At 70.0% G+C, this 54,879-nt stretch carries 63 protein-coding genes (1 of these 63 only partly in view); 24 read left to right on the top strand and 39 right to left on the bottom strand.

Annotated features, from left to right (window positions below; all coding sequences use genetic code 11):
• From WU80_RS04595 to ruvC, 6 genes are all read right to left on the bottom strand, one after another.
• On the bottom strand, positions 1 to 230 hold the start of the coding sequence (locus WU80_RS04595; RefSeq protein ID WP_055400890.1) for a hypothetical protein. Its footprint begins 451 nt before the window's first position; 230 of the gene's 681 nt are visible here — the first part of the coding sequence; the start codon lies at positions 228 to 230; its stop codon lies beyond the left edge, outside the window.
• Between the two features lie 128 nt (positions 231 to 358).
• Entirely contained in the window at positions 359 to 745 is a 387-nt protein-coding gene (locus tag WU80_RS04590) for a DUF1304 domain-containing protein (RefSeq protein ID WP_055400888.1), read from the bottom strand.
• A gap of 137 nt (positions 746 to 882) precedes the next feature.
• Entirely contained in the window at positions 883 to 1,566 is a 684-nt protein-coding gene (locus WU80_RS04585) for a hypothetical protein (RefSeq protein ID WP_055400886.1), read from the bottom strand.
• Between the two features lie 110 nt (positions 1,567 to 1,676).
• On the bottom strand, positions 1,677 to 2,729 hold the full coding sequence (gene ruvB, locus WU80_RS04580) for a Holliday junction branch migration DNA helicase RuvB (RefSeq protein WP_055400884.1): 1,053 nt from the start codon (positions 2,727 to 2,729) through the stop codon (positions 1,677 to 1,679).
• Positions 2,726 to 3,319, bottom strand: coding sequence for a Holliday junction branch migration protein RuvA (ruvA, locus tag WU80_RS04575; protein WP_055400882.1), 594 nt, complete (start codon positions 3,317 to 3,319; stop codon positions 2,726 to 2,728). The genes ruvB and ruvA overlap by 4 nt, the downstream gene beginning before the upstream one ends.
• Complete coding sequence (gene ruvC / locus WU80_RS04570) at positions 3,316 to 3,870, bottom strand: crossover junction endodeoxyribonuclease RuvC (protein ID WP_055400880.1); 555 nt, start codon at positions 3,868 to 3,870, stop codon at positions 3,316 to 3,318. The genes ruvA and ruvC overlap by 4 nt, the downstream gene beginning before the upstream one ends.
• A 181-nt stretch (positions 3,871 to 4,051) precedes the next feature.
• Between ruvC and WU80_RS04565 the strand changes: the two genes are divergently transcribed.
• Genes WU80_RS04565 through WU80_RS04545 form a run of 5 tightly spaced genes read left to right on the top strand, consistent with a single transcriptional unit; the run spans position 4,052 to position 7,672 of the window.
• On the top strand, positions 4,052 to 4,663 hold the full coding sequence (locus WU80_RS04565) for a DUF4178 domain-containing protein (RefSeq protein WP_055400878.1): 612 nt from the start codon (positions 4,052 to 4,054) through the stop codon (positions 4,661 to 4,663).
• A 10-nt stretch (positions 4,664 to 4,673) separates the two neighbouring features.
• Positions 4,674 to 5,177: a DUF2617 family protein gene (locus tag WU80_RS04560; protein WP_055400876.1), complete on the top strand. Its 504-nt coding sequence runs from the start codon at positions 4,674 to 4,676 to the stop codon at positions 5,175 to 5,177.
• Positions 5,174 to 5,605 (top strand): DUF4247 domain-containing protein, encoded by a 432-nt coding sequence (locus tag WU80_RS04555; RefSeq protein WP_055400874.1) that lies wholly within the window; start codon positions 5,174 to 5,176, stop codon positions 5,603 to 5,605. The genes WU80_RS04560 and WU80_RS04555 overlap by 4 nt, the downstream gene beginning before the upstream one ends.
• 28 nt (positions 5,606 to 5,633) lie before the next feature.
• Positions 5,634 to 6,089, top strand: coding sequence for a DUF350 domain-containing protein (locus WU80_RS04550; protein WP_055400870.1), 456 nt, complete (start codon positions 5,634 to 5,636; stop codon positions 6,087 to 6,089).
• Positions 6,086 to 7,672 carry a polyamine aminopropyltransferase gene (locus WU80_RS04545; RefSeq protein ID WP_055400868.1) on the top strand — a complete coding sequence of 529 codons (1,587 nt, stop codon included), beginning with the start codon at positions 6,086 to 6,088 and terminating at the stop codon, positions 7,670 to 7,672. The genes WU80_RS04550 and WU80_RS04545 overlap by 4 nt, the downstream gene beginning before the upstream one ends.
• Before the next feature lie 70 nt (positions 7,673 to 7,742).
• On the opposite strand, the gene WU80_RS04540 is transcribed toward WU80_RS04545, so the two are convergent.
• The 4 genes from WU80_RS04540 to pdxS all read right to left on the bottom strand — a co-directional run bounded on the left by WU80_RS04540 (position 7,743) and on the right by pdxS (position 10,986).
• Positions 7,743 to 8,498, bottom strand: a complete 756-nt coding sequence (locus WU80_RS04540; protein WP_055400866.1) for a YebC/PmpR family DNA-binding transcriptional regulator — start codon at positions 8,496 to 8,498, stop codon at positions 7,743 to 7,745.
• Positions 8,499 to 8,621: 123 nt separating this feature from the next.
• On the bottom strand, positions 8,622 to 9,218 hold the full coding sequence (gene pdxT / locus WU80_RS04535) for a pyridoxal 5'-phosphate synthase glutaminase subunit PdxT (protein WP_055400864.1): 597 nt from the start codon (positions 9,216 to 9,218) through the stop codon (positions 8,622 to 8,624).
• Positions 9,215 to 10,060, bottom strand: coding sequence for an acyl-CoA thioesterase II (gene tesB / locus WU80_RS04530; protein ID WP_055400944.1), 846 nt, complete (start codon positions 10,058 to 10,060; stop codon positions 9,215 to 9,217). Before tesB ends, pdxT begins: the two co-directional genes overlap by 4 nt.
• 14 nt (positions 10,061 to 10,074) lie before the next feature.
• Positions 10,075 to 10,986 (bottom strand): pyridoxal 5'-phosphate synthase lyase subunit PdxS, encoded by a 912-nt coding sequence (gene pdxS, locus WU80_RS04525; protein ID WP_055400862.1) that lies wholly within the window; start codon positions 10,984 to 10,986, stop codon positions 10,075 to 10,077.
• A 218-nt stretch (positions 10,987 to 11,204) separates the two neighbouring features.
• Here pdxS and WU80_RS04515 point away from each other — a divergent pair, with 218 nt between their 5' ends.
• Together WU80_RS04515 and WU80_RS04510 are read left to right on the top strand one after the other, a co-directional pair.
• Complete coding sequence (locus tag WU80_RS04515; RefSeq protein ID WP_082459756.1) at positions 11,205 to 12,293, top strand: PPE family protein; 1,089 nt, start codon at positions 11,205 to 11,207, stop codon at positions 12,291 to 12,293.
• 12 nt (positions 12,294 to 12,305) lie between these two features.
• Positions 12,306 to 13,505 carry a PE-PPE domain-containing protein gene (locus tag WU80_RS04510; RefSeq protein WP_055400858.1) on the top strand — a complete coding sequence of 400 codons (1,200 nt, stop codon included), beginning with the start codon at positions 12,306 to 12,308 and terminating at the stop codon, positions 13,503 to 13,505.
• A 4-nt stretch (positions 13,506 to 13,509) separates the two neighbouring features.
• Here WU80_RS04510 and WU80_RS04505 read toward each other — a convergent pair whose 3' ends face one another.
• The 10 genes from WU80_RS04505 to WU80_RS04460 all read right to left on the bottom strand — a co-directional run bounded on the left by WU80_RS04505 (position 13,510) and on the right by WU80_RS04460 (position 23,723).
• Complete coding sequence (locus tag WU80_RS04505) at positions 13,510 to 14,535, bottom strand: NUDIX hydrolase (RefSeq protein WP_055400856.1); 1,026 nt, start codon at positions 14,533 to 14,535, stop codon at positions 13,510 to 13,512.
• Positions 14,535 to 15,659 carry a glycosyltransferase family 4 protein gene (locus WU80_RS04500; protein ID WP_055400854.1) on the bottom strand — a complete coding sequence of 375 codons (1,125 nt, stop codon included), beginning with the start codon at positions 15,657 to 15,659 and terminating at the stop codon, positions 14,535 to 14,537. The genes WU80_RS04505 and WU80_RS04500 overlap by 1 nt, the downstream gene beginning before the upstream one ends.
• On the bottom strand, positions 15,659 to 16,588 hold the full coding sequence (locus WU80_RS04495) for a phosphatidylinositol mannoside acyltransferase (protein WP_055400852.1): 930 nt from the start codon (positions 16,586 to 16,588) through the stop codon (positions 15,659 to 15,661). The genes WU80_RS04500 and WU80_RS04495 overlap by 1 nt, the downstream gene beginning before the upstream one ends.
• Positions 16,589 to 16,596: 8 nt before the next feature.
• Positions 16,597 to 17,229, bottom strand: a complete 633-nt coding sequence (gene pgsA, locus WU80_RS04490; protein WP_055400849.1) for a phosphatidylinositol phosphate synthase — start codon at positions 17,227 to 17,229, stop codon at positions 16,597 to 16,599.
• A gap of 7 nt (positions 17,230 to 17,236) precedes the next feature.
• Positions 17,237 to 17,806: an HIT domain-containing protein gene (locus WU80_RS04485; RefSeq protein ID WP_055400847.1), complete on the bottom strand. Its 570-nt coding sequence runs from the start codon at positions 17,804 to 17,806 to the stop codon at positions 17,237 to 17,239.
• Positions 17,799 to 19,853, bottom strand: a complete 2,055-nt coding sequence (gene thrS / locus WU80_RS04480) for a threonine--tRNA ligase (RefSeq protein WP_055400845.1) — start codon at positions 19,851 to 19,853, stop codon at positions 17,799 to 17,801. The genes WU80_RS04485 and thrS overlap by 8 nt, the downstream gene beginning before the upstream one ends.
• A 207-nt stretch (positions 19,854 to 20,060) precedes the next feature.
• On the bottom strand, positions 20,061 to 21,299 hold the full coding sequence (locus tag WU80_RS04475) for an amidohydrolase (RefSeq protein WP_055400843.1): 1,239 nt from the start codon (positions 21,297 to 21,299) through the stop codon (positions 20,061 to 20,063).
• Positions 21,300 to 21,315: 16 nt separating this feature from the next.
• Positions 21,316 to 22,020 carry a trimeric intracellular cation channel family protein gene (locus WU80_RS04470; protein ID WP_231633741.1) on the bottom strand — a complete coding sequence of 235 codons (705 nt, stop codon included), beginning with the start codon at positions 22,018 to 22,020 and terminating at the stop codon, positions 21,316 to 21,318.
• 165 nt (positions 22,021 to 22,185) lie between these two features.
• Positions 22,186 to 22,809 (bottom strand): PaaI family thioesterase, encoded by a 624-nt coding sequence (locus WU80_RS04465; RefSeq protein WP_055400841.1) that lies wholly within the window; start codon positions 22,807 to 22,809, stop codon positions 22,186 to 22,188.
• Between the two features lie 20 nt (positions 22,810 to 22,829).
• Entirely contained in the window at positions 22,830 to 23,723 is an 894-nt protein-coding gene (locus WU80_RS04460; protein WP_055400839.1) for an aldo/keto reductase, read from the bottom strand.
• A 56-nt stretch (positions 23,724 to 23,779) separates the two neighbouring features.
• On the opposite strand from WU80_RS04460, the gene WU80_RS04455 reads away from it, so the two are divergent.
• Entirely contained in the window at positions 23,780 to 24,280 is a 501-nt protein-coding gene (locus WU80_RS04455) for a DUF1990 family protein (protein ID WP_055400837.1), read from the top strand.
• A gap of 84 nt (positions 24,281 to 24,364) precedes the next feature.
• Here WU80_RS04455 and WU80_RS04450 read toward each other — a convergent pair whose 3' ends face one another.
• The 5 genes from WU80_RS04450 to WU80_RS04430 form a co-directional block, all read right to left on the bottom strand.
• Positions 24,365 to 25,306 carry a nitronate monooxygenase family protein gene (locus WU80_RS04450; RefSeq protein ID WP_055400835.1) on the bottom strand — a complete coding sequence of 314 codons (942 nt, stop codon included), beginning with the start codon at positions 25,304 to 25,306 and terminating at the stop codon, positions 24,365 to 24,367.
• A gap of 4 nt (positions 25,307 to 25,310) precedes the next feature.
• Positions 25,311 to 25,655, bottom strand: coding sequence for a cupin domain-containing protein (locus tag WU80_RS04445; protein ID WP_055400833.1), 345 nt, complete (start codon positions 25,653 to 25,655; stop codon positions 25,311 to 25,313).
• 31 nt (positions 25,656 to 25,686) lie between these two features.
• Positions 25,687 to 26,112 carry a hypothetical protein gene (locus WU80_RS04440; protein ID WP_055405731.1) on the bottom strand — a complete coding sequence of 142 codons (426 nt, stop codon included), beginning with the start codon at positions 26,110 to 26,112 and terminating at the stop codon, positions 25,687 to 25,689.
• Positions 26,109 to 26,789, bottom strand: coding sequence for a metalloregulator ArsR/SmtB family transcription factor (locus WU80_RS04435; RefSeq protein WP_055403941.1), 681 nt, complete (start codon positions 26,787 to 26,789; stop codon positions 26,109 to 26,111). Before WU80_RS04435 ends, WU80_RS04440 begins: the two co-directional genes overlap by 4 nt.
• A gap of 255 nt (positions 26,790 to 27,044) precedes the next feature.
• Positions 27,045 to 28,205 carry a site-2 protease family protein gene (locus WU80_RS04430; protein WP_055403940.1) on the bottom strand — a complete coding sequence of 387 codons (1,161 nt, stop codon included), beginning with the start codon at positions 28,203 to 28,205 and terminating at the stop codon, positions 27,045 to 27,047.
• A gap of 240 nt (positions 28,206 to 28,445) precedes the next feature.
• Here WU80_RS04430 and WU80_RS04425 point away from each other — a divergent pair, with 240 nt between their 5' ends.
• Complete coding sequence (locus WU80_RS04425) at positions 28,446 to 28,640, top strand: hypothetical protein (RefSeq protein ID WP_197281273.1); 195 nt, start codon at positions 28,446 to 28,448, stop codon at positions 28,638 to 28,640.
• Positions 28,641 to 28,646: 6 nt separating this feature from the next.
• On the opposite strand, the gene WU80_RS04420 is transcribed toward WU80_RS04425, so the two are convergent.
• The 3 genes from WU80_RS04420 to WU80_RS04410 form a co-directional block, all read right to left on the bottom strand.
• Positions 28,647 to 30,047 (bottom strand): wax ester/triacylglycerol synthase family O-acyltransferase, encoded by a 1,401-nt coding sequence (locus WU80_RS04420; protein ID WP_055403938.1) that lies wholly within the window; start codon positions 30,045 to 30,047, stop codon positions 28,647 to 28,649.
• Between the two features lie 14 nt (positions 30,048 to 30,061).
• Positions 30,062 to 31,315, bottom strand: coding sequence for a S9 family peptidase (locus tag WU80_RS04415; protein WP_055403937.1), 1,254 nt, complete (start codon positions 31,313 to 31,315; stop codon positions 30,062 to 30,064).
• 79 nt (positions 31,316 to 31,394) lie between these two features.
• Positions 31,395 to 32,396, bottom strand: coding sequence for a GNAT family N-acetyltransferase (locus WU80_RS04410; protein WP_055403936.1), 1,002 nt, complete (start codon positions 32,394 to 32,396; stop codon positions 31,395 to 31,397).
• Positions 32,397 to 32,693: 297 nt separating this feature from the next.
• On the opposite strand from WU80_RS04410, the gene WU80_RS04405 reads away from it, so the two are divergent.
• The 3 genes from WU80_RS04405 (at position 32,694) to WU80_RS04395 (ending at position 35,727) form a co-directional block, all read left to right on the top strand.
• Positions 32,694 to 32,957, top strand: coding sequence for a hypothetical protein (locus tag WU80_RS04405; RefSeq protein ID WP_055403935.1), 264 nt, complete (start codon positions 32,694 to 32,696; stop codon positions 32,955 to 32,957).
• Between the two features lie 133 nt (positions 32,958 to 33,090).
• Positions 33,091 to 34,932, top strand: a complete 1,842-nt coding sequence (locus tag WU80_RS04400; protein ID WP_055403934.1) for a long-chain fatty acid--CoA ligase — start codon at positions 33,091 to 33,093, stop codon at positions 34,930 to 34,932.
• Between the two features lie 147 nt (positions 34,933 to 35,079).
• On the top strand, positions 35,080 to 35,727 hold the full coding sequence (locus WU80_RS04395) for a TetR/AcrR family transcriptional regulator (protein WP_055403933.1): 648 nt from the start codon (positions 35,080 to 35,082) through the stop codon (positions 35,725 to 35,727).
• Here the strand turns inward: WU80_RS04395 and WU80_RS04390 are convergent.
• From WU80_RS04390 to WU80_RS04370, 5 genes are all read right to left on the bottom strand, one after another.
• Positions 35,718 to 36,788, bottom strand: coding sequence for a lyase family protein (locus WU80_RS04390; RefSeq protein WP_369808492.1), 1,071 nt, complete (start codon positions 36,786 to 36,788; stop codon positions 35,718 to 35,720). The two genes, WU80_RS04395 and WU80_RS04390, sit on opposite strands and share 10 nt — an antisense overlap.
• Before the next feature lie 152 nt (positions 36,789 to 36,940).
• Complete coding sequence (gene pcaG / locus WU80_RS04385) at positions 36,941 to 37,501, bottom strand: protocatechuate 3,4-dioxygenase subunit alpha (RefSeq protein WP_055403946.1); 561 nt, start codon at positions 37,499 to 37,501, stop codon at positions 36,941 to 36,943.
• Positions 37,494 to 38,249: a protocatechuate 3,4-dioxygenase subunit beta gene (gene pcaH / locus WU80_RS04380; protein ID WP_055403931.1), complete on the bottom strand. Its 756-nt coding sequence runs from the start codon at positions 38,247 to 38,249 to the stop codon at positions 37,494 to 37,496. Before pcaH ends, pcaG begins: the two co-directional genes overlap by 8 nt.
• 55 nt (positions 38,250 to 38,304) lie before the next feature.
• The gene (locus WU80_RS04375; protein WP_055403930.1) at positions 38,305 to 38,790 is read right to left on the bottom strand and encodes a hemerythrin domain-containing protein; all 486 of its coding nucleotides are present in this window, start codon (positions 38,788 to 38,790) and stop codon (positions 38,305 to 38,307) included.
• Positions 38,787 to 39,713: a Rieske 2Fe-2S domain-containing protein gene (locus tag WU80_RS04370; protein ID WP_055403929.1), complete on the bottom strand. Its 927-nt coding sequence runs from the start codon at positions 39,711 to 39,713 to the stop codon at positions 38,787 to 38,789. The genes WU80_RS04375 and WU80_RS04370 overlap by 4 nt, the downstream gene beginning before the upstream one ends.
• Positions 39,714 to 40,059: 346 nt before the next feature.
• On the opposite strand from WU80_RS04370, the gene WU80_RS04365 reads away from it, so the two are divergent.
• The 6 genes from WU80_RS04365 (at position 40,060) to WU80_RS04340 (ending at position 44,530) form a co-directional block, all read left to right on the top strand.
• Positions 40,060 to 41,358, top strand: coding sequence for an aromatic ring-hydroxylating dioxygenase subunit alpha (locus WU80_RS04365; protein ID WP_055403945.1), 1,299 nt, complete (start codon positions 40,060 to 40,062; stop codon positions 41,356 to 41,358).
• The gene (locus tag WU80_RS04360; protein WP_055403928.1) at positions 41,355 to 41,882 is read left to right on the top strand and encodes a 3-phenylpropionate/cinnamic acid dioxygenase subunit beta; all 528 of its coding nucleotides are present in this window, start codon (positions 41,355 to 41,357) and stop codon (positions 41,880 to 41,882) included. Before WU80_RS04365 ends, WU80_RS04360 begins: the two co-directional genes overlap by 4 nt.
• Positions 41,879 to 42,121: a hypothetical protein gene (locus WU80_RS04355; protein ID WP_055403927.1), complete on the top strand. Its 243-nt coding sequence runs from the start codon at positions 41,879 to 41,881 to the stop codon at positions 42,119 to 42,121. Before WU80_RS04360 ends, WU80_RS04355 begins: the two co-directional genes overlap by 4 nt.
• The gene (gene hcaB, locus WU80_RS04350; RefSeq protein ID WP_055403926.1) at positions 42,105 to 42,899 is read left to right on the top strand and encodes a 3-(cis-5,6-dihydroxycyclohexa-1,3-dien-1-yl)propanoate dehydrogenase; all 795 of its coding nucleotides are present in this window, start codon (positions 42,105 to 42,107) and stop codon (positions 42,897 to 42,899) included. Before WU80_RS04355 ends, hcaB begins: the two co-directional genes overlap by 17 nt.
• Entirely contained in the window at positions 42,896 to 43,618 is a 723-nt protein-coding gene (locus tag WU80_RS04345) for a class II aldolase/adducin family protein (RefSeq protein WP_055403925.1), read from the top strand. Before hcaB ends, WU80_RS04345 begins: the two co-directional genes overlap by 4 nt.
• A 180-nt stretch (positions 43,619 to 43,798) precedes the next feature.
• Positions 43,799 to 44,530 carry a polysaccharide deacetylase family protein gene (locus WU80_RS04340; RefSeq protein WP_369808491.1) on the top strand — a complete coding sequence of 244 codons (732 nt, stop codon included), beginning with the start codon at positions 43,799 to 43,801 and terminating at the stop codon, positions 44,528 to 44,530.
• Here the strand turns inward: WU80_RS04340 and WU80_RS04335 are convergent.
• Both WU80_RS04335 and WU80_RS04330 read right to left on the bottom strand, forming a co-directional pair.
• Positions 44,518 to 45,324, bottom strand: a complete 807-nt coding sequence (locus WU80_RS04335; RefSeq protein ID WP_055403924.1) for an IclR family transcriptional regulator — start codon at positions 45,322 to 45,324, stop codon at positions 44,518 to 44,520. The genes WU80_RS04340 and WU80_RS04335 overlap by 13 nt on opposite strands.
• A gap of 30 nt (positions 45,325 to 45,354) precedes the next feature.
• Positions 45,355 to 46,425, bottom strand: coding sequence for a permease (locus tag WU80_RS04330; RefSeq protein ID WP_055403923.1), 1,071 nt, complete (start codon positions 46,423 to 46,425; stop codon positions 45,355 to 45,357).
• A gap of 103 nt (positions 46,426 to 46,528) precedes the next feature.
• On the opposite strand from WU80_RS04330, the gene WU80_RS04325 reads away from it, so the two are divergent.
• On the top strand, positions 46,529 to 47,338 hold the full coding sequence (locus WU80_RS04325) for an SGNH/GDSL hydrolase family protein (protein WP_055403943.1): 810 nt from the start codon (positions 46,529 to 46,531) through the stop codon (positions 47,336 to 47,338).
• A gap of 36 nt (positions 47,339 to 47,374) precedes the next feature.
• Positions 47,375 to 48,040, top strand: a complete 666-nt coding sequence (locus WU80_RS04320; protein WP_055403922.1) for a DedA family protein — start codon at positions 47,375 to 47,377, stop codon at positions 48,038 to 48,040.
• A gap of 3 nt (positions 48,041 to 48,043) precedes the next feature.
• Here WU80_RS04320 and WU80_RS04315 read toward each other — a convergent pair whose 3' ends face one another.
• Positions 48,044 to 48,664, bottom strand: a complete 621-nt coding sequence (locus WU80_RS04315; protein WP_055403921.1) for a TetR/AcrR family transcriptional regulator — start codon at positions 48,662 to 48,664, stop codon at positions 48,044 to 48,046.
• Between the two features lie 154 nt (positions 48,665 to 48,818).
• On the opposite strand from WU80_RS04315, the gene WU80_RS04310 reads away from it, so the two are divergent.
• On the top strand, positions 48,819 to 49,256 hold the full coding sequence (locus WU80_RS04310) for an anti-sigma factor antagonist (RefSeq protein ID WP_055403920.1): 438 nt from the start codon (positions 48,819 to 48,821) through the stop codon (positions 49,254 to 49,256).
• A 38-nt stretch (positions 49,257 to 49,294) separates the two neighbouring features.
• Positions 49,295 to 50,383, top strand: coding sequence for a glutamate--cysteine ligase (locus WU80_RS04305; RefSeq protein WP_055403919.1), 1,089 nt, complete (start codon positions 49,295 to 49,297; stop codon positions 50,381 to 50,383).
• A 143-nt stretch (positions 50,384 to 50,526) separates the two neighbouring features.
• Here WU80_RS04305 and WU80_RS04300 read toward each other — a convergent pair whose 3' ends face one another.
• The 3 genes from WU80_RS04300 to WU80_RS04290 are packed head-to-tail and all read right to left on the bottom strand — an operon-like array spanning position 50,527 to position 53,108.
• The gene (locus tag WU80_RS04300) at positions 50,527 to 51,312 is read right to left on the bottom strand and encodes a sulfite exporter TauE/SafE family protein (RefSeq protein WP_055403918.1); all 786 of its coding nucleotides are present in this window, start codon (positions 51,310 to 51,312) and stop codon (positions 50,527 to 50,529) included.
• Positions 51,313 to 51,369: 57 nt separating this feature from the next.
• Positions 51,370 to 52,302 carry a catalase family peroxidase gene (locus WU80_RS04295; protein ID WP_055403917.1) on the bottom strand — a complete coding sequence of 311 codons (933 nt, stop codon included), beginning with the start codon at positions 52,300 to 52,302 and terminating at the stop codon, positions 51,370 to 51,372.
• A gap of 17 nt (positions 52,303 to 52,319) precedes the next feature.
• On the bottom strand, positions 52,320 to 53,108 hold the full coding sequence (locus tag WU80_RS04290; RefSeq protein ID WP_055403916.1) for an SDR family NAD(P)-dependent oxidoreductase: 789 nt from the start codon (positions 53,106 to 53,108) through the stop codon (positions 52,320 to 52,322).
• Between the two features lie 240 nt (positions 53,109 to 53,348).
• On the opposite strand from WU80_RS04290, the gene WU80_RS04285 reads away from it, so the two are divergent.
• Both WU80_RS04285 and WU80_RS04280 read left to right on the top strand, forming a co-directional pair.
• Entirely contained in the window at positions 53,349 to 53,822 is a 474-nt protein-coding gene (locus WU80_RS04285) for a hypothetical protein (RefSeq protein ID WP_055403942.1), read from the top strand.
• Between the two features lie 156 nt (positions 53,823 to 53,978).
• A partial coding sequence (locus tag WU80_RS04280; protein WP_156371778.1) for an AMP-binding protein occupies positions 53,979 to 54,879 on the top strand: 901 nt, incomplete at its 3' end.

Below are 54,879 nucleotides of genomic sequence, written 5' to 3'. Positions count from 1 at the left end.
AGCAAAAGACCGCCCAGCACGGTCACCGCTCCAGGCAGGACCTCGAGCCACCCTCGAGCCGTGCTCCACGCCCACTCCCGGTCGGGCGTGTACGCGAAATTGAAGCGCGGTCCGACAAACGGTATTAACGCCCCCCAAGCTCCCAAAATGACCAGGAGCAATCCGCTGACCGCACCACGCGAACGCGGCATGCTCAGCCCGCGGGTCTGGCCGTCTTCTGCGTATTTCATGATTTCCCCTCGTTGAATACCGGGCCTATTTCCGGCCCGGGGTGGGTACCCGGCGGGTTGCGCGTGTAACCCAGGGCCGCCCCGAAAGCACCGCTCCTCGCGGCCTTTTGGGGCTGGTGAGACTGGTGTTACTGCTGAAGTCCGATCAGCAGCAGCACGATCGCGATGGCCGGGAAGGTGCCCTGCGTGACCGCGGCCCGCGCTTTGTCCCGGGCCGACAGCAGCAAGACGACCGCGGCCGCCGCCATGGAACCGACGCCGGCGAAAATCAGCGCCGCTCCAACGGCGTTGTGGCGCAACGCAATTGCCGCGATGCCCACCCCGCTGACCACCGCCAGGAACAGGTTGTAGAACCCCTGGTTGAAAGCGAGCAGCTTGGTGGTCTCGGCCTCCTCGGCCGTGGTGCCGAAGGTGGCACGGGTGCGTGGCGAGGTCCAGGTCAACGATTCCATCACAAAGATGTAGACGTGCAGTAAAGCCGCCAGCGCGGCGAATACCAGCCCGGCAGTGATCATCGCTCCTCCTCGCGGTTCGAGGCCTGCGTCTCGGCGCGGGTGACTTTACCCACCCGCGGGCGCCCGGACCGCCCCCGGACGCGAAATGGCGCCGGTAGCCATGGGCTACCGGCGCCTCCCGCCGTAGGTGTTACCGACTAGACGCCGGCGTGGTGGTGGCGGTGGAACAGGCCGCCGCCGGTGCGTCGACCGAACAGGCCACGCCCGGTGCGTTCCCCCGCCTCGGGCTCGGCCGCCACCCGGTCGGTCCGCGCCGCGACCGGTCCGCGTGTTTCGTCGTACATCGCCGGTTCGCCCGCAGGCGCGGCTGCCACCGCGGCGGGTTCCCGCGCCACGACGTCACGCGCATGCCGCACGGCCACGCGCGCCACGGCGGCCCCGCCCAGGAACACGATCAGGGCGCCCAGCCCGGTGAAGTAGGTGACCTCGAGCAGGGCTCGCTTCAGGTCCGTCGACGCCACCGGCGAACCGACGTCGCCGATGCCCAGGGTCGACGCGAACGCGCGACCGACCACGAACCAGGCGCCGCCCGCGACCGCCAGCCAGCCGCCGAGCACGGCGCTGGCGCGGTTGCCGGACAGGAGCACCAGCAGGCCACCCAGGGCCGTCGCGGCCCCCGGAAGCACCTCGAGCCAACCCTTGGCCGTGGTCCACGTCCACGCCGGGTCAGACATGTAGGCCCAGTCGATGTTGGGCCCGAAGAAGGGCACCAGGGCGCCCCAGGCGCCCAAGATAATCAGCAGTAGCCCGGTCAGCGCGCCGCGGGAACGCGGCATGTACAGCGCTCGAGGGCGGTCGTAGTCGTAGCGCCTGGTCCTCATCAGAATCTCCTTAGGTATCGCTGCTGTGAGCTTGGTTACCCGACGGCGCCGACGAATAACCGACCGCGAGGACGGCTCAAAGGTCACGATTTGGCCGCGACGGCTCGCCGCTAGTCGAACAGGCCGGGTTGACCCAGGCCGACGGCCCCCGCCGGCGGGCTCATGCCGAGGTGCGTCCACGCCTGCGCGGTCGCCACGCGGCCGCGCGGTGTGCGCGCGACCATCCCGGCGCGCACCAGGAACGGCTCGCACACCTCCTCGACGGTGGTGGCCTCCTCGCCCACGGCCACCGCCAGCGTCGATACGCCGACCGGGCCGCCGCCGAAACTGCGGGTCAGTGCCGACAGCACCGCCCGGTCCAGCCGGTCCAGGCCCAGTTCGTCGACGTCGTAGACCGCCAGCGCGGATTTGGCCACGTCGCGGGTGATCACCCCGTCGGCCCGCACCTCCGCGAAGTCGCGGACCCGGCGCAGCAGCCGGTTGGCGATGCGCGGCGTCCCGCGCGAGCGCCGGGCGATCTCCTCGGCCGCCTCGGCCCCGAGCTCGATGCCGAGGATGCCCGCGGAGCGGGCCAGCACCCGCTCCAGCTCGTCGGGCTCGTAGAAGTCCATGTGCGCGGTGAAGCCGAACCGGTCGCGCAGCGGGCCGGTCAGCGCGCCCGAGCGGGTGGTCGCGCCGACCAGCGTGAAGGGCGCCACCTCGAGGGGGATGGACGTCGCCCCCGGACCCTTGCCGACCACCACGTCGACCCGGAAGTCCTCCATCGCCAGGTAGAGCATCTCCTCGGCGGGACGCGCGATGCGGTGGATCTCGTCGATGAACAGCACGTCGTGCTCGACCAGGTTGGACAGCATGGCGGCCAGGTCGCCGGCGCGTTCGAGCGCCGGACCGGACGTCACCCGCAGCGACGAGCCGAGCTCCGCGGCGATGATCATGGCCAGCGACGTCTTGCCCAGCCCCGGCGGGCCCGACAGCAGGATGTGATCCGGTGTGCCGCCGCGGTTCTTGGCCCCCTCGATCACCAGCTGCAGCTGTTCGCGGACGCGGGGTTGGCCGATGAACTCGCGCAGCGATCGCGGGCGCAGGCTGACGTCGATGTCGCCCTCCCCGACGGCCAGCGCCGGGGACAGCTCGCGGTCGGCGTAGTCGTCGGGGCCGGTCATCGGGACTTACCCAGCAGCGACAGGGCGGCGCGCAGCGCGCCGGACGTCGTCGTGTCCTGTTCGGCGGCCAGCACCTTGTCGGTGGCTTCCTCGGCCTGCTTGGCGGCGAAGCCCAGGCCGACCAGCGCCTCCACCACCGGACCGCGCACCGCGTGCCCGTTCACCACGGTTGCGCCCCCGGTCGCACCCGCCGCACCGACCTTGTCCCGCAGCTCGAGCACCATCCGTTCGGCGCCGCGTTTGCCGATCCCGGGCACCCGGGTCAGCGCGGCCACGTCGCTGTCGTGCAGCACCTGGCGCAGCGCCGACGCGTCGTGAACCGCCAGCGTCGCCATCGCCAGCCGCGGGCCCACGCCCGACACCGTCAGCAGCGTGAGAAACAGGTCGCGGGTGTCGGCGTCCGTGAACCCGTACAGCGTCATCGAGTCCTCGCGGACCACCATCGCGGTGATCAGCCGCGCCTCGCCGCCGGTGCGCAGGGTCGCCAGCGTCGACGGTGTCGCGTTCACCCGGTACCCGACGCCGGCGGCCTCGATCACCGCGTGATCGAGCGCCACCTCGAGCACCTCACCGCGCACCGAGGCGATCATCGCGCCGCCTTCAGCTTGGCCAGATACTTGTGCCGCTGCTGTTCGGCCAGCGCCTCGGCCGCGGCCATCCGGGCCATCATCGGCGCCCGCCAGCAGTGACAGATCGCCAAGGCCAGCGCGTCGGCGGCGTCGGCCGGCGTCGGCTTGGCTTGCAGCGCAAGGATTTTGGTGACCATGGCGGTGACCTGCGCCTTGTCGGCGGCGCCGTTGCCGGTCACCGCGGCCTTGACCTCGCTGGGGGTGTGGAAGTGCACGTCGATGCCGCGCTTGGCCGCCGCCAGCGCCACCACGCCGCCGGCCTGCGCGGTGCCCATCACCGTCGTCACGTTCAGTTGGGAGAACACCCGCTCGATGGCCACCACGTCGGGTTGGTGCGTGGCCAGCCAATGGTCGACGGCGTCGCTGATGGCCAGGAGCCGTTTGGCCAGGGGCGCGTCCGACGGGGTGCGCACCACGTCGACGTCGAGTGCGACCACGCTGCGCCCGCGCCCGCTTTCCACCACCGACAGCCCGCACCGGGTCAGCCCGGGGTCGACGCCCAATACGCGCATTGCCCGCTCCCACCTCTAGAACAGCTGTTCGATACCCTAGCGGCCGGGACCGACGGCCCCGCGGACGACACGCGGCGGCGCCGCCAATTCCCGCGTCGGCACGTTGCAACGCCGAACCGGCCCAAAAGCTGTTAGCTTTAGCCCACGTTCGCTCAAGCCATGTGGCAACGGAAGGTTTCGCGTGGGATCACTCCTGGTCATTATCGCGATCGTGCTGTTCATCGCGTCCATCGTGGTGCTGATCATCGCTTTGCGGCGGCCCAAGCAACCGGGCCCACCGCGCGGCCGCACCGATCCCCTCTCGTTCAACGCGATGCCGGAATTCGGCCCCCGCCAGCTCGGCCCCGGCGCCATCGTCAGCTACGGCGGGATCGACTACGTGGTGCGCGGGTCGGTGACCTACCGCGAGGGCCCGTTCGTGTGGTGGGAGCACCTGCTGGAGGGCGGCGACCAGCCGATCTGGTTCAGCGTCGAAGAGGACGACGGGCGCCTCAAGCTGGCCATGTGGGTCAGCCGCAAGGACGTCACGCTGCAGCCGGGCGAGCAGTACGTCGTCGACGGGGTGACGTTCCACGAATCCGAGCGCGGTCGCGCCTCGTTCACCACCGAGGGCACCACGGGCCTGCCGGCGGGCGGCGAGATGGAGTTCGTCGACTGCGCCAACGCCGACGAGTCCGTGCTTCTGTCGTTCGAGCGCTGGGCGCCGGGCATGCCGTGGGAGGTCTCCACCGGCAAGCCCGTGCTGACCGGCGAGCTGACCGTGTATCCGGCGCCCCCGCCCTCCTCCCCCTAGGGACGCGTCGGTGCCGTTTCATCAGCTCGCCGTGGCTCCTTCGGACGTGTCCGGGCAGAAGCTCGGGCTCGCCCTCAACGCGCCCGCGCCGCCGCCGCTGGCGACCTGTCTTTTGGGCCACCCCGACGGCGGGGCGCTGCTGCTCGGCGTGCTCGGCGCGTCGCACGTCGTCACGGTCGAGCACGCCGCGGGCCGGTTCTCCGAGGAGGTTTCCTGCACCGCGCGCGGGCTCGGCGTCGATCTGCCGGAGCGCACCGCCGCGCCCGGCTATGTCCTGGAATCCCACGTCGACACGTACGACGAGGGCACCTTCCGCCGCATGGCGCGCGACCTGCGTGACCGTTGCGCGCGGGAAAAGGGTTGGCTCGGTGGCTCTTTCCCCGGTGACGACGCCGCGCTGACCGCGCTTGCCGCCGAACCCGACGGCGCCGGTTGGCACTGGCGGACCTGGCACCTGTATCCGGCCGGCAGCGGCGGGATGGTCGTGCACACCACCAGTCGGTGGCATCCGTGAGCCGCAACCGCCTGTTCGTGATCGCCGGTGTGCTGGCCGTCGCCGCAATCGCCTGCCTGGTGCCCGGAATCATGTTGCTGAACAAGAACATTGGGTCCTACATCGCCAGCCACTATCACGAGTACGCCCACGACGCGAACGGGACGCGTTACGAGTGCAGCGGATCGGCCGACGACGTGGCCGACACGCTCGCGGAGTATCAGGCCCCCGAGGCGCGTGCGGCCAACGGCGACAACGAATACCTGCGCTACAGCAACAACATCGTGACGATCGGGCCCGACGGCAGTCACCCCTGCAGCATCCGCCTGGAAGGCCTCAGCGGCGGATACAGCCACGGCGCCTTCATCTTTCTCGGCCCCGGATTCACACCCGGCTCCCCCTCGGGCGGCGCGGGGGGCAGTCCGGGTGGCCCGGGCGGAGTTAAGTGACCCAGCCGGTATCGCAAAGGAGACAACCATGTACCTCGCGCTCGATTTCGGAGCCACCAACTTCAGCACCATCACCCAGGGCGTGGTCGCCGTCGTGCTGTACTTCGCGGTCGGCGTCGTCGTCCTGATCGCGGGCTTCCTGATGGTGGACGTCCTCACGCCCGGCAACCTGCGCCAGCTGGTATTCATCGACAAGCGGCCCAACGCCGTGGTTCTCGCGTCGGCCATGTACATCGCGCTCGCCATCGTCATCATCAGCGCGATCGCGAGCAGCTACAGCCAGCTGGGGCAGGGACTCGTCGGCGTGGCGGTGTACGGGTTGGTGGGCGTGCTGTTGCAGGGCGGGGCGCTGTTGATCCTGCAGATCGCGGTGCCCGGCAAGTTTCGCGAGCACGTCGACGAGCCGGAGCTGCACCCGGCCGCGTTCGCCACTGCGACCATGCTGGTGGCGGTCGGAGGAGTGATCGCCGCCGCCATCTCATGACCGCCACGGACAGCCGCACGCCGGCGCCGGTCGCATCGACGGCGTTCTCGGGGCGGTGGCGGGCCGTGCTGTTGGCCGCCGTCGCGGCCTGCGCGGCGTCCGGCATCATCTACGAACTCGCGCTGCTGACGCTGGCCGCGAGCCTCAACGGCGGCGGCATCGTCGCCACCTCACTGATCGTCGCCGGCTACATCGCCGCGCTCGGGGTGGGCGCCCTGGTGGTCAAGCCGCTGCTGGCGCACGCGGCCGTCACGTTCATCGCGGTCGAGGTGCTGCTCAGCATCGTCGGCGGCCTGTCCGCCGCGGCGCTGTACACGGTGTTCGCGTTCATCGACGACGAGTCGATGTGGATGCTGGCGTTGGGCACGGCCCTGATCGGGGGGCTGGTCGGCGCCGAGGTGCCGCTGCTGATGACGATGCTGCAACAGGGGCGCACGTCCGAGGCGCCCGACACCGGCCGGACGCTGGCCAACCTCAACGCGGCCGACTACCTCGGCGCGCTGCTGGGCGGGTTGGTGTGGCCGTTCCTGCTGCTGCCGCAGCTGGGCATGATCCGCGGCGCGGCGGCCACCGGCATCGTCAACCTGCTCGCCGCGGCCGTGGTCGCCATTTTCGTGCTGCGCCAAGTCTTTTCGCCCCGCCAGCTGGCGACCGCGCTGTGCGCGCTGGCCGCCGCCCTCGCGTTGCTGGCCACGCTGCTCGCACGGTCGGCCGACATCGAGACGACGAGCCGCCAACGGCTTTACGCCGACCCGATCATCGCCTACCAGCACTCGGCCTATCAGGAGATCGTGGTCACCCAGCGCGGCAACGACATGCGCCTGTACCTGGACGGGGGCCTGCAGTTCTCCACCCGCGACGAGTACCGCTACACCGAGAGCCTGGTCTACCCCGCGCTCGGGGCGGGCGCGCGCTCGGTCCTCGTCCTCGGCGGCGGCGACGGGCTGGTGGCCCGCGAGCTGCTGCGGCAGCCGGGCATCACGAGGATCGTGCAGGTGGAACTCGACCCCGCGGTGATCCAGCTGGCGCGCACCACCATGCGCGGGGCGAACGGCGGTTCGCTGGATAGCCCGCGGGTCAAGGTGGTGATCGACGACGCGATGCGGTGGTTGCGTTCGCCGCACCCCGACGTCGTTCCGCCCGGGGGCTTCGACGCGATCATCGTGGACCTGCCCGACCCCGACACCCCGGTCCTGGGCCGGCTGTATTCGACCGAGTTCTACGGGCTGGTCGGGCGGGCGCTCGCCGCCGACGGGCTGATGGTCGTGCAGGCGGGCAGCCCGTTCTCCACGCAGACGGCGTTCTGGCGCACAGTCTCGTCAATCCGCACGGCCGGCTACGCCGCGACGCCCTACCACGTGTACGTGCCGACGTTCGGTGACTGGGGTTTCGCGCTGGCGCGCCGCGGCGGCAGCGCGCCCACGCCCACCGTGCCGCCCAACGCGCCGGCGCTGCGCTTCCTCAACCAGCACGTGCTCGACGCCGCCATGGTGTTTCCCGACGACACCCGCCCGCGCCCGCTCGAGCCGTCGACGCTGGACAATCCCCGCATCGTCGAGGACATGCGGCACGGATACGACTAGATCTGATGGCGCCGACCCGCTTCGCCCGGCGCTCTGCGCCGCGCTTGCGATCGACGACTAGCGGGGTGGCTCAGTCCTCGTCGAGGGCGGCCAGCACCTCGTCGGACAGGTCGACGTTGGTCCACACGTTCTGCACGTCGTCGCTGTCCTCCAGCGCGTCGACGAGCTTGAACACCTTCCGGGCGCCGTCCACGTCCACCGGCACGCTGACCGACGGCTGGAAGCTGGCCTCGGCGGACTCGTAGTCGATGCCGGCGTCCTGCAACGCCGTCCGCACCGCGACGAGATCCGTTGGCTCCGAAATGATTTCGAAGCTCTCACCGAGGTCGTTGACGTCCTCGGCGCCGGCGTCGAGGACCGCCATCAGCACGTCGTCCTCGGTGAGCCCGTTCTTCTCCAGCGTCACGACGCCCTTGCGGGTGAACAGGTACGACACCGAGCCGGGGTCCGCCATCGTGCCGCCGTTGCGGGTCACCGCCACCCGGACCTCACCGGCCGCGCGGTTGCGGTTGTCGGTCAGGCACTCGATCAGCACCGCCACGCCGTTGGGTCCGTAGCCCTCGTACATGATCGTCTGGTAGTCGGCCCCGCCGGCTTCCTCGCCCGCGCCCCGCTTGCGGGCGCGCTCGATGTTGTCGTTGGGCACCGAGGTCTTCTTCGCCTTCTGGATGGCGTCGTACAGCGTCGGGTTGCCCGCCGGGTCCCCGCCGCCGGTACGGGCGGCGACCTCGATGTTCTTGATCAGCCGGGCGAACTCCTTGCCTCGGCGCGCGTCCTTGACGGCCTTTTGGTGCTTGGTGGTGGCCCACTTGGAATGGCCGCTCATCGGTGTCTCTTACCTCTTCTGTCTTGTAAAAGTTCGCCAGACGAGTCTACGTGGGCGCCGACGCCCGACGGCCCGGGCGCTGCGCATCGGGTGCACGGCCCACGAGAGGAGCCGAGGCGGCCGTCAGGCGACGCCGTTGACGATGTCGACGAAGAGCCGGTGGACGCGGCGGTCGCCGGTCATCTCCGGGTGAAACGCCGTCGCCAGCTTCGCGCCCTGGCGCACCGCGACCGTGTGCCCGGACGCCTCGGCCAGCACCTGCACGTCCGCACCGGCCCGCTCCACCCAGGGCGCGCGGATGAACACCGCGCGCACCGGACCGTCCAGGCCGGCGAACGGTATGTCGCCCTCGAAGGAGTCGACCTGCCGCCCAAAGGCGTTGCGCCGCACGGTCATATCGATGGCCCGCAACGGCAGCGCCTCCCGGCCGCCCGCGCCGGCATCCAGGATCTCGCTGGCCAGCAGGATCATCCCGGCGCACGCGCCGTACGCGGGCAGCCCGTCGGCCAGCAGACCGCGCAACGGCTCCAGCAGGTCGAGTTCGAGCAGCAGGTGGCTAATGGTGGTGGACTCACCACCGGGAATGACCAGCCCGTCGGCCTTCTCGAGCTCGGCGCGCCGCCGCACCGGCGTCGCCTCGGCGCCGGCTTCGCGCAGCGCGGCCAGGTGCTCGCGGGTGTCGCCCTGCAGCGCCAGCACGCCGATGCGCGGCGCGCTCACTGCCCGGTCGGCTGAAACTCGCGGTCGAAGCGGGTCAGCCCCTCCTGCATCACCGCCGCCACCATCTCACCGGACTGGGTGAAGATCTTGCCCTGGCACAGCGACCGCCCGCCGCTGGCCGACGGCGACGACTGGTCGTAGAGCAGCCACTCGTCGGCCCGGAAGGCCCGCATGAACCACATCGCGTGATCCAGGGACGCCACCTGCAGGTGCTGGCGGACGTCGAGGTGGTTGACCTGCGCCGATCCCAACAGCGTGAGGTCGCTCATGTAGGCCAGCGCGCAGATGTGCAGCACCGGGTCATCCGGCAGCGGGTCGCGGTGGCGGAACCATACCTGCTGCTGGGAGGCCTTGCCCGGCGACAGTTGCAGCCGGTCGCGCGGCACGATGCAGACGTCCCACTCCTCGAACTGCTTGAACCCGGCGTCGTCGAACACCTTGATCGAGTCCAGACCGGGCAGCCCGTCGGGGGGCGGCGCGGCGGGCATGACGTCCTGGTGGTGGATGCCCTCCTGATCGGTCTGGAAGGACGCCCCCATGCTGAAGATGATTTCGCCGTGCTGAATCGCGTTGACGCGCCGGGTGGCGAACGAACCGCCGTCGCGGGTGCGCTCGACGATGAAGACCGTCGGCTCGTTGGCGTCCCCGGGCCGCAGGAAGTAGCCGTGCAGCGAGTGCACCTGGTAACGCGGGTCGACCGTGCGCACCGCCGAGACCAGCGACTGCCCCGCCACGTGGCCGCCGAACGTGCGCTGGAAATATCCCGACTCCGGGCTGAACACCCGACCGCGGTAGATGTTGACCTCGAGTTGCTCGAGATCAAGGATCTCTTCGATTGCCACCAATAGCCCTAGGCTTACCAGCCACGCTCGGCCAGGCGATGGGGCTGCGCGATCTGCTCGACGTTGATGCCGACCATCGCCTCGCCCAGGCCGCGCGAGACCTTAGCCAGCACGTCGGGGTCGTCGTAGAACGTGGTGGCCTTGACGATCGCGGCGGCGCGCTGCGCGGGGTCGCCCGACTTGAAGATGCCGGAGCCGACGAACACGCCCTCGGCGCCCAGTTGCATCATCATCGCCGCGTCCGCGGGGGTGGCGATGCCGCCCGCGGTGAACAGGGTGACGGGCAGCTTGCCCGCCCGGGCCACCTCGACGACGAGGTCGTAGGGGGCGCGCAATTCCTTTGCGGCGACGAACAATTCGTCCTCAGAGAGCGACGTTAGCCGGCAGATCTCGCCGCCGATCGCCCGCATGTGGGTGGTCGCGTTGGAGACGTCGCCGGTGCCGGCCTCGCCCTTGGACCGGATCATGGCCGCGCCCTCGCTGATGCGTCGCAGGGCCTCGCCCAGGTTGGTCGCCCCGCACACGAACGGCACGGTGAACTTCCACTTGTCGATGTGGTGGGTGTAGTCGGCGGGGGTCAGCACCTCGGACTCGTCGACGTAGTCCACCCCGAGGCTCTGCAGGATCTGCGCCTCGACGAAATGCCCGATCCGCGCCTTGGCCATCACCGGGATGGTGACCGCGGAAATGATGCCCTCGATCATGTCGGGGTCGCTCATCCGCGACACGCCGCCCTGGGCGCGAATGTCGGCGGGCACCCGCTCCAGCGCCATCACCGCGACGGCGCCGGCGCCCTCGGCGATCCGGGCCTGCTCCGGGGTGACCACGTCCATGATGACGCCGCCCTTGAGCATCTCGGCCATGCCGCGTTTGACCCGCGCCGTCCCCGTCTGGTTGGCCTGGTTGGACTGTCCGCCGCTCTCCACTAGCTCCCGCTCTCCTCGACCATCGCGCTTCCACTCTAGTGGTGGAAACAAACCGGTTTTCCCTCCGCTTCCATCAGTCGTGCCAAGCGCCTGCGACGAGCGTCACATTGTGTTAAAAATTGCGTCAGCTATTTGCGAGACCGTTGCTGCTGGTGTGGATTCTGGGTGGGCAACCGTGGTCACACCGGCCGAGGCGGTCGGCCGAGAAGAGGTCTCGGGTGTTGCCGGATTACGTGCTGTTGCCGCCGGAAATCAATTCGGCGCGGATGTATGCGGGGCCTCGTTCGGGGACGATGTGGGCGGCTTCGGCGGCGTGGGACGCGTTGTCCGCGCAGTTGGCGTCCGCGGCGAGTTCCTTCGAGTTGACGGTCTCGACGCTGACCGGTGGCGTGTGGCAGGGCCCCGCCTCGATGACGATGGCCTCGGCCGCCGCCCCGTACGTGCAGTGGCTGACCGCGACGTCGGGGCAGGCGGAGCTGGTGGCCAACCAGACCCGGTTGTCGGCCGCGGCGTTCGAGGTGGCGTTCACCGCGACGGTGCCGCCGGAGGTGATCGCGGCCAACAGGGCGCTGCTGATGTCGCTGATCGCCACCAACATCCTGGGGCAGAACACCGCGGCGATCGCGGCGACCGAAGCCCAGTACGCCGAGATGTGGGCCCAGGACGTGGCCGCGATGACCGCCTACGACGCCAGCGTCACGGCGGCCGAGGCGACCTGGACGCCGTTCACCAGCCCACCCCTCACCCTGACGAGCCTGCCCACCCCGCAGTTCACCTCCTTCGCCCAGGAACTGCTCCAGGCGCTGAGCCAGTCGCTGACCCAGCAACTGATGAACCCGATGACGCAGCTGCAGATGCTTTCGACGCCCGCGCAGTTCGCGATGGAGCCGATGAACACGGTGATGGGCCAGCTGATGTCCAGCACCAACCCGCTGCTGGGCAGCGCCGGCACCGTCCCGGCCATGGATCCGGTCCTGGCGTCCACCGCCAGCCCGGGCATGGGCGCCCCCAGCCCCGTCACCGCCCAGCTCGCCGGCCGCGTCGTCTCGGCGAGCGCGGGCCGGGCCGGTTCGATCGGGCCGCTGTCCGTGCCCTCCAGCTGGGCCGGCGCCGCGGCGCCGTCGGCGACCCCGGCCGCCCCGGCCGCCGTGGCGCCCGGCGCCCCGGTCACCCCCGTTTCGGCGGGCCCGTCCGCCGCGCCCCAACTGCCCTCGACGGGAATTCCCGGGCGAGCGACGGCCGCAGCCTCCCATTCGATCGCCGGACCGCGCGAAGGCCTGGCGGCGCGCCCGGTGTTGAGTCGGTAAGGCGGAGAGCCGATGTCGTTCGTGATCACCGAACCCGACGCGATGGCGACGGCCGCCGACGAGCTGCAAGGGATCGGCTCGTCGCTGCAGGCGACGAACGCGGCCGTGGCCGGCCCGACGACCGGAGTGCTGCCGCCGGCCACGGATTCGGTGTCGGTGCGCGTGGCGACGATGCTGGACGCGCACGCCCAGCAGTACCAGGCGCTCAGCGCGCAGGCGGAACTGTTCCACAACCAGTTCGTGGAAACCCTGATCACCGCGAAGAACGCGTACGCGCAGACCGAGGCCACCAACGCGGCCGCCATGCAGTCGTCGACGGGCACGGACAAGATCGCGCTGATCATGGGCGGCACCGGGAACCCGTCGCCGGACCTGAAGTACATGACGTCGATCCAGCAGGCGTACCTCGCGCAGAATTACTCGGACTACACCCTGGTGAGTTTGCGTACGCCCGAACAGTTTTGGCCGATCACCGGGCTGGGCAGCGAGACCTTTGGCAAGTCGGTCTACCAGGGCATGGCCACGCTGAACTCCGCGATCCTGACGCAAACGGCGGCCGGCAATCACGTTGTGGTCGTTGGTTATTCGCAGAGCGCGACGATCGCCAGCCTGGAAATGCGCTACCTGCAAGCCCTGCCGGCCGCCCTACGCCCGAGTCAGGATCTGCTGAACTTCGTCCTGCTCGCCGACCCGAACAACCCGATGGGCGGCATCCTGACGCACTTCATTCCGGGCTTCGGGGCGTTCCACTTCGCCACCCCGCTCACCACGTCCTACGCGACGTCCATCTTCACGCTGCAATACGACGCGATCGCCAACTTCCCGTCGAACTGGTTGTGGCTGCCATCGGACCTCAACGCCCTGTTCGGGTTCTTCGACCTGCACCACACGATGCCCTTCCTGTCGGCCGCGCAGGTCGCCGGCGCGATCCAGCAACACGTGGGCAACATGACCTTCTACTTCATGCAGACCGCGCAATTGCCGCTGCTGGATCCCATCCGATGGATCCCGATCCTCGGCAACCCGCTGGCGGACCTGCTGCAACCGTTCGTCAAGCCGTTCGTCGACCTTGGCTACTACGCGCCCGGGCTGTTGCCGGGCCCGGTGACCATGGCCGGTTCCCTCGGCCAGGGCGTCACGTCCGGAATTGCCGGACCGTTGGTGCTCGGCGTGCCCCCACTGGCCCCCAGCGGTGTGGCCAGCGGCTTCTAGCGCGTCAGCGGATCGACACCAGCGGCCCCGGCGCCCGGCCGGCCGCCAGCGCGGCCGCGTCGCCGAGGAGTTCGGGCAGCTGCATCGGGTACACCGTCTCGCCGGCCGCGGCCAGCCGGGCGATGTCGGAGGCGTCACACCAGCGGTGGCCGTGAATGTAGCTGCGTTCGAAGTCGGTTCGGCCCGCGCCGGACGGCTCGAACCGCCGGGTGCGGTAGACGAAGTAGAACTCTTCGCTGTCGATCAGGGAGCCGTTGAACTCGAACACCTCGTCACGCCGCCAGACCGGGCCGACCATCTCGCCCGGTGCGACCCGCAGCCCGGTCTCTTCGGCCAACTCGCGGGCGGCGGCCTCGGCCAACCGCTCGCCCTTGCCCACCTCGCCGCCGACCGTGATCCACCACCTCGGCGCGTCCGCGCGGGCGATGGCCGGATCCGAACCGCGCAGCAACAGGACGGCGCCGGTCTCGTCGAGCAGCACGACGCGCGCCGAGGTGCGGTGGTTGAGCACCCCGTGGTCGCCGTGCGCCAACGCGTGGGGCCGTTCGACGATCTCGAAATAGCTGGGCAGCGCGGCGGTTCCGCCGAGGTGGAAGAGGCGCACCAGCGGCCGCTCGGCCAGCGCCAGCGTGTCCCGGACGGCGTCGTTGTGGAAGCGGCGGGCCAACACCACCCGCGCCTCGGCGTCGGCCAGCTCGGCGATCAGCCCCGCCGGCAGCGACGCCGGATCCACGATCGCCAGCGCGGCCGACAGCTCGTTCTCGCAGGACTCCCGCGCCTGCCGCGGCGCGGCCTCGGCGGCGTCGGCCAGCGCGGCCAGCCGCCGGCCCTCGGAGGCGCCGCCGTAGGCGTCGATGGCGACCGCGCGCGCGACCACCGCGCGCCGCGCCAGGGCGCCGTCGAGCGCCTGCCACGACAGGTCGTAGCGCACGTGCAACCGGTCCAGCCGGTTGGCCGTCTGATACGCCCAGGCGCCGACGATCGCCAGCACCGCGACGAGCACCGCGACGGCGACCACCAGCCACGTCATCAGCTGGCCACCTGCACCTTGGCGCCGGACGCGGCGACCGTCTCGTAGACCCGCATGATCTGGCTGGCCACCACCGACCAGTCGTAGCGCTGGACGGCCGCCGAACCGGCCGCCACATAGCGTTCGCGCTGCACATCGTTTTCTAGCACCGCGATCAGGGCATCCGCCAGCGCGGCGCCGTCGCCCACCGGCACCAGGCAGCCCGCCTCGCCGTCGCGCAGCACGCGCCGGAACGCGTCCAGATCGCTGGCCACCACCGCGGTGCCGGCCGCCATGGCCTCGACCAGGACGATGCCGAAACTCTCGCCGCCGAGGTTGGGCGCGCAGTACACGTCCGCGCTACGCATCGCCGACGCCTTCCCGGCGTCGTCGACCTGCCCCAAAAACCGGATGTGCTTCACCAATTCGCCTGCCTGGCCGCGCAATTCGTCCTCGTCGCCGCGGCCGACGATGAGCAGCTCGATGTCCGGGAAGCGCGCGAGGACCCCGGGCAGCGCCTCGAGCAGGACGGGCATGCCCTTGCGGGACTCGTCGTAGCGGCCCAGGAACAGCACGGTCTTGCCCGGCCGCGGGTACCCGTCCAAAGGTGGCGCCGAGGCGAACGAGTCGACGTCCACCCCGTTGGGGATCTCGACCGCGTCGGTCCCCAGCGCCTCCATCTGCCAGCGACGGGCCAAGTCGGACACCGCGATCCGGCCGACGATCTTCTCGTGCATCGGCCGCAGGATGCCCTGGAACACCGTCAGGGTCAGCGACTTGGTGGTCGAGGTGTGAAACGTCGCCACGATCGGCCCCGCGGCGATGTTCAGGGCCAGCATCGACAGGCTCGGCGCGTTGGGCTCGTGCAGGTGCAGGACCTCGAAATCGCCTTCGGCGAGCCACTTTTTGACCTTGCGGTGGGTCGCCGGGCCGAACCGCAGCCGGGCCACCGAGCCGTTGTAGGGAATGGGGACGGCCTTGCCGGCGGAGACGACGTACTCGGGCAGCACCGCGTGCGGCGACGACGGCGCGAGCACGCTCACCTCGTGCCCGCGTTGACGCATCACCTCGGCCAGCTGCAGCACGTGCGACTGCACCCCGCCCGGCACGTCGAACGAGTAGGGGCACACCATCCCGATGCGCATCAGATCTCCCTGAGCCGCGCCTGTCTGGCTTCAGACAGGTCGGCCAGCCACTGCGGTTGCAGCATGTGCCAGTCCTCGGGGTAGGCGGCGATGTTCTTGGCGAACTGGTCGGCCAGCGCCTGGGTGATGGCGGCCACGTCCCCGCCGCTGCAATCCAGCGCCGGGAACACCTCAAACCCCCAGCCATCACCGTCGAACCAGCAATGCACCGGAAGCAACGCCGCACCGGTCGCGATCGCCAGCTTCGCCGGCCCGGCCGGCATCCTGGTGGCCTCGCCGAAGAAGTCGACCTGCACACCGGTGCGGGTGAGGTCGCGATCGGCCATCAGGCACACCAATTGGTTGTCTCGCAGCCGGTCGCACAGCACCTCGAAGGCCGGCCGCTCGCCCCCCGACAGCGGCAGCACCTGGAACCCGAGACTCTCGCGGTAGCGCAGGAAGCGCCGGTACAACGACTCGGGTTCGAGCCGTTCCGCGACGGTGGTGAAGGTGCCGCGCGTCTGGGTGAACCACACGCCGGCCATGTCCCAGTTACCGCTGTGCGGCAACGCGCAGATCGCGCCCCGGCCCGTGGTCAGCGCCGCGTCCAGGTTGTCGGCCCCCCGGAAAGCGGCGTCGAGCTCGCCGGCCAGCGCGCGCAGGTCCATCGACGGCAGGCGAAACGCCTCCCGCCAGTAGCGGGCGTAGGAGACCAGCGAGGCCCGCATCAGCTCGTCGGGCACCTCGGCCGGCGTGACGCCGATGACGCGGGCCAGGTTCTTGCGCAGCTGCTGCGGACCGCCGCCGCGGGCGGCATAGCGGGCGCCGGTCTCGAACGCGGAGCGCGCGGCGAATTCCGGCATCGCCCGGACGGCCATCCAGCCGGCCGCGTAGGTCCAGTCGGTCGCTGCGCCGGACACCAGGCGGCGCGGCGCGGAGATCAAACCCATGCCCGGAATCACGGCATGCGCTCCGTCGCGCCGGGCGAGGTTCGCACCGTGTGCAGCCGCTGCAGGCAGGTGAGGACGCTGGCCGCCGCCAGCAGCCACATCGCCACCGGCAGCGCGGGCGGCCAGGCGACGAACGGGAAGTCCGACACGCCGGCGCCCACCAGCACGATGATCAGCCGTTCCGGGCGTTCGATCAGCCCGCCGTCGCCGCGCAGCCCGCTGGCCTCGGCCCGCGCCTTGATGTAGGAGATGACCTGCGACGTGACGAGGCAGATCAGGGTCGCCACCACCAGCGGCTTGTCGTGCAGGCCGAACGCGATCCACCACAGCAGGCCGCAGAACACCGCGCCGTCGCTGACGCGGTCGCAGGTCGCGTCGAGCACGGCGCCGAACCGGGTGCCGCCCCCGCGCTCGCGGGCCATCGCGCCGTCGAGCATGTCGAACAGCACGAAGAACCAGACCACCAGCGTGCCGGCGAACAGCTTGCCCATCGGGAACAGCGTCAGCGCCCCCGCCACGGCGACGACGGTGCCCAGGATCGTGACGGCGTCCGGCGTCAGCCCCATGCGCAGGCACGCCCTGGCGGTCGGGGTGGTGAGCCGCGCGAACGCCGCCCGCGACAGGAACGGCACCTTACTCATGCGCGACTCATTGCTGCTTGGCCCACTCGGTCGACAGCAGCCGGCGGGTTTCGCGCAGCAGCTGCGGGATCACCTTCGCGCCGCCGATGATGGTGATGAAGTTCGCGTCGCCGCCCCAGCGCGGCACGACGTGCACGTGCAGGTGTTCGGCCAGCGACCCGCCGGCCGACGTGCCCAGGTTCACGCCGACGTTGAAGCCGTGCGGGTTTGACACGTTCTTGATGACGCGAATCGCCTTCTGGATGAAGGCCATCAACTCCGCGCTCTCTTCGGCGGTGAGGTCCTCGAGTTCGGACACCCGCCGGTACGGCACCACCATCAGGTGCCCCGGGTTGTACGGGTAGAGGTTGAGGACGACGTACACCAGTTCGCCGCGGGCGACCACCAGGCCTTCCTCGTCGGGCAGTTGCGGGATGTCGGTGAAGGGCTGCTCGGTCTTGCCCGACGAGTCGCGCTTCATCGGCGCTTCGGCCAGATAGGTCATCCGGTACGGCGTCCACAGCCGTTGCAGGTGATCGTCCTCGCCGACACCGGTGTCGAGGATGGTGTCCTCGGCGCGTTCCTCGCGTTCACTCACCGCCGGTGACCTTCACGAGGTCGGCTGTGGGGACGGCGTTTTCGCGGTCGGCGATCCAGGCCACGATGGCATCGACGGCGCTGTCGCGGGGCACGCCGTTGATCTGGGTACGGTCGCCGAAGCGGAAGCTCACCGCCTTCGCCTGGACGTCTCGGTCGCCGGCCAGCAGCATGAACGGCACCTTCTGGCCGGTGTGGTGCACGATCTTCTTGGCCATCCGATCGTCGCTGCCGTCCACCTCCACCCGCACACCGTGCGACTTCAGTTGCGCGGCAACGCTTTCCAGATAAGGCACATGCTCGTCGGCGACGGGGATGCCGACCACCTGCACGGGCGCCAGCCACGCCGGGAACGCGCCCGCGTAGTGCTCGGTGAGGATGCCGAAGAACCGCTCGATCGACCCGAACAGGGCGCGGTGGATCATCACGGGCCGCTGGCGGGTGCCATCGGGCGCGGTGTACTCCAGCTCGAAGCGCTCCGGAAAGTTGAAATCCACCTGGATGGTGGACATCTGCCAGCTGCGGCCCAGCGCATCGCGGGCCTGCACCGAGATCTTCGGGCCGTAGAACGCCGCGCCGCCGGGGTCGGGAACCAGTTCCAGGCCCGACTCGGCGGCCACCTCGGCCAGGGAATTGGTGGCCTGCTCCCACATTTCGTCGGTGCCGACGAATTTCTCCGGGTCCTTGGTGGACAGCTCCAGATAAAAGTCCTCCAGGCCGTAGTCGCCGAGCAGCTCGAGGACGAATCGCAGCAGCGACGCCAGCTCCCCGTGCAGCTGCTCGCGCGTGCAGAAGATGTGCGAGTCGTCCATGGTGAACCCGCGCGCCCGGGTCAGCCCGTGCACCACGCCGGACTTCTCGTAGCGGTACACGGTGCCGAACTCGAAGAGCCGCAACGGAAGTTCGCGGTACGAGCGCCCCCGCGACCGGAAGATCAGCGTGTGCATCGGGCAGTTCATCGGCTTGAGGTAGTAGTCCTGCCCGGGTTTGCGCACCGTCCCGTCGTCGTTCAACTCGGCGTCGAGGTGCATCGGCGGGAACATCCCGTCGGCGTACCAGTCCAGGTGCCCCGAGGTGTGGAACAGCTGCGCCTTGGTGATGTGCGGGGTGTTGACGAATTCGTATCCGGCCTCGATGTGCTTGCGCCGCGAATACTCCTCCAGCTCCCTGCGCACCACACCGCCCTTGGGGTGGAAAACCGCCAGCCCGGAACCGATTTCGTCGGGGAAGCTGAACAGGTCCAGCTCGGTGCCCAGCTTGCGGTGGTCGCGGCGCTGCGCCTCGGCGAGCAGCTCGAGGTGGTGATCCAGCGCCTCCTGCGACTCCCACGCCGTGCCGTAGATGCGTTGCAGGCTGGCGTTTTTCTGGTCGCCGCGCCAGTAGGCGGCCGAGCTTCGGGTCAGCTTGAAGGCCGGGATGTGCTTGGTGGTCGGGATGTGCGGACCCCGGCACAGGTCCCCCCAGACCCGTTCCCGGCTGCGGGGATTGAGATTGTCGTAGGCGGTGAGCTCGTCGCCGCCGACCTCCATGATGTCGGGGTCGCCCGACTTGTCGTCGACGAGTTCGAGCTTGTAGGGCTCGTTCGCCAACTCCGCGCGCGCCTGGTCCTTGGACTCGTAGACCCGGCGCTCGAAGAGCTGCCCCTCTTTGACGATCTGGCGCATCCGCTTTTCCAGCTTGTCCAGATCCTCGGGTGTGAACGGCTCGGCCACATCGAAGTCGTAGTAGAAGCCGTCGGTGATCGGCGGCCCGATGCCCAACTTGGCGTGCGGGAACAGATTTTGGACGGCCTGGGCCAGCACGTGCGCCGCCGAATGACGGATGACGCTGCGGCCCTCGTCGGTGTTGGCCGGCACGGGAACGACGTCGGCGTCGGCCCCGGGCACCCAACTCAGGTCGCGCAGCTTGCCGTCGGCGTCGCGCACCACCACGATCGCGTCGGGCGCCCCGCGGCCCGGCAGCCCCGCCTCCCGCACCGCGGCAGCGGCGGTGGTCCCGGCGGGCACCCGGATAGGGCCTGCTGGGGACGGGTTTGCCGGGGCGCTCATCCGTGGGTTCTCCTAGGTCGGTGGTCGACGACCATGCTATCGGGGCGTTCCGGACGCAAGCAGGGCCGCCGACAGAGCGCTTCCGCGCCGGGCGAACGGTTCTTCAGTCCGGCGATGGTGCCGCACCGCCGCAGCGGCGGCCACGAGCAGCTTGAAGATCGGCACCGGCGTGTGTCTGGTGGTGGAGCGCCGGTTGTGGCCCCACGATTATGGCGGCGCGAGCCACGCCAGCGCGGCGACCGTCAGGGCTTGAGTCCCGGTGTCGAGGGTGGGCTGGATGACAGGCGCGAACGTCGGGGAATGGTTGACCGGAATGTCCTCGCTGACGCGGCCCGCGTTCACCGCCTTGCGATAGGTGTCGGGGTCGACGCCGCCGATACCCCAGTAGCAATAGGGCGTCCCGAGCGCACTCGGGATGTCGCTGAAGTCCTCGCTGGCGGCCTGCAGCGGCAGCTCGGACGATCGGTCGCCGAAGAAATCGTCGAACGCGGCGCGCACCCGCTCCGCGACCGCGGGATCGTTGACGGTCGCCGGGTAGTGGTCGAACAGCTCGAAGTCGGGATCCATCGGGGAGCCGGACGCCCGGCATTCGGCGGTGACGATGCGCCGGATCGCGTCGAGGACCCTGGTGCGGGTCTGCTCGCTGTAGGTGCGCAGGTTGAGTTCCAGCACGGCGCGGTCGCCGATGATGTTGCTCTTGGTTCCCGCCTCGATCCTGCCGATGGTCAGCACGGCGGAATCGGTTGGCGCGACCTCACGGGAGACCACGGTCTGCAGCCGGATCACGATCATGGCGGCGAGCACCACCGGATCGACGGTGGCCTGGGGCATCGAGCCGTGCCCGCCGCGGCCATACACGGTAATCCGCACGCTGTCCGCGGTAGACAGGACGGGCCCGGGCCGCGCGCCGACCTGACCGGCCGGGAAAGGCAGGACGTGCTGGGCGAGGGCGACGTCGACGCGGCCGACCAGCGCTGCGAGACCATCGTCGAGCATGCCGCGTGCGCCGTCGCCGACCTCCTCGGCGGGCTGGAACAACGCGATCACGGCGCCCTTCCACTGACCGCGGGCGCCCGCCAGCAATGCGGCCGCTCCGAGCAGGCAGGTCACGTGAACGTCGTGGCCGCAGGCGTGCATCACCGGCACCCGGTTGCCGTCCGCATCGGTGGCGGTGGCCGTGCTGGCGTACGGCAGGCCGGTGGATTCCTTGACCGGTAGCGCGTCCATGTCGGCCCGCAGCAACACGGTCGGGCCGTCACCGTTGCGCAGGATCCCGACGACGCCCGTGCCGCCGATGCCCTCGTGCACGTCGTAACCGAAGCCACCCAGCCGCTCGGCCACGGCCGCAGCCGTGTCGCGCTCCTGGTGTGACAGTTCCGGGTGTTGGTGCAGGTTGCGGTAGAAGTCCTCCTGCCAGTCCCGGGCGTCGCGCAGGCCCGCGAGCACCCGGGTTGACACCGAGTTAATGGCTGTCCCCATCGTTGACGCCCTCCTCCGTCTGATGCGCCCCGGGCGCCGACCCGCCGGACCGACCCCCGGTGAAACGGGTTGCCGGCGACCAGGCGCCCACGGCGGGCAACATCCAGCCACGCCACTGCGCGAGCCAGCACAACACCGTCCCTGTCAGTGTGCCCACCAGCAGCCCGGGGGTCGGATGGTCGCGATAGTTGAAGAGCACCAGGACGCCGCTCGCGGCGAGGGCGCAGGTGGCATACAGGGTGTTGCCACCGAAGATTCCCGGGACGCGACGCATCACGATGTCCCGCGTCGCTCCCCCGCCGACCGCAGAGATCGTGCCCAGCAGCAACGCCGCCAACCAGCCGAGCCCCACGGCGAGCGTCTTATGCGCACCGGTCGCCGCCCAGCATCCCAATGCCAGCGCGTCCACCACCGGCCATACCCGGTTCCACACCCGGCCCTCGACCCGGAATGCGAAGGCGAACGCCGCTCCAGCCAGGGCGGTCAACAGATAGGCGTAGTCGGTGAGCGCGACCGGGGTGCCACGCTGCAGCAGAGTGTCGCGGATCATCCCGCCACCCAGGCCCGACAACACGGCGAGGGCCGCGAAGCCAACGGGGTCCAGCCTCTCCTTGCGGGCGACCACGCCGCCCAGCAGGGCATTGCCGAACACGCCGGTCAGGTCAACCGCACGGAACAAGTCCGCCATTGTCAGGCCGGCGAGCGTCACACCGAAACCCCTTTCCCCACCCGGGTCAGTGTCCCGGGTACCCGCGCGGACAGGGCCGACGCACCGACGCAGTCGACCGTGCCGCCGTCCAACCGGAGGTCGCCGAAACCCTTACGGGGCAACGATTTTCGGCACGACATAGCGCTAGGGTTGCCCGGGCTTGAGCCGCACGAACAGGGCGTCGGCTTCCGTGAGCAGGGTGTCGCCGTCGGTCAACCGCCCGGACACGAAGATCTTGCGCCCGTCCACGCGGTCCACCCCGGCGTCGAACTGCAACTCCTTTTCGATGGGCACGATGTTGCGGTAATCGATCTTGAGGTACGCGGTGCGCTGGCGGCGGCTCCCCGTGAGCAGCACCGCCGTCAGGCCGAGCACGGTGTCGAACAGCATGCCGAGCGAGCCGCCGTGCACCGCGCCGTTGCGTCCCAGATGGAACCGGGCGAAGCGCGCCCAGCCGTGCACGCGGCCGTCGTCACCCTTGCGGGCCGACATCGGGACGGTCAGAAGGTTGCCGCGCATCGGCAGGTCCATGCGCCGGCCCGAGGGCGAGGCCCACTCGTCGGCGTCGTACGGCGCGAGCAACGCCGACACCTTCTCCAGCTGATTCGCCGCCTCGGTGATCACCTCGTCGGGGGCGTCCACGGCGCGGGCGTGGTCCTGCAGCTTGCGCACCGCGTCGATGAACCGGCCGTAGTCGGGGCCGCCCTTGGTCGTCGGTTCGGGCGGGTTGAACCCGCCGCCGGGATGCCTGGCCTGTCCGCTGCTCACCCGGACACCGTATCGGGTGGTCAGACGGTGTTCTGACCTCCGGCGGTCGACAGCGCCTCGAACTCGTCGTCGCTCAGCTCGATCTGGGCGGCGGCGACGTTCTCCTCCAGGTGCGCCACCTTCGACGTGCCGGGAATCGGCAGCATCACCGGCGAGCGCTTGAGCAACCAGGCCAGCGCCAGCTGCGACGGGCTGGCGTGGTGATCGGCGGCGATGCGCTGCAGCGGGCCGTCGGTAGCTGCCAGCGGCCCGGCGGCCAGCGGGAACCACGGGATAAACCCGATGCCCTGGCTGGTCGCGGCGTCCACCAGCGGTTCGGCGCCCCGGGCCGACAGGTTGTACATGTTCTGCACCGACACGATCTCGGTTATCCGCTGGGCCTCCGTGAGCTGGTCGACGTTCACCTCGGACAGGCCGATGTGGCGGATCTTGCCCTCGTTCTTCAGCGCCGCCAGCTCGCCCACCTGGTCGGCCAGCGGGAAGTCGCGGTCGATGCGGTGCAGCTGGAACAGGTCGATGGTCTCGACGCCGAGGCGGCGCAGGCTCATCTCGCATTCCTGGCGCAGATAGCTCGGGTTGCCCAGCGGGATCCAGACGTCGGGTCCGGTGCGCAGCAGGCCCGCCTTGGTGGCGATGACCAACCCGTCGTAGGGGTGCAGCGCCTCGCGGATGATCTCCTCGGCGATGTAGGGGCCGTAGGAGTCGGCGGTGTCGATGAAGTTCACCCCGAGTTCGACGGCCCGGCGCAACACCCGGACGGCCTCGTCCCGGTCAGCCGGCGGGCCCCAGACGCCCTTGCCGGTCAGGCGCATGGCGCCGAACCCGAGCCGGTTGACGGTCAGGTCGCCGCCGAGTGTGAACGTTCCGGACGCTTGGCTTTTTGATGCAACGGTTTCCGAGTTTTGTGCGGTCACTTTTACGACCGTACGCCGGAAATCCGCCGCGCATCCCGGCGTGGCAAGCTGGGCCGGTGGACCTAGGAGCGCTCGAGGAACTGCCGTTGACCTACTCCGAGGTGGGGGCGACCGCGTCCGGCACGTTGCCCGCGGGGTACGGCCACCTGCACACCGAGAAACAGATCGGCACGGGGCAGCAGCGCTTCGAGAAGGCCGCCGACGCCGTCATGCGGTGGGGCATGCAGCACGGCGCGGGCCTGCGGGTGCGGGCCAGCTCGGAGGTCGCCGAGGTCGGCACGGTTGTGTTGGTACGCATGGGTTTTCTGCCCGCGCCGTGCCGGGTGGTGTACGTGATCGACGAACCCGACATGCGCGGATTCGCCTACGGCACCCTGCCTGGGCATCCGGAGTCCGGCGAGGAACGCTTCGTCGTCCGGCGCGACCCCGCCACCTCCGCGGTGTTCGCGGAGGTGACGGCGTTCTCCCGGCCGGCGACCTGGTGGAGCAAGGTCGCCAGGCCGGTGGTGGCGGTGGCCCAGCGCGTCATCGCCAAACGCTATCTGCGCGGGGTCTGAGCCGGGCTCAGGTCCCCCAGGCCGCCGAGCGTCACGCCAGCGTGACGTAGGCCGCCGAACGTCACGCCAGCGTGGCGGGCGGCGCTAGGATCCCCAGCGAGCGAGCAAACGCTCTGCGCCCGAACACATTTCGTCGATCACCTCCGCCACCGACGCGTCGTCGCGAATCATCCCGACGCCCTGACCGGCGTCGACCGGGGCCACCCGGCGATCGTCGGCGGCGATCGAGGCCTCGAGTTCGTCGCACGCCTGCGGGTCGAGCGCGTCCTCCTTGCCGGTCCAGCGCTCGACGAAGTCGTTGGTCAGCACCCGCGAGGGGAAACGCGCGGGCCACGGCCGGGCCTGGGCGACGTCGAACGCCCGGGTGACCGCGGTGTCGGTGGCCCGGGCCGCGATCAGCGCGCGGCGGCTGCCGTCGCCGGAGAGCGCCTCCGGGCACGCGGCCAGGCGGGTGCCCACCCACGCCCCGCTCGCCCCGGCGGCCAGCACGGCGGCCAGGCTGCGCGCCGACGCGACACCCCCACCCGCGAGGACCGGCACCGAGACGGCGTCCAGCACGGTGTCGAGCAACGGCAGCGTCGCGAGCTTCGTCTCGCCATGCCCGCCGCCCTCCGCACCCCGGGCCACCAGGATGTCGACGCCGGCGTCGGCCGCCTGCCGAGCCCCGATGCCGTCGTAAACCTGTGTCGCCGTGGGGATTCCGGCGTCGTGGGCCTTGGCGACCCACGACCAGTCGGTCCCGAAGCTGACCGACAGCAGCGCCGGCCGTGCGGCCAGGGCGTCGTCTAGCAGGCCCGCCTCGGTGCGCATCACCCAGTCGACCAGGCCGATGCCGAAGGTCCCCCGCACGTGCCGCAGCTGTGCTTGCAGCAGTTCCCTCGTCGCGACGCTGCCCATGCCGACCATGCCCAGACCGCCGGCGGCGGTGACCGCCGCGGCCAGCCGGCCGCCGGCGACCCCACCCATCGGCGCGTTGACGATCGGGACCCGCAGCCCGAATTCCCTCGACCAGCGCGTGGCGAGCATCCGGCTAGTGAACCGCGGGAAGGGTCTTGAGCACGGTCAGCATGACCACCGAATCCTCGACCGCATGCAGCGCGTGCCGCTCCGCCGGGATGGCGACATAGTCACCGGTCCTGCCCTCCCACGCGTCACCGCCGGCCGTCAAGCGGACATGACCCTGCAGGACCTGCAGCGTCGCCTCGCCGGGGCTGTCGTGTTCGGAAAGGTCATGGCCGCCAAGCAAAGCCAACACGGTCTGGCGAAGTTCGTGGGTGTGGCCACCGTGGATGGTGTGGGCGGCCCGCCCGCTGTGCGATTCCTTGGCTTCGGCCAGCTTTTCGGACGCGAGGCTGGTCAACGAGATCGATTCCATAGCTGAGTCCTTTGCGGTTGAGCGGACGCGATCAGGCCGTCAATAGCAGTATCCCCGCCACCACCAACGCGATGACCTTGACCACTTCCAAGCCGATGTACACGTAGTGGGCCCGCGAGCGCGGCCCCTGCGCCCCGGCGAGCACGCTGTCGGATCGGCGTGTCAATCGGGGCCGCACCGCGATCAACTGCACCGCCAGCGCGCCGATGGCGACGAAGATCGCCGCGGCGACGCCCGCCCGCGAGGGGCCGGCGACCACGATCGCCGCCACAACCAGGGCGAAGGCGACCTCGACGGTGTTGAGGGCGCGGAACACCAGCCGCCCGATGCCGAGCCCGATCTGCAAGGTCACGTTGGGCGCCCGGAATTTCAGCGGCGCCTCCAAGAACGAAATGGCCAGCACCATGCCGAGCCACACGAACGTCACCGCGACGGCGACCGCCGGCCCGGCGCTCATTTGGCCACTTTCTGCGGCGCCAGGTGCGCCACGCACAGATCGGGTTCGACGAACGCGTCGAGCCGGTCGACCGAGACCGGCGCGCCCCACGCCTCCATGGCGCCCTGCATGAGGCCGAGGTGCACCGGGCAGACGACGGCCATCCGGTCTTCGGCCAATTCCAGGAACGGGCAGTGCCGCAGCCCGACCTGCTGCCCGCCATCGGCCTTGCGGCGCTCGGGTGCGAAGCCGAGTTCGTCGAGCATGTTCACCAGTTGGTCGATGGCGTCGGCGGCGTTGGCGGCCTTCGGCGGCACCGCTTCCAGGCTGGATTCCAGCTTTCGGCCCCAGGCGCGGCCAGCGGCCAAGGCCTTGGCGCCGGCGTCCCGCTCGCCGGCGAACGCCACGGCCAGGATCTCGGCGAGGAGGCGATAGTGCCGCGTGCCGCCGCGGTCCATCTGCCGCACCGCGCGGAACATCAGGGGTGGACGGCCCGGTCCCTTGCGGTCCAGCTCGACCTGCTCCACTTGCCCCTGGCCGACCAGGCTCTCAAGGTGGAAGCGGACGGTATTGGGATGCACGCCCAGCACCTCGGCGATGGCGGCGATGCTCATGGCATCGGGCGACGCCCGCAGGATCCGCAGCACCTCGCGGCGGCGGCTGGCGGATTCGCCGGTCGACCTCGGCGGCAACTTCACGGGACCCTCACGCTCCTTCTGCTTGGCCGGCCATCGCTCGAGCGGCCACCCAAGGCGTGTCTACACCGGCCCGGGGCGTCTTGGCCGCCCAACCCGCGAATCCCGCGGCCGCCCGGCGCCCACCCAGCCGGGCGCTCGGCCAAAGCCGCACCACGCACGCACGCCATGGGCCAAGAGTTTACACAATAAATTTTTGTAAAAACGAAAGGCGGCTGAAGATCACACCCGGCACCTCCCCCGCCTAAAGCCATGCGCTCAAATGCTCTGCGCCGACGCCCGTTTCGGGTCTTCTGGGTGGGCGAGCCGATACACCTCGATGAGCCGAGCCACGTCGGTGGGCGTGACGATGCCGACCACCTGGTCGCCCTCGAACACCAGCGCACGGCTGCGGGGGCCGGCGGGGGCCATCCGCTCCAGCAGGGCGGTCAGTGGCTCCTGCGGCGCGCCGGACGGCACCTCCTGCAGGGGTTGCGCCACCTCGCCCACGGTGGCGGTGGCGCGCCGCCCGGGCGCCATGTCACGCAACTGCCGCAACGTGATCAGCCCCGTAACCGACCCGCTCCGGTCGACGACCGGGTACGCCGAATGCCGGTCGCCGAGCACATAGCGCTGCACGAAATCGTCGACGGTGATCCAGCCTGGCGCGGTGTGCGGCCGCGCGGTCATGGCGTCGGCGACGCGCACCCCGGCGAACATCTGCTGCGTCGAAATCCGCGTCTCCTCTTCGCGACTGGCGGCGAAGATGAACCAGCCGATGAAGGCCAGCCACACACCGCCCACGACACCGCCGACCAGGAACTCGGCCAATCCCAACGCAATCAGGATGAACGCGACCACCCGCCCGGCGTGGGCCGCGCCGATGGTGGCGCGCACGCTGTCCCCGTGCCGGCGCCACAGGAAGGCCCGCAGCACCCGGCCACCGTCCAAGGGGGCGCCCGGCAACAGGTTGAACAGCCCGAGCAGCAGGTTGATGCCGGCCAGCCACGAAGCGACCCCGACGGCGATCGGGCTGGCGCCCATGGCCGGCAGGGCGGCAACCAGGCCGCCGAAGACGGCCGCCAGCCCGAGGCTGGTGACCGGACCCGCGATCGCGATGCGCAACGCCGCCGCCGGCGTCTTCGCCTCGCCGCCGAGCGTGGTCACGCCGCCGAACAGCCACAGCGTCACGCTGCCCACCGGCACCCCGGCGCGGCGGGCGACCACGGCGTGCGCCAGCTCGTGCGCCACCAGCGACGCCAGCAGCACCAGCGCACCGCACGCGCCGGCCGCCCAGTAGGCGAGCGGCGAGTAACCCCCGACGCTGGAGGGCAGCGTGCTGGCCAGGCTCCAGGTGAACAACCACAAAATGACCAGCACGCTCCAGTGCAGGTTCACCGGAAAGCCGGCGATCCGCCCCAGTGGGATCGCGTCGCGCACCTCGGACCTCCAAAGTCGTTGAGGGGAGGCGGTTCGAGGGCCGCCTCTGACCCGAACGTAGGTCGACGCCGCCGTCGCCACTAGGGTCGTTGGACCCCGCGCGGGGCGTTTGTTCCGGCTTGCCGTGATGACTTTGGGCCGCATCCGCAATCTGCGCGTGACGGAATTACCGCGCGGTCTCCCGTAACTTGACTGATGCGGTTGACCAAAGGAGTGAGACGGCTATGGGGGTATCTCTTGCTGACCGACTCTGACGTGGACGCCCTGGCTTCGGAATTCTTGCAATCGCACTATCTTGGGCCGATCTACGCCGACTGGTCCCCCGACCGCCGCCTGGACACATTCCTGCGTCGCCGCGGCCTCTCCCGCGTCGCCGATGACGGCGACCTGTCCAACACCGTCCTGGAACGCGTTCTGGGGCGCCGCCGTAGCTAACGCGCTTCAATTAGCAACGCCCACAACGCTTTCCAGCTCGGCAAGGGATTCCTCGGTCCACGGGATCAGCGTCTCGATATCGGGCACCACGTCGCGGCCCGCGGCGTAGCCGAATCCGACCCGCTCGGCGTACAGGCACGTCGTGATGTTGAGCGCGTGGCCGTCGTACACCGTTGACACCGGGTACATCGCCTCGATACGCGCGCCGTTCCAATACATTTGGGCCGAGGGGCCGCGAACGTGCGAGATCGGCAGGTTGTACCCGGTGCGGATTTTCGGTGTGAACGGCAGCAACGGGCCGATGGCCGTCGCGGCGATGCTTCCGGCGTTGGTCAGCAGCGATGCCGCCGCTCCCCGCTTGGACACCCACCGCTTGCCCTCCGACATCGACCGATGGATCAGATCGAGCCGGTCCTTCGGATCGTCCAGGTCGGTGCCCAGCGGGCACATCCACAATCCAAAGCGGTTGCCGTGCTGGTCATCCGGCACGTCGTGGTCGCGGTCGCGCACCGTGACGGGGCAGGCCGCCACCAGGGACCGATTGGGCAATTCGCCGTGATCGCCCAACCAGCGCCGCACCACGCCGGCCGCCATCGCGGTGAGCACATCGTTGCCGGTCACCCCGGCCGCCTCGCGCACCGCGTGGATGCGCTCGAGTGCCCAGCTGCCCGCGGCGACCGCGCGCTCGGGGCCCGGGCGGCCGTTGAACCGGGTGAAGGGGGCGCCCAGGGGCAGCACGGTGGTGTGCCCCACCAGCGAGTCCAGCACGGTGGTGATCTCGCCGGCGGCCACCCGCCCGATCAGCCCCGCGCCCGCGGCCGCCGCGTCGGTCAGCGATTTCACCGGTGCCACCAGGCGGGACACCAGGCCGCCGCCCGGGGCCGGCGGTGCGGGCGCACGCCGATGGTCGGCGTAAAACGGTGGCATCGAGCGGCGATTCGGATCGGTGCTCAGCGCGTCGGTGATCATCTGGAAGCCCGCCACCCCGTCGGTGACGGTGTGATGCACCTTGATGTAGAAGGCGAACCGGCCCCCGTCCAGCCCGTCGATCAGATACGACATCCACATCGGCCGGTTCCAGTCCAGGCGCAGCGCGTCCAATTCCCCGATCAGCCGCCAGAACCCGTCTTCGGTGACGGTGCGGCGCTGGCAATGTCGGCTCACGTCAACGGGATCCATGTGTCGCCAGACCCACATGCCCCCGGTGTCCACGCCGCGATGCGGGTACTTGCACAGCCGGGGATCGACCGAGTCGATCCCGGCGAGCGCCGTCCGGTGCAGTTCCTCGACGTAGTCGGGCCCGGCGTCATCCGGCGGCGACAGAATCAGCACGGCGCCGACGTGCATCGGGCTCGACACCCACTCCGCGGTCATCATGGCCGCGTCCAACGGATCCAAGGGTTGCATTTCGGCCTCCGCGACTAGGCGGGGCGGTCGCGTTCGGTCATGGCCCCGGTCAAGAGGCCCGACTGCTGCAATGCCGCCTCGACGAACCGCTGTACCGGCCGCGCGCGGAAGAATCCGGTGTGACCGCCGCGGTACCAGACGATTTCCGGTTTGGCCCAATGCTCCCAGAGGCGAATCACCTGCTCGCGCGGGTGCACCACCTGGTCGGCGACGCCCGCGTAGATGAAACGGCCCGGCAGGGGCACCAGGGGCGCCAGCGACAGGGGCGAGGTCATCCGCCCCAGCGCCTCGGCCAGTTCCATCGTCTGGCGTCGGGGGTCCTCGGGGGGCAGCCCCGCGTGCCGGTTGAGCAGCCCGACCAGGTCGGCGACCGGAACGCCGAGAATCGCGCAGGTGAGCCCGGTTTCGAGGCTGGCAACCAGCGCGGTGATGTAGCCGCCGAGCGAAAGACCGTTCAACCCGATCTGCGATTCCGGCTCCTGCCGGCGTATCCAGGACAACAGCCGCCGGATGTCCCACACCGCCTGCGCCGTCGCGTGCACGTCGTCGAGGATGTCCTCCCCGGGAAACACCGCGCCCTTCGGCAGGTCGCGGGCGCGGGGGCCGTGCATCGGCAGCACCGGCATCACCACGTTGAGCCCGAGATCCTCGTGCAACCGCCAGGCCCGGAACAGCGCGAGATCCAAAGCGGCCCGGCCCATTTCGGTTCCGTGCACGCACACCAGCCAGGGCCGCGGTTGTGGATGGCGGAGCAACAGGGCGTACTCGCGGCGGTTGGCGGTGTAGCCCATCCACCGCTCGGCGCCCGGCTCACCCGGTCGGGGGTGGTATCCGCTCTCGAAGGACATCCGGTAGTAGGAACGCCTGCCCTTCTTGACCTTTCGCACCTCGACATCCGAAAGCGGCGGAGGCGCACCGAAAAATTTCTTCGGATGGTCCAGCCAGCCCCGGTCGCCGTAGAACTTCAGCGCCGCGTCCACCTCGCTCGTGATCCGCTCGAAGTCGTCGGGTCGGCTGACCGGGCGGCGCGCCTTCAGGCCCACCAGGACGACTTCGTCGCGGAACGCCTGCGCCGCCAGGGCGAGGGTGGGCCGCGCGATCGGAAGCTCGTCGGGCGCTTGCCCGAGGTAGTCGCGCCACGACTGGGCGAGGTATCGACCGGTGCTGGTGAACGGCCTGACTGCGCTGCTCAACCCGATGCCACCGGATGCGCTGGAAGGCGCCGCACCCGGGGGTTCGGAAGCGCCGTCGTTGGTCGGTCCCGCCATGGGGGCAAGGTAGCAGGCGGTCAAACCGGCCGGTTAGGGACTTACGGCCCGGTCGCCGCCGCGAAAGTCCATGCCCGGCCTAGTCGAACGCCTGGATCACCTGGCGGGCGACCCGGCGGATCTGCTGTGACACCTTGGGATCCAGCGGCAGGTCGGCGAAGCGCGGAATCTCGCCCGTCGTGGTGACCACGCCCGGCTCCTCGTGCGCCCAGCGCGCCTTCACCTTCTCCCCCAACGCGCGCGCGGGCGGATTATCGGCCAGCACGCGGGCGTGAAACCGCCTGATGCCGTCGACGCGCGCGGCGACCGCCAGCGCACCGAGCAGCAGCGTGCCGATCCCGCGGCCCTGGTAGCCGTCCGCGACGGTGAGCGCGACCTCCGCCGAGGCGGGATCGTCCTGGTCCCGGACGAAGCGGGCGTCCGCGATCACCGGCCCCGCGGCGCCGTCGGTGACGACCCAGACGAAGTGGTCGACGTAGTCGACCTCGAACAGATAGCTCAGGCGCGCCTCGGTCGGGGTCCCGCCCTGGTACCGCCGGTAAAGCGTCTCCCGGGAGAAGGAACCGCTGGTTTGAAACCGCTCGGCGTCGCCGGGTAGGACGGGGCGCAACGACAGCGGGGCCCCGTCTCTGGTCGATACCGGGATGGGGGTGATGTAGGCGGCGAGCCGCTGCCGCGCGGTGCGCAGCATCTGGCCGGCAATGGCAGGCATGGCCAGCATGCGGTCGAACGCGGCGCTGTAACCGGTGTAGCCGCGCACGTCCTCGCGCGCGGTCACCGTCGCCGTTCTGGTCGCGTGCCGCAGCAACGCGATCTCGCCGACGATCGTTGCCGACGACAACTCGGTGGTTGTCACTCGGCCCGCGGGGCCGGCGTGCCGCACCTCGACCCGACCGGACGCGATGATCGCGAATGACTCCGCTCGTTCGCCCTGCCGCATCAGCACCTCGCCCGCCACGGCGTGCAGGGGTTCGAGCAGGGCCGCCAGGGGGGCGAGATCCTCCGCCCGAATGTCGGCAAACATCGGCAGAGCGGCAAGTTCCTCGGCGCTGACGGCCCTCACGCCGGCCCGCTCGCCCATCCGGAATCACATCCCGATTGCGAATCCATTGCTAAAGCGGTCATCTCGCCGATTTCGTAAATTGGGGAACCCGAAACGAGTAACGTGGCGATGCACCATCCCGATGTACGGTACGTGACCCGCACCGCCATCGCCGGAGAAGTAAGTAGGTGACCGCAGTGACAAAAGACCCTGTCGGACTGGGACTTCGGCAGGCCGCAAGCAAGACCAAAGCCTTTCGGTAGTCGTGCTCTTCGCCTCTACGCCCGGCCCCTCGGGACTGGTCGGATGGATCGTTAAGGCTAACGGGGAGGGAACATGAATACAGCGAAGTGGCGGCAGCATTGGCCGCAACGCAGGCCCACTGCCACGATCTACCAGCTGACGGATCGCCTCCACGATGGACACATCGCCCGGGTGCCCGCCCATCAAATTCCCGCGACCGTCTCCGCGTGGTTGGCGGAGCTCGGCGCGCACAGCCCGCTGGTAGACGACCTCGAGCGCGCGGTTCGCGGCGGTGATTGGTCCGCGGCGCACGCCCTCGGGGAGTGCTTGTCCATCGAGATAGCGCTGGCCGACTGACGCTCGCCGGGACGTTTGCCGATCCCCACGTGACTTTCGTCTCTACCGCGTGGTTACCGCGCTCCCCAGGATCGAACGGTATATCGGTGCGCCACGTCATCGGTATCCGTTTCGGCAACAATGGATTCGCGTTATGAATGCACCCCTGGCCTCAATGGAGAGGCCCGACTTCCGCAAGATCGAGAACCGCGCGCCGTCGGTGGCACAGATGTTCGTCAACCGGGTCGCCGCCACTCCCAACGCGGAGGCCTTCCGCTATCCACAGGACCACACCTGGGCGAGCGTGACCTGGCAACAGGTCGGTGAACGCGTCACCAACCTCGCCGCGGGCCTGATCGCGCTGGGCATCGCGCCCGAGGACCGGGTCGCGCTCGCTTCCGCGACGCGCTACGAGTGGGTCCTCGTCGATTTCGCCATCATGTGCGCCGGGGCCGCGACCACGACCGTGTATCCGACGACCAACGCGCCCGATGTCGCCTACATCGTGGCCAATTCCGGCAGCCGGGTGGTGGTCGCCGAGAACCAGACCCAGCTCGACAAGCTGATCGCGCACCGGGCCGAACTGCCCGACGTGGGCAAGGTCGTCGTCATCGACGGCAACGGCGACGGCGACTGGGTGATCTCCCTCGCCGATCTGGATCTGCTGGGCAAGCAATTGCTCGCGGACGCGCCCGAGGCCGTCAACGAGCGAATCGCGGCCGTCGGCCCCGACGACCTGGCCAGCCTGATCTACACCTCCGGCACCACCGGCCGGCCCAAGGGCGTGCGGCTGACGCACGGGGCATGGACGTACACCGCCGCGGCCATCGACGCGTTGGGCATCCTTGGTCCCGACGACCTCAATTTCCTCTGGCTGCCGCTGTCGCACGCGTTCGGCAAGGTGATGCTGGCGTTGCCCCTGCAGATCGGCTTCCCCACCGCCATCGACGGGCGCGTCGAGCGGATCATCGACAATCTCGCGGCCGTGCGGCCGACCATCATGGGCGCGGCGCCGCGCATCTTCGAGAAGGCGCACGCCCGCATCCAGGACATGGCCGCCGAGCGCGGCAGGCTCAGGAAAATGATCTTCGATTGGGCGATAGGGGTCGGCAAGAGGGTCTCGGAGGCGCGACAGTCCGGGAAAAAGCCCTCGCTGGCATCGTCGCTGGCCTACCGGGTGGCCGACCGGCTGGTGTTCAGCACCATCCGCGAGCGGTTCGGCGGACGCCTGCGGTTCTTCGTCTCCGCCGCGGCCGCGCTGGACCGTGACGTCGCCCAGTGGTTCGACGCCGTGGGCATCATCGTGCTCGAGGGTTACGGGCTGACCGAGACCGCGGCCGCCTCATTCATCAACCGCCCCAGCGCCTATCGGTTCGGGACGGTCGGCTGGCCCTTCCCGGCCACCGACGTGAAGATCGCCGACGACGGCGAGATCCTGCTCAAAGGGCCGGGGCTGATGACGGCCTACCACGACCTGCCCGACGCCACCGCCGAGGCGCTCGACACCGACGGGTGGTTCCACACCGGCGACATCGGCGAGGTGGACCCCGACGGGTTCCTGCGCATCACCGACCGCAAGAAGGACATGTTCAAGACCTCGCAGGGCAAGTACGTGGCGCCGTCGGCGATCGACGCGCGCTTCAAAGGCTGCTGCCCGTACGTCAGCGAGATCGTCGTCTACGGGGAGGGCAAGCCGTACTGCGTCGCTCTGGTCAGCCTCGACGGCGAGGCGATCACCGAGTGGGCCGGTAAGAACGGCTTGGCGGGTAAGTCCTTCGCCGACATCGCGCGCGACGACAAGACCCGGCAGCTGATCGCCGGCTACATCGACGCCCTGAACACCGAACTGAACCGATGGGAACAGATCAAGAGGTTCACCATCGCCGACCGCGAGTTCACCGTCGAGTCCGGCGATCTGACGCCCAGCATGAAACTGCGCCGCAAGGTCGTCATCGATAAATTCCACGACCGCCTCGACGCCCTCTACGGCGCATAAGCACGAAGGCCTCGGGCCACCGGGCGCACCGCGCGGCCAGCAAATGCGTCGGCACCCGCGAACAAAGCGCCGAACTTAATCGACATTATTGCTGCGCGTAATCAACCGTTTCGTTCGCGTATATCGGCGTGCCCAACAGTAACGGGCGTGTCCGACCTGCCGACACGAACCAAGTACCTGCACGCCTCGCGCGGCCGCCGGTCGTCACCGCACTCCGGTGACGACCGCGAGCAAGCGATCCTGGCCACGGCCGAGCGGCTGCTGCAGGAACGGCCGTTGGCCGACTTTTCGGTGGACGACCTAGCAAAAGGCGCCGGAATTTCGCGTCCCACCTTCTACTTCTATTTCCGATCGAAGAACGCGGTGCTGCTGTCGCTGCTCGACCAGATGAACGGCAAGGCGCACGCGGCCCTCAGCACGCTCGGCGGCATCTCGACCGGCGACCCCGCGGACCTGTGGCGGGCCCGCATCGAGGCGTTCTTCGAGGTATCGGGCTCGCACCCGGCGGTCGCCGTGGCCGGCGCCGCGGCGAAGGCGACCAACCCCGAGGTGCGGCAGTTGTGGTCCACGCTGATGCAGCGGTGGATCTCGCTGACCACGACGGCAATCAAGGCCGAGCGCGGGCGGGGCGCGGCCCCCGACACCGTCCCGGCCGAGCAGCTGTCGGTCGCGCTCAACATGCTCAGCGAGCGGGTGATGGCCGCGACGTTCACCGGGGAGGACGAGGCGATGCCCGAGGACCGCGCCGTCGACACGCTGCTGCACATCTGGCTGGCCAGCATCTATCAGCGCTGACCGATCACCCGCCGCGCCCGGTCCAGGCTCTCGTCGATCAGCCGGTCCACCGCACCGAAGTAGGTCGGCGACGCGGGCTTCCCCGCCAGCTCGGCGATCGCGTCCTGCTCCCCCAAAACGTCTGCCGCGTCCAGGTTTTCGTACATGCGGTCGGCGTGCACCGTCAGCCCGGCCAGCAATTCACGGCATTGGGATCCGGCGACCATGGTGCGCCGGGCCAGGATCCGCAGGGTGTCCCACTCCGCGTGCCAGGCGCCGTCGGGCCGCTCGTCGTTGGCCAGCGCCGCGGCGGCGTGCAGGGTCGCCGCCAGCTGGGGGCCGGACAGCGCGGTCCGGCGAATGAGGATGGACAACACCGGGTTTCGTTTGTGCGGCATCGACGACGAACCCCCGCGCTTGCCGCCGCCCGGCTCGCCGAGTTCCCCGATCTCCGGCCGGGTCAGGGTGACGACGTCCGCGGCGATCCGGCCCCACGAGTCGGTGCAGCCGACGAACGCGTCGGCCGCCGCGGTGACCGGTGTGCGCGTCGTGTGCCAAGGCATTCGGACCGCCAAACCCAGTGCCGTCGCCGCGCTGTGCGCCAGGCCGGCGGAAACCCCGGCGGGGTCGGCCCCGCCGGCGAGCAGCGCGGCCAGCTCGGTGGTGGCGGCCAATGTTCCGGCGGCACCGCCGATCTGGGCGGGCACAACCAACTCGGACAACCCCTGGAAGGCGTCCACGACGCCGTTCAACCAGCCGGCCGCCTTCGCGCCGAAGGTGGTCGGCGCGGCGTGCTGGCCAAGCGTGCGCGCCACCATGGGAGTGCTCCGGTGCAGGGCGGCGAGTTCGGTCAGCGTCGAGACCTGGCCCCTGAGTTGTGCGGCGAGCTCGCCCACGACCTCGCGCACGCCGAGCATCACAGCGGTGTCCAGGACGTCCTGGCTGGTGAGGCCCCGATGGATCCACGGTGCGACTTCCGGCGCGGCGCGTTGGCGCAGCAGCTCGACGAGGCCGATGACCGGGTTGCCGCCGTCCTCGGCGGCCACTGCCAGGGATTCACAATCGTTGGCGGTCAACAGCATTGGCAGGTCCGCCCCGGCGCACGCGGGTGGGGCCAATTTTTCTGCGACGAGGGCGTCCAGCCAGGCGGACTCCACCGCGACCATCGACTGCAGGAGCGCCCGGTCCGTCATGTGCTCTCCGGCACGGTGATCCCCGGGCCACAACAGGTTGGTCATCGCCCGCCGCCCCGGTATGCCAGGAATACCGTCTCCCGCGCGCCCTGCAGGCGGATGTCGAAACGGTATGCCCGGCAATTGCTTTCGTGTTCGCAGAGCAGGGTGGCGCGCCGTTCGGGGTCGAGGCCGCCCAGCAGGGCGTCGGCACCCGGGTCGCCGTCGGGCAGGTAGGCGCGGGTGAACAGCCGGTCCAGCAGACCCCGCGCGAATACGGTCAGGGCGAAGAACGGCGGCGCTCCGGCGCTCGAACCCGGCACCACGGTGGTGAATGCGTAACGACCGTCGGCATCGGTCGCGCAGCGGCCCCACCCGGTGAACGACGAAGTGTCGCGGCGCAGCGATCCGGCCTGCCGCGGGATGCGGCCGGCGCCGTCGGCCTGCCACAGCTCGACCAGGGCGTCGCCGACGCCGGCGCCGGCACCGTCGTAGACCGTGCCGTGCAGCCGTACCGCCTGCGGGTGTCCGTCGCCGACCAGCGCGCTGTCCCCCGGAAACGGCAGCCCGAGGTCCAGGAACGGGCCGACCGTTTGCCCTGGGGTGCAAGGGAATTCAGTCATCATCGCCCTCGGTCGGGGTACGGGCGGCGCCGGCCAGCACGACGTCCCACCGGTAGCCGGTCGCGTACTCCGGCTCGGTGAGGTCGTGGTCGTAGCGCGCGATCAGCCGTCGCCGCGCGGCGGGGTCGAGGACCGACTGAAAGATGGGATCGAGGTCGAACATCGGGTCTCCCGGGAAGTACATCTGGGTGACCAGGCGCTGCGTGAAAGCGGTCCCGAACAGGGAGAAGTGGATGTGCGCCGGGCGCCACGCGTTGTGGTGATTGCGCCACGGGTACGGGCCCGGCTTGATGGTCAGGAAGCGGTAGGAGCCGTCCGGCCCGGTCAGGCACCTGCCGGCGCCGGTGAAGTTGGGGTCGAGCGGGGCCGGGTGCTGGTCGCGCTGGTGGCGGTAACGGCCGCCGGCGTTGGCTTGCCAGATCTCGACCAGCTGGCCGGCCACCGGATTGCCGGATCCGTCGAGCACCCGGCCGGCCACGATCACGCGTTCGCCGAGGGGCTCGCCCGGGTGGCCCGCCGTCAGGTCGGCGTCGAGCGGGTCGACGTCCTGGTCGCCGAAGCAGGGCGCCCAGTGTTCGACCCCCTCGGGATCCACCGGCACCAGGGGTCGTTGGGGATGGCGCAGGACGGTGCCGCGGTAGGGCGGGTAGTCCAGCCGGGGCTGGGGCTCCGGCCCGCGGTATTCGGCTGCGATGGCGGCGATCTCGGCCGTGATGTCACCCTGAGACGCGACGCACTCGGGGTTCATGAGCCGTGACGCTACTCTCGATGGCCCGCCGAACCCCGCAGGGTGGGGCCCCGAGTTACAGCGAGCGCACCAGCGCGGCCCGACCCTTGGTGCGCATCCTGTACAGGGCCGACCCGCGGTATTGCTCCATTTTGGCGGCCATCTGGTTGCCGAGTTCCTCGAGCTCCGCGTCGGTGATCTTCACCTCGGGCGGAGCCGGGATCATGTCGCGCTCCTCCTCGTCGGCGTGGGCTTCGAGCACCGTCTTGAAGGAGTTCCACTCGTCCTCGTAACCGGGCGCGCTCTGCGGCGTCTTGAGCAGCACCGAAAGCTGGTCGATCACCTGGCGGTGCTCCGCGTGCGCGACGGCGATCAGCTTGGTGGCGTCTTTGAGCGCCGGGTAGTACAGGTCGTCCTCGATGCGGAAGTGGATGTCGAGTTCGATCAGCATGTCGTCGAAAAGGGCATGCCGCTCTTCGCTGTTCACCGGCGCCTCGCTCACCTTGCGGCCCAGGCCCTTGATCACGATGTGGTGTTCTCTCAACACGTCGTACGCGTTCACTTGGCTACCTCCTCGGCACGTACCTCGACCATTCCGTCGACCAACCTCGCCTGGTAACACGGCAGCGGCGCGGCCGCCGGGCCGCGCAGCACATCCCCCGACTCGGCGGCGAACCATGAACCGTGCCAAGGGCATACGAGCCGGCCGCGGTCCATCCAGCCGTCGGCCATCGGGGCGGCCAGGTGCGGGCACCACTCCCCGAACGCCGCGACCTCGCCCGGCTTGGTCCGGCACACCACCAGGCCCACCCCGTCGACCTCGACGCGCACCGGCTTGCCGTTCAGCGAGCTCGCGGGGAGCACCGGCGTCCATTCCGTGCTGCGCAGCCGCGCGCCCGACTGGTCGATGCCGATGCCGGACTCGAACACCAGCGCGCCGCCGAGGTAACTGCCCGCGACCGTGATGCCGTAACCCGTCGCCGTGAGGGCGATGCCGCGGCCGTGCCGGCCTCGGCGGCGATCCCACCAGGACTGCGCGTACAGCGCCGTGGCGACCAGGTTGACCAGGCCGTGCACCACCCCGACCCGGCGGTCCGATTCGTGGGTGTGCTGCCAATCGGTGACGCCGGTGACGGCGGACCCGATGCTGGCGAGGATGCCCACCCCGAGGGCGCGGGAGGCGAACTTCGACGCGTCGCGCACCTCGGTGGCGGGCCGGCCCGGCAGCAAGCTGAGCGCGTCCAGCGCGACGGTGGTGCCGAGCGCGCCGCTCGTCAGCGACGCCAGCGGCGGGTGGACCGGGTGGCCCAGCCACACGCCGTGCAGAGCGTTGGCGACGGCGTTGCGGGCGCCGCCCAGGCCGTTGAAGGCGAAGCTCAACACGTGCTCGAACCGATAGCTCGGCCGATCCAGCCACTCTTGCCGCCCGATGGCGGACACCACTCGCGATCCGAGTTTCTGCAGCCGACCATCCCGAGCAGCCATCCCACCAGCCCTTCCTCAGATGCGTCGCCAACATGCATCAGCGCACGCAAAATCAAACCATTTACCGCTGATTTACCGCACGCTCACATGAGCAGCGGAGCCGACGTGACCCACCGTAGCCCGGCGTTGCGGCCCAGTGATTGTCAGCAACCTGTGAGTTACCAGAAAGCATGCTGGTGAATGCCTGCCCGCCGGTCGAGCGCCGATTGACCGCGGCGGGTGCATGCGGGATTCTACTTAGCGGAATGCATCTCTGCTCAGCAGACAACCGGGAGTTACCGTGACGGTCGACAGCGGCGCCTGCGACGCCCTCGCCGACGGCGTTTTCAGCCACGTGCGCCACGGCATGATCCCGGCCCACATCTACAACGACCCCGAAGTCTTCGCGCTGGAGAAGCGGCGGCTGTTCGGCCGGTCGTGGATCTTCGTGGGGCACGAGTCGGAGATTCCGCAGGACGGCGACTATGTGGTGCGCCGGGTGCTCGACGACTCCTTCATCATCACCCGCGACTCGACCGGCGAGGTGCGCGCATTTTTCAATATGTGCCTGCACCGCGGCATGCAGGTGTGCCGCGCGGAGATGGGAAACGCATCCAACTTCCGCTGCCCCTATCACGGCTGGACCTACCGCAACGACGGCCGACTCACCGGCCTGCCGTTCCACCGGGAGGCCTACGGGGGCGAGGACGGGTTCGCCCGGAGCACCCAAACCCTGCTGCCCGCACCGAAATTCGCGAGCTACAACGGCCTACTGTTCATCAGCCTGGACGCCGGCGCCGAACCGCTGGAAGACTTCCTCGGCGACTTCGCGTTCTACCTGGACTTCTACACCAAGCAGAGCACCAGCGGCCTGGAAGTCCGCGGCCCGCAGCGCTGGCGGATCAACGCCAACTGGAAGATCGGCGCCGAGAACTTCGCCGGCGACATGTACCACACGCCGCACACCCACGCGTCGATCGTCGACATCGGCCTGTTCCGCGAGCCGAAAGCGCAGAAGCGCAAGGACGGCGCCACCTACTGGGCGCACCGCGGCGGCGGCACCACCTACAAGCTTCCGCCGGGCGGCTTCGACGAGCGGATGCGCTACGTCGGCTACCCCGACGACATGATCGCGAGGATCAAACAGGTGTGGACGCCGCAACAGCAGCGAATGGTCGGCGAGGACGGCTTCATGATCTCGGCCGCCACCTGCTTTCCGAACCTGAGTTTCGTGCACAACTGGCCCAAGGTCCGCGACGGCCACGACGATGAGACGTTGCCGTTCATCTCGATTCGGCTGTGGCAGCCGATCAGCGAAAACGAAACCGAGGTGTGCTCGTGGTTCGCGGTGGACTCGGCCGCTCCCCCGCAGTACAAGCGGGATTCGTACAAGGCGTATCTGATGTGCTTCGGGTCGACCGGCATGTTCGAGCAGGACGACGTGGAGAACTGGGTGTCGCTAACCACCACCGCCGGCGGTGCGATGGCCCGCCGGCTGCTGCTGAACAGCCGAATGGGCCTGTTGTCCGACGGCAGACCGGTCGTCGAACCGCTGACGGCCGAGTCGTTCCACGGGCCGGGACGCGCGCAGGTCGGCTACAACGAGCACAACCAGCGCGCGCTGCTGAACCTGTGGGCCGATTACCTTAAGGGGGCCGGCGCGTGAGGAAGGCGTTGCCATTCAACGATGTTCGGCACCTCCAGGCGCATCAGTTCCTGGTGGACGAGGCCTACCTGCTGGACGCCCAGCAGTACGAGGCGTGGCTCGAGACGATGACCGACGACGTCCGCTACGTGATGCCGGTGCGGGTCACGACCGCCCGCGGCGCGGGGTTCGACACCTCACCGCAGATGGCGCACTTCGACGAGGACAAGTATTCGCTGAGCCAGCGAGTCGCGCGGATGGGCACCGAGCACGCCTGGGCCGAGGACCCGCCGTCACGGCTGCGGCACTTCATCGCCAACGTGCGCACCTTCGAAAGCGACGACCCGGCACAGTTGTTCGTCGAATCGGCCGAACTGCTGTTCCGCAGCCGGGGCGACGTGAACGAAAGCGCGCTGCTGTCGTGCGGCCGCGAGGACGTGCTGCGCTGGTGCGACGGCCCCGAAAAGACGCTGAAGCTGGCCCGTCGCAATATCATCGCCGACGAGTCGGTGCTGCGGATGCAAAACTTGGCGGTGTTCCTATGAATGAATCCATCGTGGTGGCAAACGAATTCGCCGAAGTCGAGGTGCGGCGGGTGGACACCCGAAACGGGTCTCGCCTGCTGATCAGCGCACCCAAAACCGGGCGGTCGATCAGCCTCGACGCGCTGGAACTGGAGGCGCTGACATGGCAGAACGCTCGCACACTGACGACCATGGTCGGCAGGTGCGGGGCGCCGCTGCTGCCCGACGACGCCGAGGAGGGCGATGACCGGCTGGCTTGAGGGTAAGCGCGCACTGGTCGTCGGCGGTGGTTCGGGGATCGGCCGGGCGGTGGTGGACGCTTTCGGCGCCGAGGGCGCGAAAGTCGCCGTGCTGGAACGGGATAACGACAAATGCGAGGCCCTGCGCCGGCAGCTGCCCGGCGTCCCCGTCATCCAGGGCGACGCGATCACCCGCGACGCCAACGAACGCGCGGTCGACGCCGCGGTGGACGCCTTCGGCGGGGTGGACACGCTGGTCAACTGCGTCGGAATCTTCGACTTCTACAAGGGCATCGGCGACATCGAAGCCGACGCGCTTCCCGGCGCGTTCGACGAGATCTTTCGCACCAACGTGCTGAGCCACCTGCAGTCCGTCAAGGCCGCACTCCCCCGGCTGCGGGCAGGAACGGGGCCCTCGATCGTGCTGACGGAGTCCGCGTCGTCGTTCTATCCCGGACGCGGCGGCGCGCTGTACGTGTCGTCGAAGTTCGCGGTCCGCGGCCTGGTGGCGGCCCTGGCGCACGAGCTGGCGCCGCGGATCCGCGTCAACGGCGTGGCGCCGGGCGGCACGCTGGGCACCGACCTGCGCGGCCTGGCCAGCCTGGGGCTCGACGGCGTCCGCCTGGACGACAAGCCCGGCCGGGCGCAGGAGGTGGCCGCGCGCACGCCGCTGCACGTCGCCCTGTCCGGGGAGGACCACGCGTGGAGTTTCGTGTTCCTGGCCTCCGACCGTGCCCGCGGGATCACCGGCGAAAGCGTCCGTCCCGACGGCGGATTCGGGCTGGGCACCCCGCAATGACGTCGCTCGACGAGCAACGCGCGCTGGTGGCCCAGGCCTGCCGGGTCGCGGCCGCCCGCGGCCTGGTCGACGGCATCCTGGGCCACCTGAGCCTGCGGGTGGACGACGGGCACCTGCTCATCCGTTGCCGCAGCGACACCGACGCCGGGGTGGCGTTCACCCGGCCCGCCGACATCCGGCTCGTCACCTTCGACGGCGACGCCGGCGCCGACGGTGAACTCGACGGGTACCGCGTGCCCAACGAACTGCCCATCCACGTCGAGACCCTGCGGGCCGATCCGCGGCACCGGGCCGTAGCGCACCTGCACCCGCCGGCCGTGGTCGCCGCCGACCTGGCCGGCATCGCGATCCGGCCGATCTACGGCGCCTTCGATATTCCCGGTGCGTGGCTGGCGCGCGGCGGCGTGCCCGTCTACGAGCGCGCCGTGCTGATCCGCACGGCGGAGCTCGGCCGCGAGATGGTGGCCGCCATGCGCGGCCGGCCGGTGGTGATCTGCCGCGGGCACGGGATCACCAGCGCGGCCGCCACCGTGCAGCAGACGGTGCTGCAGGCGATCAGCCTCGACGCGCTGGCCCGAATGTCGTTGCGGGTGCGGGCCGCCGGCGGGACCCTGCGCGACATCGACGACGCCGACTGGGACGACCTGCCCGACCTGGGGCCGGCGTTCACCGCGGAGGCCGCCTGGCGTCACGAAGTGGCGCGGTTGCCGGCCGGCTGAGCGGGCGTCACAGCTTCATATCGACTCCGCGAACACCCCGCTGATGTGCCGGGTTTCGCGACGGCGACACCCCTACCCTGGCAGCTGCCCGAATGTCGTTTTGCCAGGAGTGCTCGCGTGACCGAACTGGACCGGCGCCGGCTCCTGGTCGCGGTGGCCGCGACGCTGGCCGTCAGCGGAATCCCGTTGCGGCCCAACGGGGCGACGGCGCTCGCGGACGCGCCCCGGCCGCTGGCGCCGCCGCCGGACCCGCGCTCACGTGTCGCGCTGCCCGGTGGCGGTGTGCTGAACAAACTTCCGGGTAATGGCGATCTCTTGGCGTGGACGGTCGACGACGGCGCCAACACCGAAGTGGTGCGGCTCTACACACAATTCGCCAAGGACACCGGTGTGCGCCTGACCTACTTCGTCACCGGCTGCTACCGCTCCTGGACGGACAACGCCGGCCTGCTTCGACCGCTGGTCGACTCTGGGCAGATCCAGCTGGGCAACCACACCTGGACCCATGCCGACCTGACCAGACTGTCCAAGGGCCAGATCGCCGAGGAGCTGACGCGCACGGATGCGTTCCTGCGCAACACGTACGGCGTCGACGCGGTCCCCTACTTTCGGCCCCCGTACGGCCATCACAATGCCGCGGTCGCCGCGGTGGCCGCGGACCTGGGCTACCAGATGACCACGTTGTGGTCCGGCGACTTACGGGACTCCGCACCGGTTTCCGAGGACCAGATCGTCAGGATGGCCTACCAGTCGTTCGTGGCACAGAACATCGTGATCGGCCATCTCAACCACGCGTCGGTCACCCGCGTCTACGGCCAGCTCGTGGACATCATCCGGTCACGCGGGCTGCGCACCGTGACGCTCAACGACGTCTTCCTGCGGCCCGCGCTCCGGACGCCTCACCCGAGCTGATCGCCAATCTCCTTGGCCGCCTTGACAAGTGCGGCGGCCACGGCGGCATGCCGGGAAGCGTCCAGCCGGTTTTGCGGTGCGGCGGCGTTGAGCGCGAGCCGCAGGCCGGGGGCCCGCGTCGGGATGGGCACCGCGATCGATGCGACGCCCTCCTCGCTTTCCTCGCGGTTGATCGCGTACCCGCGTTCGCGGGTCGCGGCAAGCTCGGCCTCCAGCTCGGTGCGGCTGCCGATCGAGGATGCCGTGATGCGGTCCAACCGCTCGTGCGGCAGCAGCTGACGCAGCTCGGGCTCGGTCAGCTGCGCCAGCATGACCTTGCCGGTCGAGGTGCAGTGCGCGGGCATGCTGCGGCCCAGCCGGGAGGCCACCCGGACCGCGGCGGGGCCTTCGACCGCCGCGACGAAGCGGACGCTGGCGCCGTCCAGCATCCCGACGTGAATCGTTTCGCGCAGTTGCTCGGCGAGGCCGCGCATGATCGGCGTGGCCGACCGCTGGATGTCGATGCGACCGAAGATCGCGACGGCCACACCGGTCAGCGACGGGCCGGGCAGGTAGGCCTTCGACACCGGGTCCTGGCGGACGAACCCCCGGTAGGCCAGCATCGCCAGCAAGCGGTGCGCGGTGGACGACGCCACGCCCAGGTAGCGGGTGGCCTCGCTCAACCGGATCTGGGGTTGTTCGCCCAACAACAGCAGCAGCTTGAGCGCGTTGTCGACCGACTCGATCGGATACTGCGGCGCAAGCGAATCGGCGGCCGGCGCTTCGGCGTCCGCCGCGGCCCGCTTTTTCGCCATGACAGTGAAGCTACCCGCGCGGGTGGTGGCTCACAGCAAACTGAGCACGGCCGCGCCGGCCAGTCCCGCCGCGATCACCCCGCCGGTCGCGGTCGCGACGGCCTTCCAGCCGAACGTGCGGGCGACCATCGCGGCGCCCGGAACGCTCACCGCCGGCAACGTGATCAGCAGCGCGCCGATCGTCCCGGACGACGCGCCTAGCAGGGACAGCCCCAGCAGGATCGGGATCTCCCCGGCCGTCGGGATGACCATCAGCGTGCCGGCGATCGCGACGACCGCCACGATCAGCAGGCCAGCCAGCACGCCCCGGTGCGCGGGTTGCCCCAGCGTCAGCAGGACACCGCGGAAAGCCCCGAGCAGGAGCACCAGGACCGCGTACTCGGGCAGCAGGAACACGCCCAACCACAGCAGCGCCCGCACGAACCCGCGCGGCCGTGCGGTGGCCTCGCCGTCGCGGGCAAGCGGCTCCGGCTCGCCCCCGGGGGCACGGGAGATCACGCCCACCACGGCCGCGATGCCGAGCACCGCCGCGAGCCCGACGATCAGCCTGGTCAGGCTCCACTGCCAGGGGGCGACGAAGAGCAGGAAGACGAGCACCGCCGGGTTGAGCAATGGATTCCCCAACCAATACGCGATGGCCGCCGCGGGGGTGATGCCGTTGCGCCGCAAGGTGACGGCGACCGGGGCAGCGCAGCAGGTGCACATCATCGAGGGCATGCCGGCGGCCCCACCGGCCACCGCGCTGAAGAGCGGCCGGCGGCGGTTCAACGCGCGCGGCAGCCACGACGGCGGGAGCAGCGCCTGCACCGAGGCGCTGATCAGGAGCGCCGCGACCAGCGCCGGCCAGATCGACCACAGGTAGGCGTGGAAGAAGGTCGCCGCCGCGTGCCAGGACGGGCCGTCGCCCGCGCGCACGCCGCCGACGGTCAGAATGCTCGACGCGGACCAGTGGTGGGTTCGATGCGCCGCGGTGGCCTTCGCCGCGTAGGGCAGCCACTTCGCCCACAGCAGCCCCACCACGAACACCGTGACGGCGACGAAAACACCGGCCGCCACCGTTCCCCGGCGCCCGAACCGAATTGCATTGCCCTTCAACGGCATAGCCACGTTCATCGAGGCTAGTCCACGCGCCGTAGGGCCGGGCAGGCGCGTGGCGGGGCACGCCTCCCGCCCCGGCATCGCGATCGCTATTATTCTCGGCTTCGTGCGCGGGGCTTTTCCCTCCGGATATCGCCGTTACGTCGCCATCGGGGACAGCCAGACCGAGGGCTTGTGGGACGGCGACGACGTCGTCGGCCTCCTCGGATTCGCCGACCGGCTCGCCGCCATGATCGATTCGCTGCATCCGGGCCTGCACTACGCCAACCTCGCGATCCGCGGCAAACGCATCGCCGACGTCCTGCACGAGCAGGTGCCGCGGGCGCTGGCGATGGAACCCGACCTGATCACCGTGTGCGTCGGCATGAACGACGTCATCCAGCCGGGCCGGTCGTTCGGGCCCGCCCTGGTCGACCTCGAGCACGTCTACGCGGCGCTGGCCGGATCGGGCGCGACGGTGGTGACGACCACCTTCCCGAACGTCGCGCAGTTCCTCCCGCTCGGGCGGCTGGTGTCCGGGCGCCTGGCCCGCATCAACGCGGCGATCGCCGCGGCCGCCGAGCGCTACGGGTTCGGGCTCGTCGATCTGTACAACGCGCCGTCGATGCGCGAGCTGGACACCTGGGCCATCGACCGCGTGCACGCGTCGGCCAAAGGGCACATGCTGTTCGCCGCCGCGGCCGCCGAGGCGCTGAATCTGCCTGGCAGCAACCATGATTGGGCCCACGCGACGCCCGACGCCCAGCGGCGCTCGCGCGCCAGCGGCGCGTACGAGCAGCTGCGCTGGACGCAGGACAGCTTCTTCCCGTGGATCTGGCGACGGCTGCGCGGCATGTCGTCGGCCGACGGGCGCGAACCCAAACGCCCACAGTTGGAGAGCCTCGGCACGCCCAGCCGCGTCAACCGCAGGGTTTAGGGCGCGCACCGCCCGACGGTCAGGCATCCTGGACCCATGAATGTCGAGGCGTTGCTGCACGCGATCCCGCCGCTCGCGGTCTACCTGGTGGTCGGCGGCGTGGTCGGGCTGGAGAGCCTGGGCATTCCCCTTCCCGGCGAGATCATCCTGGTCAGCGCGGCGCTGATGTCCTCACACGACGACCTGCCGGTCAATCCCGTCGGCGTCGGCGCCGCCGCGGTGATCGGCGCGGTGGTGGGCGACTCGATCGGTTACACGATCGGGCGCCGGTTCGGCATGCCGCTGTTCGACCGGCTCGGCCGCCGGTTCCCCAAACATTTCGGTCCCGGACACGTCGCGTTGGCCGAGAAGTTGTTCAACCGCTGGGGAGTTCGGGCGGTGTTCTTCGGCCGCTTCATCGCGCTGCTGCGCATCTTCGCCGGCCCGCTGGCCGGAGCCCTGAAGATGCACTACCCCCGGTTCCTGGCGGCCAACGTCTCGGGCGCCATCTGCTGGGCCGGCGGCACCACCGCGCTGGTCTATTTCGCCGGGATGGCCGCGGAGCGCTGGCTGGAGCGGTTTTCCTGGATCGCGCTCGTCATCGCCGTCGTCTGCGGGCTGATCGCCGCGGTGTTGCTGCGGGAGCGCACCTCGCGCGCGATCGCCGAACTCGAGGCCGAGCACTACCGCAAGGCCGAGAGCACCGCGGCCGACGCCGCCTGACCCCTAGCTGGCCGCCTCGCCGATGTCCTCCGGGGCGACCGGCCGGTGTTCCTCGATGAGGCCGGCCGCCATCTTGCGGGCGCGCAACGCCGCATCCGCGTCGCCGACGGCGGCCAGGATGATGGCGCCCTTCATCAGGATGTGCCAGGACGAGGCGAAGTCCTCGACGTCGGTCAATCCCGCCGCGACGGCGCGGTGACGCACGATGTCGCGGACGTGATCGATGTGGACGATGCAGGCCTGCCCCGCCGGTGAATCGTGCCCGAGCTCGAGCAGCACGTTGATGAACGAGCAGCCTTCGTAGCCGTCGCGGAGCTGAATCCACTCGTGCATCACATCGAAGATGGCCAGCAACTGCTCCTCGGGCGTCTCCCCGCGCTGCCGTGACTGTTCCTCGATCAGGCCGTGCGTCCACAGCTCCTCGCGCCGCTGCAGCACGGCCAGCACCAGGTCGTTCTTGGTGGCGAAATGCCGGTACAGCGTGGCCCGGGCGACACCGGCTCGCTCGATGACCTCTTCGGTGCCGACGGCCCGGATCCCACGCCTGCTGAACAGGTCATATGCCGCGGCCAAGATACGTTCACGAGCGGAGGCGGGGGGCGTTGCGACATCGGGAGTTGTCATAACAACCCACAACATACTCTTAGGTCAGTTATGTAGACAGACAGACCTGTCTTGTTATAGAAATGAGATTCGCATTCCGCGAAGAGTCTGTCTTCAGAGGGCAGGACGGGCATCCATCGCAGCGTCGTAGACGCCGGTCGATTAGGAGTCCACGATGAGCTCGGCCATTGCAGAACTTATGACAACCACGCACCTGATGCTGAGCACGAAGCTGGTCTACGAGCTGGGCGATCCGAACAGCACGCTGCGCGCGACGGCCGATCGCACCGGCCCGGCCGTGCTGATCTACGCGGGCGGCGAGGTCGACGCCTGCAACGAGCACACCTGGCGCCAACTGGTCAGCGAGGTCGCGGGCATCGTCATCGCGCCCGGTCCCCTGGTCGTCGACGTGACGGGCCTGGATTTCATGGGTTGCTGCGCGTTCGCCGTGCTGGCGGACGAGGCGCGCCGGTGCAAGGACCGTGGCGTCGAACTGCGCCTGGTGAGCCGCGAGCCGGTCGTCACCCGCCTCGTCGACGCGTGCGGCCTGTCGGGCCTGCTGCCCATTTACCCGACCGCCGACTCCGCGCTGGCGTCCGCGGCCCGTTGGTGACGGGTCAGCACCGTCACTGATCGGGCCTCCCCGTCGGGATGAGCGGCCCCCCCACCTTCGGCGCGGAGGAGGAATTCCTCCTCGTCGACCCGCGAACCGGCGAACCAGCGCCGCGCAATGACGACGTGGCCGCCGAGGCCAAGCGCCTTGGAGTCGAGCTGCAGCTGGAACTGAGCAGCTGCCAGGTTGAAACCACCTCCAGCGTGGTGGCGGCCAGCTCGGAACTCGGCAAGGAACTGGCCCGGCTGCGGCGCACCGCGGCGCAGGCCGCCGAGGCGGTCGGCCTGCAGCTGCTGGCGGCCGGCCTCCCGCCCGCCACACCGCACGAGTTTCCCGTCACCGACACGCCCCGCTACCGGCGCATCGGCGCCGAGTACGGGATGGTCGCGCACGAGCAGGGCATCTGCGGATGCCATGTGCACGTGCAGGTTCCGGACCGGGCGGCCGCCATCCGGGTCAGCAATTGGCTGCGCCCCTGGCTGCCGTCTTTGCTTGCGCTATCGGCGAATTCGGCGGTGTACCGCAGCGCCGACAGCGGCTACGCCAGCTGGCGCAGCGTCCTGTGGCGACGCTGGCCGGTGGCCGGCCCCCCGCCCTTCTTTCCCTCACCCGACGATTACGACCGCACGGTGCGGATGCTGATCGACAGCGACGTGATCCTGGACGAGAAGATGGTCTATTGGGACGTGCGGCCGTCGGAGAACTTCCCGACCATCGAGGTGCGGGTGGCCGACGTGCCGGCCACCGTCGCGGAGACGGTGCTGCTCGCCACGCTGGTCAGGGCGGCGGTGATGACCGCGCTCGACGCGCCCGAGGACGAGCCCGGGCGGCTCGCGCCGGCGGCCCTGCGCGCGGCGTACTGGAAGGCCGCCCACGACGGGCTCGCCGGACGCACGCTCGACCTGATCCACGGCCGCGGAGCGGTGCCCGCGACCGACCAGTTGGACGCGCTGGTGCAACGCGTGCGCCCGGCGTTGGCGTCGCTCGGCGAATACGACCGCGTCGCAAGCGAACTCGACCGCGTCGCCACCCAGGGCAACGGGGCCATGCGCCAGCTGCGGGCCTGGCGCCGGCGGGGTGAGGTGGCCGACGTCGTCAGCGAGGCGGCCGCCGCCACGCTGAGCTGAGGTCCGTTGCCGCGCTTGCGGTCACTTGCGCGTGCGCCCAGGGCGGCGACACGCCGAGCGGCCCCGCCATGGACGCACACTCAAAGCCGTAAACGCACACTCGATGCAGGCAGCCCTGCGCCAACCCGTTTGCCGCGCCTCCGTCACGCCACCAGGAGGAGGCGGTACAGCCCGATCAGCCCCACCACCACGATCGCGGCGCGCAGCGCGTTGCCCGACAACCGGCGCCCGTAGCGCGCCCCGATCAGCCCCCCTACCAGCGAGCCCGCCGCGATCAGCCCGGCTGCCGGCCAGCTGATCCGGTCAAACGCCACCAACGTATAGGCAACGGCGGCAACCACATTCACCACCAGGGTCAGCAGGTTCTTCGCCGCGTTCATCCGCTGCACCGACTCGGGCAGCAACGCCCCCATCAGGCCGACCAGCAGAATGCCTTGGGCGGCAGTGAAATACCCGCCGTAGACGCCAACCCCGAAGGTGCCCAGCACCAGGACGGCCATGCGGGCCGGGGTGATGTGCTCCGGTGAACGGCCCGCCGCCTCGGTGCGCCGGCTCGTCCACGCCTGGATCCGCGGGCCGATCACCACCAGCACCAGCGCCAGGACCAACAGCACCGGCACCACCTCGGCGAAGACCTTCTCCGGCAGGTGCAGCAGCAGGAAGGCACCCAGCACCCCGCCGGCCAGCGACGCGGGCAGCTGCCAGCGCAGCCGATCCCATTGGCCGCGCAGCTCCGCGCGATACCCCCAGGTGCCGGAGACGCTGCCGGCGATCAGCCCCGTCGCGTTCGACATGGTGGCCGTGACCGGCGGGAAGCCGAGGGCGACCAGCGTCGGGAACGTGATCAGGGTGCCGGACCCGACCAGGGCGTTGATGGCGCCGGCGCCGAGCCCGGCCAAGCAAATCAGGAAAATGTGGGAAGGCGACACTGAGGGAAAACCCTAGCCTGCCGCCGGTTTCGGCGGGCGGCGGGTTCGGCTTGCGCCTCAGACGGCGGGGGCTTCGTCCCCGCGATCGACGCCGGTGCGCAGCTTCACCGACGCCGAATACGCGAGCGTCCGGAAGCGCAGCACCGGATCATCGGAGGGCTCGATGCCGTCGGTCACCCGCATCGGGTCGAACACGACGATGTCGCCGCCGTGCTCGCGCTCGGTTTCCAAGCCGGTGATCTCGACGGTGCCGACGGTCGCGATCTGGGTGCTCTGCCAGGGCGCGGACGGGTCGACGGTCGAGTCGGTGGGCCCGGCGATCTGCACGCGATATTCGAACCGCACCGGCCCGCTGCCCAGGCGCGCGTTCAGCTCGTCGGTGAGGAAGTCGGACCCCTCGCCGTGGGCCGCCGACGGCGACAGGAACTTCTCCGCCGCGGCCGGAACCAGGTGATAGCGAACGAATCTCGCGCTGCCGTCGGCCGCGACCCAGCGGAAGGCGTGCAGGCCGTGGTATTCGATGGTGGCGTAGCTCGCCGGGATCTTGTTGGCATCGCGCACCACCGGCAGCGCGCCGAGCAGCCGGGGGTGGGTGAGGAAGTACTTGGCCATGCGCAGCGGCGTGGTCAGCCCGGGCCGCATCGCCTTGAGCAGGTCGACGAAGCCATCGGGTGTGCTCGACACGAACAGGCGGGCGGTCTGCGTCGACACGTCGGTGGTGGAGCGGTCGGGCAGGGTGAACTTGACCGCCATCCCGCGGATGCCCGGCGCGTTGTCGCGCTGCTTGGGATTTCCGGCGCCGTTGGAGAAGCGGATCAGCGCCGGGACGGTCGAGCCGTCGAGATGCTTTGCGCGCGAGAGCATTAGCGCATCGGGGGTGGCGGTGAAGGTGCCGCGGTACAGCGTGCCTTTGGCGTGCAGCGCGCGGCAGCCCGGCTGCGCCCCGCCGGTGCCTCGAATCGCCTCGATCGCGTCATCGGGAGTGACCATGCGCGAATCTTAAGGCGCTAGGCGGGAAAGCCGAAGAGTTTGACGACACCGTGATCGCGGCCGGCGGTGTAGCCGCCGTCCACGGCGATGGCCTGGCCGCTGACGAACGAGGCGTCGGGCGACAGCAGGAAGGCCGCCATGGCCGCGACCTCCTCGGGCTGGCCCAGCCGTTGCAGGGCGTGCTCTTGCGTGATCGATTGCAGCGGGCCCTCCATGCCCGGGAGGCCGAACACGCCTTGGGCCATCGGGGTTTCGATGAAGCCGGGACAGATGGCGTTGGCGCGGATTCCGCTGGGCCCGTAGTCGAGCGCGATGTTCTTGGTGAGCAATACGACGCCCCCCTTGGCCGCGTTGTACGAGCTGCCGCCCGCCGTGCCTTCCAGCCCCTCGACGCTGGCGACGGTCACCAGCGAACCCCGCTCGCCGTCGACGCGGGGTTGCTCGATCATCCGGGCCAGCGCGGCTTTGGCGACCAGGAAGGTGCCGGTGAGGTTGATCCCGATCACCCGGTCCCATTCGGCCCGGTCGAGCAGGTGGACCGGGCCGCCCCCGGCCACCCCGGCGGCGTGCAGGACGCCGTCGAGGCGATCCGGGACGGCGGCCAGCACGGCGGCGACCGCGGCCTCGTCGGCGACGTCGGCGGGGACGAACTCGAACCGGGGCCCGAGGTCGGGCGGCTCGGCCAGGTCGGCGCCGATCACGGCGCCCCCCTCGGCCAGCAGGCGCCGCGCGGTGGCCAGGCCGATTCCGGAGGCGGCGCCCGTGACGACGAAGGTGCGTGAGCGGGCTCGGTCAGGATTCGCCACGGCTGGTCCCCTCTTTTCGACGATCGTGTTGCCGCAGAAATGCTGACACACCCCGTCGATAAGGGAGAGCTATCAGCAAATAGCGGGGCGGTCTTGGACATCGCGTGCCGGCGGCGCGATCGTAGGACCATGTTCAATTTGCCCGTGCCCGCGCCGTTGCGCTCCCGGCTGTTCGCCTTCGCCGCCGTCGCCGTGACGGCCGTAGTGGTCCTGACGGCCACCGCCAATGGGGCCCCGCCGGTGCGGCTCGCCTCGGCCGAGGCGATCGACATCGCCCAGGGCGTCTCCATCGTCCCCGCACCCGGCTGGACGCTCGGGCACCGCGGCCCGAACTGGGTGGCGCTCAGCAACGCCGACGCCAGCGCTCAGCTGCGGGTCACGGTCAAGCCCGCCGGCGGGACCGATGCCCTCGCCCTGCTGCAGGCGGACAAGGACCAGCTGGCCGGGGACGCGTCGGCCATCTTGCGCAACGTGCAGGTCGTGGGCGAGCCGCACACCAAGGCGGAGGCGGGACGGCACTTCCAGCAGGAGGCCTCCGTCGACTACACCGCCGACGTGCTGGCCCCCGAGGGCGCGATTCCCGTGATCGGCAGCTTCACCGAATTGCTGAACCCCTCGACCGGGCAGTCGGCGTTCATCGACTACCGCCAGGACAACAGTGCGACCCCGCAGGCGGTCAGCGACGGCGGCACGATGATCGGGTCCATGTTCTGATTCCGCTTCGCGGGTGTGCCTCCCGGGCTTGCGCGTGCGTCCACGGCTTTGCGCGTGCGTCCACGGCGGGAAAACCGCGCAATTTCGGCCCTCAGCGCACAGTCAAAGCCCTCAGTGCACACTCGACGGGAGGAAGTTCACTACGCGGAGGGGTTCATGCCAGCAGGCGACCACACGACCGAAACGCTCGCCGGGTTCGTCGAGCGGCACGCGCGGCAACGGCCCGAGGCCATCGCGATCCGCTACGGGGAGCGGCAGTGGTCCTGGGCTGACTGGGCGGCGCGGATCCGTCGCGCGGCCGGCGCGCTGCGCGCCGCCGGGGTGCAGCGCGGACAGTGCGTGGCGTTCCTGGACAAGAACCACCCCGCCTGCCTCGAGGTGCTGTTCGCCGCCGCATCGATCGGGGCGGTGACCACCGTCGTCAACTGGCGCGTGATGGGCGACGAACTCGTGCACGTGCTCCACGACAGCGGGGCGCGGCTGCTCTTCGCCGGCGCCGAGCTGCGGCCCGCGGCCGAGGCGGCCGCCGAACGCGTGCCGGGCCTGGAGCGCATCGTCGCGGTGGGCGACGAATACGAGTCCCTGCTGGCCGCGGCCGAGCCCACCGAGGGCGACGCCGCCGTCGACCTGAGCGAGACCGCGCTGGTGATCTACAGCTCGGGCACCACCGGGCGGCCCAAGGGCGTGCTGCTGAGCCAGCGCGCGCTGGTCAATCACGCGGCGAACCTCGCGCCGGCGTTCCCGTTCGGCGACGGGGAAGCGAACCTGGTGGCGATGCCGTTGTTCCACGTCGGCGGAATCGGCTACGCGCTCTTCGGGATTCGGGCCGGGGTGCCGACGATCATGACCCGCGAACCCGACGCCGCCGCCCTGGTGGGCGCGGTGCGGGCCGGCGCGACGCACGCGTTCTTCGTCCCGCCGGTGATCGCCCGGTTCCTCGAGGCCGGCGAGGCCGCCCACGCCACGATCGCGGGCCTGCGCTACATCGTGTACGGAGCCGCTCCCATGCCGTTGCCGCTGCTGCACCGGGCGCTGGACACCCTGTCTCTTATACACA

The sequence above is a fragment of the Mycobacterium sp. UM_11 genome, assembly GCF_001414075.1.
In the GTDB taxonomy this organism is placed as follows: Bacteria; Actinomycetota; Actinomycetes; order Mycobacteriales; family Mycobacteriaceae; genus Mycobacterium.
The sequence above is the reverse complement of the archived record's forward strand: the minus strand, read 5'-3'. Positions and strand labels throughout refer to the sequence as shown.

Coding starts and splice junctions, on each gene's coding strand:
- WU80_RS04590 (WP_055400888.1), bottom strand. CDS start 745: ATGATCACTGCCGGGCTGGTATTCGCCGCGCTGGCGGCTTTACTGCAC.
- WU80_RS04585 (WP_055400886.1), bottom strand. CDS start 1,566: ATGAGGACCAGGCGCTACGACTACGACCGCCCTCGAGCGCTGTACATG.
- ruvB (WP_055400884.1), bottom strand. CDS start 2,729: ATGACCGGCCCCGACGACTACGCCGACCGCGAGCTGTCCCCGGCGCTG.
- ruvA (WP_055400882.1), bottom strand. CDS start 3,319: ATGATCGCCTCGGTGCGCGGTGAGGTGCTCGAGGTGGCGCTCGATCAC.
- ruvC (WP_055400880.1), bottom strand. CDS start 3,870: ATGCGCGTATTGGGCGTCGACCCCGGGCTGACCCGGTGCGGGCTGTCG.
- WU80_RS04550 (WP_055400870.1), top strand. CDS start 5,634: ATGTACCTCGCGCTCGATTTCGGAGCCACCAACTTCAGCACCATCACC.
- WU80_RS04545 (WP_055400868.1), top strand. CDS start 6,086: ATGACCGCCACGGACAGCCGCACGCCGGCGCCGGTCGCATCGACGGCG.
- WU80_RS04540 (WP_055400866.1), bottom strand. CDS start 8,498: ATGAGCGGCCATTCCAAGTGGGCCACCACCAAGCACCAAAAGGCCGTC.
- WU80_RS04510 (WP_055400858.1), top strand. CDS start 12,306: ATGTCGTTCGTGATCACCGAACCCGACGCGATGGCGACGGCCGCCGAC.
- WU80_RS04505 (WP_055400856.1), bottom strand. CDS start 14,535: ATGACGTGGCTGGTGGTCGCCGTCGCGGTGCTCGTCGCGGTGCTGGCG.
- WU80_RS04500 (WP_055400854.1), bottom strand. CDS start 15,659: ATGCGCATCGGGATGGTGTGCCCCTACTCGTTCGACGTGCCGGGCGGG.
- WU80_RS04495 (WP_055400852.1), bottom strand. CDS start 16,588: ATGGGTTTGATCTCCGCGCCGCGCCGCCTGGTGTCCGGCGCAGCGACC.
- pgsA (WP_055400849.1), bottom strand. CDS start 17,229: ATGAGTAAGGTGCCGTTCCTGTCGCGGGCGGCGTTCGCGCGGCTCACC.
- thrS (WP_055400845.1), bottom strand. CDS start 19,853: ATGAGCGCCCCGGCAAACCCGTCCCCAGCAGGCCCTATCCGGGTGCCC.
- WU80_RS04470 (WP_231633741.1), bottom strand. CDS start 22,020: ATGGCGGACTTGTTCCGTGCGGTTGACCTGACCGGCGTGTTCGGCAAT.
- WU80_RS04450 (WP_055400835.1), bottom strand. CDS start 25,306: ATGCTCGCCACGCGCTGGTCGAGGGAATTCGGGCTGCGGGTCCCGATC.
- WU80_RS04445 (WP_055400833.1), bottom strand. CDS start 25,655: ATGGAATCGATCTCGTTGACCAGCCTCGCGTCCGAAAAGCTGGCCGAA.
- WU80_RS04440 (WP_055405731.1), bottom strand. CDS start 26,112: ATGAGCGCCGGGCCGGCGGTCGCCGTCGCGGTGACGTTCGTGTGGCTC.
- WU80_RS04420 (WP_055403938.1), bottom strand. CDS start 30,047: ATGCAACCCTTGGATCCGTTGGACGCGGCCATGATGACCGCGGAGTGG.
- WU80_RS04415 (WP_055403937.1), bottom strand. CDS start 31,315: ATGGCGGGACCGACCAACGACGGCGCTTCCGAACCCCCGGGTGCGGCG.
- WU80_RS04410 (WP_055403936.1), bottom strand. CDS start 32,396: ATGGGCGAGCGGGCCGGCGTGAGGGCCGTCAGCGCCGAGGAACTTGCC.
- WU80_RS04405 (WP_055403935.1), top strand. CDS start 32,694: ATGAATACAGCGAAGTGGCGGCAGCATTGGCCGCAACGCAGGCCCACT.
- WU80_RS04400 (WP_055403934.1), top strand. CDS start 33,091: ATGAATGCACCCCTGGCCTCAATGGAGAGGCCCGACTTCCGCAAGATC.
- WU80_RS04390 (WP_369808492.1), bottom strand. CDS start 36,788: ATGCTGTTGACCGCCAACGATTGTGAATCCCTGGCAGTGGCCGCCGAG.
- pcaG (WP_055403946.1), bottom strand. CDS start 37,501: ATGACTGAATTCCCTTGCACCCCAGGGCAAACGGTCGGCCCGTTCCTG.
- pcaH (WP_055403931.1), bottom strand. CDS start 38,249: ATGAACCCCGAGTGCGTCGCGTCTCAGGGTGACATCACGGCCGAGATC.
- WU80_RS04370 (WP_055403929.1), bottom strand. CDS start 39,713: ATGGCTGCTCGGGATGGTCGGCTGCAGAAACTCGGATCGCGAGTGGTG.
- WU80_RS04365 (WP_055403945.1), top strand. CDS start 40,060: ATGATCCCGGCCCACATCTACAACGACCCCGAAGTCTTCGCGCTGGAG.
- WU80_RS04355 (WP_055403927.1), top strand. CDS start 41,879: ATGAATGAATCCATCGTGGTGGCAAACGAATTCGCCGAAGTCGAGGTG.
- hcaB (WP_055403926.1), top strand. CDS start 42,105: ATGACCGGCTGGCTTGAGGGTAAGCGCGCACTGGTCGTCGGCGGTGGT.
- WU80_RS04345 (WP_055403925.1), top strand. CDS start 42,896: ATGACGTCGCTCGACGAGCAACGCGCGCTGGTGGCCCAGGCCTGCCGG.
- WU80_RS04335 (WP_055403924.1), bottom strand. CDS start 45,324: ATGGCGAAAAAGCGGGCCGCGGCGGACGCCGAAGCGCCGGCCGCCGAT.
- WU80_RS04330 (WP_055403923.1), bottom strand. CDS start 46,425: ATGCCGTTGAAGGGCAATGCAATTCGGTTCGGGCGCCGGGGAACGGTG.
- WU80_RS04320 (WP_055403922.1), top strand. CDS start 47,375: ATGAATGTCGAGGCGTTGCTGCACGCGATCCCGCCGCTCGCGGTCTAC.
- WU80_RS04315 (WP_055403921.1), bottom strand. CDS start 48,664: ATGACAACTCCCGATGTCGCAACGCCCCCCGCCTCCGCTCGTGAACGT.
- WU80_RS04310 (WP_055403920.1), top strand. CDS start 48,819: ATGAGCTCGGCCATTGCAGAACTTATGACAACCACGCACCTGATGCTG.
- WU80_RS04305 (WP_055403919.1), top strand. CDS start 49,295: ATGAGCGGCCCCCCCACCTTCGGCGCGGAGGAGGAATTCCTCCTCGTC.
- WU80_RS04295 (WP_055403917.1), bottom strand. CDS start 52,302: ATGGTCACTCCCGATGACGCGATCGAGGCGATTCGAGGCACCGGCGGG.